Genomic DNA, 55,460 nt, shown 5'->3' with positions numbered 1-55,460 from the left:
GCCCACGGACGGGTCGTACGGCACCTGCGTCGTGCCGTCGGTAATCTCCACCGTCTGCGGCGGCGTGCTCCCGATCGTCACCGTGGTGCCGGCCGGGAAACCCGACAGCGACTGGCTCGCCGCGTCGTAGGTCAGCGTGGTCGACGGCACCTGGTAGCCGGCGCTCACCCCGCCCTGCGTGATGGTGGCGCTGCCCGAGTTCGTCGTGGCGGCCGATGCCACCACCGGCGACGCGGCCGCGATCGCCGAGCCGCTCGACGTCGCGAGGGCGAAGCCGTCCAGCGCGCCGCGCGTCGGCAGCACGGTGAACTGGTCGCCGGCATTCATCTGCGTGCCGTCCGCGAACGAGAAGTCCAGGCCGCCGATCGAGGCCGGCATCGACGTCGACTGGCCGACCACCGTGCCGCTCGCACGATCGGTCAACGTGTAGTTCGTGCCGTCGTACGACAGCGTGTAGTCGCTCGTGGTCGGCTGCGACGCATCGGCGAACGACACGCTCGGCGACGCATTGCCCGTATTACCCTGGTTCGCGTAGACGGCCGGATCCGGGATCGTGAACAGCTTGCCGCCCGGCATGCCCGACAGGTCGACGCCGAGTGCGTTCTGCCCGTTGACCTGCGCGGCGAAGCTGGTCGCGATCGCGCCGAGCTGCGCCTGCGCCGGGTCGAGCGTCTGGTTGCGGAACGCGAGCAGGCCGCCGAGCGTGCCGCCCGACAGCGACGAATCGGGCAGCGTCTGGTTCGGGCCCTGCGGATTCGCGCCGGCGATGCCCTGCGACACGACGGTCAGCTCGCTCGGATCGGACGACGACGCCACGGTCGCGAGCTGGTAGCTCTTGTCGGCGACGACGAGCGGCTGGCCGCCCGCGAGGAATACGCTGTAGCCGCTGTCGTTGCGCACCACCTGCACGCCGGCGAGGCTCGACAGGTTCGACAGCGCGAGATCGCGCTGGTCCATCAACTGGTTCGGCGGCTGCCCCTGGCTGTTCGCGGCCGTGATCTGCTGGTTCAACTGCGCGATCTGCGCGGTGTACGTGTTGATCTGCGACACCGTGCTGGTGAGCTGCGTATTCACGCTCTGGCGCAGCGCGTCGTACTGCTGGCCGGCCGCCGTGATCTGGTCGGCCAGCGTCTGCGCGTTGCTCATCGCGGTCTGCCGCACCGACGGATCGGACGCATTGTTCGCGACGCCCTGCAGCCCGGTGAAATAGTTGGTGATCGCGGTCGAGATCCCGGCCGTCGGGCTGCCGACGTAGTTGTTCAGTTGCGCGACGAGCGAATACCAGGTCGACAGCGCGCCGCTTTGCGACTGTGCGCTGTTCAGCTGGTCGTTCAGGTACTGGCTGTACTGCCGCTGCACGGTGACGGTGTTCACGCCCTGCGGCAGGTAGCCGCTCGACGTGTACTGGCCGCTCGCCTCGGCATACACCGGGCGCTCGACCGAATAGCCCGGCGTCGCGGCGTTGCTGATGTTCTGGCCGGTCGTCGTGAGGCCCCAGAGCGCGGCATTCAGGCCGCTGACGCCGAGGTTCAAGAGAGAGTTGGACATGCGCGATCCTGATGGGCCGGCCGGGCTGCGGCCGCCGGGTTGCGTGACTCCCGGTATAACGGCCGCCGAGCGGAAAAATTGAGGAAAAAATGCACGCGCGACGCGCGGGCGCGCATCGCGTTCGGGGAGACGGGCGGGCCCTGGCGGCGCCCGGCGTGAAAGCGGCCCGCGCGGGGGGCCGGCAGCGCGCGTCAGGCCCGCGCGAGCGAGCGGCGCTTCATTTCGAGCTGCGTGATCAGGCGCTGCAGCGTGTTCTCCGCGCTGCCCGGCAACGACATGAAGCGAAACCCGAGCTGGTAGCGCCGCGAGCCGTTCGGCATCTGGGTCGAACGCTGCGACACGAGGCACAGGTCGAGCGACAGCTTGCCGTGGCCGGTCAATTCGAGCTCGACCTCCGGCAGCAGCGTGCCGACCTCGAGCGCCTCGACACGCTCGTCGGCCGTGCGCAGGCCGACGCCGCCGAGCGACAGGTTGTGCACCTCGAACACGAAGCCCTCGCCGTCCGGCAGCTTGCCGCGGCACAGGAACGGATCGATCACCGGCGCATCGACGCGAAAATATTCGCGGCGCTGGATGCACATGAGCACGTCGGGGAAATCGGCGACGAACGCGGGCAGCCCCTCGTAGCGCGTCTCGCGCGGCGTACCCGTGGTGAATTCGACGCGCACGCCGTCCGGCGCGGCCGAGAACGTGCAGTGCGACGCGGCGAGAATGCCGGCGTTCTGCTCGGACAGCGCACCCCAGTCGAACGTGAACGTGCGCGCGCCGACGTCGACTTCGAGCAGGCGCGTGACAAGCTGGCCGCCCGGGTACTGGACGGTCAGGAAATCGCCCCGGTTCACGAGGTTGCGCAGCTGCACGCCGATCTCCAGCGGATTGCGGCGGGCGTAATCGGGCCCGGAGTGGCCCGCATCCTGACTCGGAGCGGACGACGTTTCGATATTCATGGCTAGCCGGTTTTCTTGTCATGGGCGCCCGGGGCAACCGGTGCGCAGTAAAACCGGGCCAGAACATGGGCCCGGTTGCTGGTCTCACACACTTAGCGGCAGTGCTCACCGAAAGTTTAGATCGAATTGCGGCATTTTTTTCGCGCAAACGTTGAAACCGCGCGCGGCGGGAGCCGGGCGCGGTCCGAAAGACCGCGAGCGGGCGGCAGGCCGGTTCCGGGCCCGCCGCGCCCGCTCAGCCGATCTGCTGCATGATCGAGATCAGTTTCTTCGCGTAATTCGGGTCGGTCGCATAACCGGCTTTCTGCAGCCCGTGCGCGAAACCCTCGACGCTGCGGCTCGCGCTCAGCACGCCCGCATAGCGCGGATTGTTCTTCAGCAGGTTCGCGTAGTCGGTCATCGCGTGCTCGTACGAATCATACGCGCGGAACTTCGCGACGACGCGGCGCGGCGCGCCGTTCACGTATTCGGTCGTCAGCGCCGACACCGTGCGGCCCGTCCAGCCCTTGTTCGCCTTGATGCCGAACACGTTGTAGCTGGTCGAGCCGTCGCTCGCGCGGATCTCGCGCTTGCCCCAGCCCGATTCGAGCGCGGCCTGGCCGACGATGAAGCGCGCCGGGATGCCGGTGGTCGCGCTCGCCGCCTGCGCCGGCCCGGCGAGCCGGTCGACGAATGCGTCGGCGTTCTGCACACCGCTCGCACCTTTCAGCGGCGGCGTCAGCGCGCTGCCGGCCGAGTAGCCGCGCGAGCCGGCGAGCGCGCCGTTGTTCGCCGCGTTCGCGTAGGCCCGGGCCATCGCGCTCATCGCGGCGAGGCTGCCTTCGTTGCCCGACGCGCCCGCGCCGAAGCCCGCCGCGCCCAGCCCGGCCGCGCCGACGTCGGCCGCCGAGTCGCTGCCGGCCCCCTGCCCCGCGTTGCGCAGCAGTTGCTTCATCAGCGCGTCGGCGACGCCGATCCCGCGCTTCGACATCTGCTGCGCGAGCTGCTGGTCGAGCATCGACGTGTACATCTTCGACGTGTGCGAATCGAGCAGCCCGCCGTCGGGCGTCGCATCGCGCATGCTCTTGAGCATCATCTGCGTGAACATCGCGTCGAACTGGCCGGCGACCGCCTTCGCGCCGGCCTGCGGCGACTGCTTCGCCTGCGCGCGCAGCGCGTCGAAGCCCTGCACGTCGAGCGCGAAGCGCTGCGTGAGGTCGTTTGCATCGGGAAGGTTCGCTGCCATTTAGATGACCTCCAGGTCCGCGCGCAGCGCGCCGGCCGCCTTCATCGCCTGCAGGATCGACATCAGGTCCGCCGGCGTCGCGCCGAGCGTGTTCAGCGCCTTCACGACGTCGGCGAGGTTCGCGCCGGCCGTCACCATCTTCAGCGCGCCATTGTCCTGCTTCAGCTGGATCTGCGACTGCTGCGCGACCACGGTCTGCCCGTTCGAGAACGGCCCCGGCTGCGACACCACCGGCTGCGTGTTGACGACCACCGACAGGTTGCCGTGCGCGACCGCGCAGCTTTGCAGCGTGACCATCTGGTTCATCACGATCGAGCCGGTGCGCGCGTTCAGGATCACCTTCGCGGCGGCCCGATCCGGGCTCACGTCGATGTTCTGCAGGCGCGCCATGAACGCGACCTGCTGCGCGGAGTCGACCGGCGCCGCGAGCTGGATCGTGCGCCCGTCGAGCGCGGTCGCGGTGCCGGGGCCGAAGTTCGCGTTGACCGCCGACACGATCCGCTCCGCGGTGCCGTAATCCATGTCGTTCAGCTGCAGCTGCAGCGCGCCGTGCATCTGCGCGATCGCGTTCGGCACCGCACGCTCGACGATCGCGCCGCCGACGATCCGGCCGGCCGCGAGCTGGTTCACCTGCACGCGGCTGCCGTTCGCGCTCGCGCCCGCGCCGCCCACCGCCATGTTGCCCTGCGAAAGCGCATACACCTGCCCGTCCGCGCCCTTCAGCGGCGTGAGCAGCAGCGTGCCGCCGCGCAGGCTCTTCGCGTTGCCGAGCGACGACACGGTCACGTCGAGCGCCTCGCCCGGCCGCGCGAACGGCGGCAGCGTGGCCGTCACCATCACGGCCGCGACGTTCTTCAGCTGCATGTTGTTCAGCGACGACGCACCGCCGTTCGCCGAACCGTTGTTGATCGAGATGCCGAGGTTCGCGAGCATGTTCGCGAGCGTCTGCGTGGTGAACGGCGTCTGCATCGTCTGGTCGCCCGTGCCGTCGAGACCGACGACGAGGCCATAGCCGATCAGCGGGTTGTCGCGCACGCCCTGGATCTGCACGAGATCCTTCAGGCGCTCGGCGTGCGCCGGCGCGGCGCCGAACGCGCACGCGCAGAGCGCGAACGCGGCGGCGATCCGCGCGATGCGATGCGCGCGGCGCGGCAGGCTGGCGGACAGGCGACGAAATACGGTGTGCTGCATCGTCATCACCACGGTGCGATGTTGAGGAAGAAGCGCTGCAGCCAGCCCATCGTCTCGGCTTCGTTGATGTAGCCCTTCGCCGAGTATTCGATCCGCGCGTCGGCGACCTGCGTCGAGTACACGGAGTTCGCGCCCGAGATCGTGTTCGGGTTCACGACGCCCGAGAAGCGCACGAATTCGTTGCCCTGGTTGATCAGCATCTGCTTCTCGCCGCTCACGACGAGGTTGCCGTTCGGCAGCACGTTGGTGACGGTCACCGTGATCGTGCCGTTGAACGTGTTCGCCGCGCTCGCGCCGCCCGTCGCCGCGAACTTGTTGTCGCCGCTCGCCGACAGGTTCGCCTTCGAGAACAGCCCGCCGAGGAAGCCGGCGGTCGGCACGTTGAAGTCGGTATTGCCCTGCCGGTTGGTGTTGGCGCCCGACGACTTGGTCGCGTTGATGTTCTCGGCGATCACGATCGTCAGGATGTCGCCGATGTTGCGCGGGCGCTGATCCTCGAACAGCGGCCGGCCCGCGTATCCCGGGTTGTAGATCGAGCCGGGCGCCTGCATCGACATCGGCATCGGCGGCTGGGCGGTCATCGGCTGCTGGATGATCGGATCGTGCGGAATCTGCGCGCAGCCGGCGAGCGCGGCCACCGCGACCGCGCACGCGGCGCGGACGGTGGCTGACGGGAGGAGGCGAACCTGCTTCATGGCAACGACGGGACTTTCCGGTTAGCTCTTCATCTGCGTGACGGTCTGCAGCATCTGGTCGGACGTCGTCACGGCCTTGCTGTTGATCTCGTACGCACGCTGGGTCTGGATCATGTTGACGAGCTCCTGCACGACGTTCACGTTCGACGCCTCGACATAGCCCTGGTTGAGCGCGCCCGCGCCGTTCAGTCCCGGCTGCGACACGTTCGGCGCGCCCGACGACGTCGTTTCCGCGAACAGGTTCTCGCCCTTCGCCTCGAGGCCGGCCGGGTTGATGAAGGTGGCGATCTGCAGCGAGCCGATCTGCACCGCGTTGGTCGAACCCGCCTGCGTGATCGACACGACGCCGTCCTTGCCGATCGTCAGCGACGTCGCGTTCTGCGGCACCGTGATCGCCGGCAGGATCTGGTAGCCGCTCGACGTGACGAGCTGGCCCTGCGCGTTGGTCTGGAACGAGCCGTCGCGCGTGTAGGCGTTCGTGCCGTCCGGCATCAGCACCTGGAAGAAGCCCGCGCCGTTGATCGCGACGTCCTTCGAGTTGCCAGTCTGCGTGAGGCTGCCCTGCGTGTACAGGCGCTCGGTCGCGACCTGCTGCACGCCGGTGCCGAGCTGCAGGCCCGACGGCAGTTCGGTCTGCTGCGTCGAGTTCGCGCCCGGCTGGCGGATCGTCTGGTACAGCAGATCCTCGAACACCGCGCGCGACGCCTTGAAGCCGTTCGTGCTGGTGTTCGCGAGGTTGTTCGAGATCACGTCCATCTGCGCCTGCTGCGCATTCATGCCGGTGGCGGCGATGTAGAGCGAACGGTTCATGTTGAATCTTCTCCTGGTAGCGCGGGCCGTGCCGCTCAGCTGAAGTTGAGCAGCTGGTTCGCCGACTGCTCGTTCTGGTCGGCCGTCTGGATCAGCTTGGACTGCAGCTGGAACGCCCGCGCGTTGTCGATCATCGCGACCATCGCGGTCACCGGGTTCACGTTGCTGCCTTCGAGCGAATTCGGCGTGACGACCACGTTCGGGTCGGCGTCGGCCGGATTGCCGTCGGCGGTGCGGAACAGTCCGTCGTTGCCGCGCGCGAGCGTGGCCGGATCGGGATTGACGAGCTTCATCTGGTCGACGATCGCGACCGCGGTGGGCGGGTCGCCCGGCATCAGCGCGGACACCGTGCCGTCCTTGCCGATCGTCACTTCCGCGTTCGGCGGCACCGAGATCGGGCCGCCGTTGCCGATCACCGGCAGGTTGCTCGCGTTCACGAGCTGGCCGTTTTCATCGACGTGCAGGTTGCCCGCGCGCGTGTACGCCTCGCCGCCGTCGGCCGTCTGCACCGACAGCCAGCCGGGGCCCTGCACCGCGACGTCGAGCGGGTTGCCGGTGCGCGTGATCGGACCCGGCGTGTAATCCGCGCCGGGCGTCGACGCAAGCACGTAGGTCCGCGTCGTCGTCGGGTCGACGTTGCCGCCGTCGCCGAAATTCATCGGCACCGCGCGGTAGGTCGCGAGCTGCGCGCGAAAACCCGTCGTCGATGCGTTCGCGAGGTTGTTCGCGACGATCGCCTGCTGGTCGAGCGACTGCGACGCGCCCGTCATCGCCGTGTAGATCAGTCGGTCCATGGCTGCCGGTTATCCGCGCGTTACAGGTTGATGAGCGTCTGGTCGACGGTCTGCTGCGTCTTGATCGTCTGCGCGTTCGCCTGGTAGTTGCGCTGCGCGGTGATCAGGTTGACCAGCTCCGACGTCAGGTCGACGTTCGAGTTCTCGAGCGCGCTGCCCTGCAGCGAACCGTGGTTCGTGGTGCCCGGCGCGGAGATCTGCGGCACGCCCGACTCGGCGCTTTCCGCATACTGGTTGCCGCCGAGGTTGATCAGCCCGTTCGGGTTGTTGAAGTTGGCGAGCGCGATCTGGCCGAGCACCGCCGTCTGGCCGTTCGAGTAGTTGCCGGTCAGCTTGCCGTCGGTGCCGATCGAGTAGGTCGTCAGCGTGCCGCTCGCGTAGCCGTCCTGCGCGAGGTTGTTCACGCCGTCCTTGCCGCCGTACTGCGTGGTGCCGGTCAGGTCGAGCGTCATGGTCTGCGGCGTCGCCGAGCCGTCCGTGTTCGGCACTTCGAACTGGAACTGGCCGAGCGATGCGGTCGGCGCGGCCGGCGTGCCCGTCGTCGTGCCCTGGATCGCGCCCGACGAGTCGAACGTGACCGTGCCGAGATCCGTCGGGGCGCCGCCCTGCACGCCCGCGTAGGCTTCCCACGTGCCGGCGTCCGACTTCACGAAGTACATGCTGACGGCCTGCGAGCCGCCGAGCGAGTCGTACACCTGGATCGACGTCGAGTAGTTGTACGTCGTGTTGTCCGACGGATCGATCGGCGATTTCGCGGGCGTCGTGTCCTGCGAGTTCAGGTTGAACTGGGCCGAGATCCTGGTCGTCGCGGTCGGCGCGATGTTGGTCGTCGGCGCCTGCAGCGCCACCGTCTGCGACGTGTTGATCACGCCGTTCTTGTCGGCGGCATAGCCCATCAGGTTCATGCCCTGCGCGTTGACGATGTAGCCGTTCTTGTCGCGCTGGAACGTGCCGTCGCGCGTGTACGTCGTCACGCCGTTGTTCGTCATCTGGAAGAAGCCGTTGCCGTTGATCGCGACGTCGAGCGACGAGCTCGTCGTGTTGACCGCGCCCTGGCTGAACTGCTGCTGCACCGACGCGAGCGACGTGCCGATCCCGATCTGCGTGTTGAGCGACGTCGCGATCGAGTTCGCGTACATGTCGGCGAACTGCGCGGTGCTCGACTTGAAGCCGACCGTATTCGCGTTCGCGATGTTGTTGCCGATCACGTCCAGCGCGTTCGATGCGCCGGCGAGGCCGCTCAGACCCTGTTGATAACCCATTTCGGTCTCCGTTTCGAGAAATCTGGATCAGTTGGTAGTGGCGCCGCCGGACGACGACGTGGACGACGAAGACGACGTGGTGTTCGGGTAGATCGACGCGACCTGGGTGAGCCCCACGGTCGTGCCGTTCGACAGCATGAGCCCGGCGGTCCCGTCCGCCTGCTTGATCACGCTCTGCACCTGCGCGGCCGCCAGCGTCGTCGCGGTCTGCTGCGTGCCGGTGCTGTCGGTGTAGGTCGCGCTGACCGTATACGCGCCGTCGGGCAGCGTGTTGCCCGCCGCGTCGGTCGGCGTCCAGTTGAACGGCACCGTGCCGGCCGACTGCGCGCCCGCGTTGATCGTGTTGACCACGACGCCCGAGCTGTTCTTCACGGTGATCGTCAGGTTCGACACGTCGTTCGCGAGCGACACGCCGAACGGCGACGACGCGCCGTCCTTCACCGCGACGCCGTTGCCCGGCGCGAGCACGTTCGTGCCGATCAGCAGCGCGGCCTGCGTCTGCTGGCCGGCCGCGAGCTGCGTCGACAGCGACGTGAGCGACGTGTTCAGCTGCGCGATGCCGCTCACCGTGTTGATCTGCGCGAGCTGCGACGTCATCTGCGAACTGTCGACGGGGCTCGTCGGATCCTGGTTCTGCAGCTGCGTGACGAGCAGCTTCAGGAACGTCGACTGCAGGTCGCTCGCCGACGTGCCGGTGCTCGACACGTTGTTGGTGTTCATCGTGTCGGTCGGCAACGTCGACACGTTGGCGCCGTTGCCGCCGATCGTCGTGCTGGAGGATGTCATCCTGGGTGGCCTTCTGTCGGAACTGTCGGGTCTGTAAGGTCGCGCGCGGCTCAGGAGCCGATCGTCAGCGTCTTGAGCATCAGCGTCTTCGCGGTGTTCAGCGTCTCGACGTTCGCCTGGTACGAGCGCGACGCCGAAATCATGTTCACCATTTCCTGCACCGGGTCGACGTTCGGCATCTGCACGTAGCCGTTCGCGTCGGCGGCCGGGTTCGCCGGGTCGTAGGTCGACTTCATCGGCGACGGGTCGTCCACCACCTTCGACACGCGCACGCCGCCCACGCCCTGGCCGGACGCGGTGCGCACGCCGCCGAGCGGGTCGGTTTCGAACACGACCTGCTTGGCCTTGTACGGCTTGCCGTCGGGGCCGGTCGCGCTGTCGGCGTTCGCGAGGTTCGACGCGGTGACGTTCAGGCGCTGCGACTGCGCGGACAGCGCCGAACCGGCGACGCCGAAGATGTTCATCAACGAGGGCATGGAGGCTCCTTGTGCTCGGGTTCGGAAGCGGCGCGCGCTTACGAGTTCGTCGAGATCGCGGCGATCATCGCCTTGATCTGCTGGGTCATCACGGTCATCCCGGTTTCGTAGTGCAGCGCGTTGTCCGCGAACTGCACGCGCTCGACGTCGAGATCGACCGTATTGCCGTCGAGCGACGGCTGCAGCGGCATCCGGTACTGCGCGCGGCCGTAGTCGTCGGCCGGGCCGCCGGTCGGCATCAGCTTCGCGGCGCCGGCCATGTGGCCGGGCGCCGTGGACACCATCGTCATCCCGCTCGTCACGCCGGCCGGCTGCGCCATCGGCAGCTGCGCGGCGTTGCCCGGCGCGACGCCGCCGTCGGCCTGCTTCAGCGAGCGCGCGAGCGTCGACGCGAAATTGACGTCGCGGGCCTGGTAGCCGGGCGTATCGGCGTTCGCGATGTTCGACGACAGCAGTTCCTGCCGGTAGGCGCGCACGTCGAGCGCCTGCCGGCCGAACGCGAATTCGGCATCGAGTTTGTCCAGCATGTGTGCGTCTCTCCGTATGAAGCGCTGCACGCCCGTCGGGCCGGATGGCGACCCAAGAGGCTTTTTTCCATGACAGCGATGGTAGGCGGCGCGCGCAACCGGCAATCGGGCGAATAACGCGGCAAAGGCCCCCTCTATTCGTCGTTTGCGCGGCGGCCCCGCTCCCTAGAATGCGAATCGGATCAACGGATCGAGGACACGGCGATGACAGGCAGCGCACTTCGCGGGGACGACCGGCGCGGCACACGCGTGCCGCGTGCGTTCGCGCTCGCCGCGGCGCTGTGGCTCGCCGTGCCGGCCGCGCGCGCGGACGACGGGATGATCGTGATTCCCGGCCGCGGCGAGACGGCCGAAACCGCGCTCGCGCAGGCGAACGCGGCAAGCGGCGGGCAGTTCGGCGGGAATGTCGGGCATGCCGGCGCCGGGGCGGGCATCGCGCCCGAAACGGCAGGAAATGCGTACCGGCCAACGCCAGGCATGACCGGGGCGGCCGGGGCCGGCTACGCGGTGCAGCCGGGTAGCGCGACGGTCGCGACGAACCCGCCGCCGGCCTCGACCTACGCGGCGGCCCGCGCGAACGCCGGCTATGGCAACGCGCCGCGCGCCGTCGATCCGGCCGGCGTCGCGACGGTCGTCGCCGGCGCGGCCGAGCCCGCGTCGAACGCGGCGCGGCTCGCGCGACAGCCGGCGATCGCCGCACGCGCCGCCAACACCGCCAACGCGGCGGCGCCCGCTCCCGCGGCAGCGGCCCATCCCGCCCCGCTGCCGGGCCAGCAAGACCCCGAAGCGATCCGGCGCACGGCGCTCGCGTTCCTGCAGCAGCAGATCGCCGGCCTGCCGGGCAAGACCACCGCGACCGTCGCGCCGGCGTTTCCGCGCGGGCTCGCCACGTGCACGACGCTCGAACCGTTCCTGCCGACCGGCGCGCGCCTGTGGGGCCGCACGACGGTGGGCGTGCGCTGCGCGGGCGAACGGCCGTGGACCGTCTATCTGCAGGCGAAGGTCACGGTGCAGGCCACCTATTACGTCGCCGCGCGGCAGATCACGCCCGGCGAGCCGCTCACCGCGGCCGATCTCGTCGCGCGCGACGGCGACCTGACGGTGCTGCCGCTCGCGGTGATCACCGATCCCGCGCAGGCGGTCGGCGCGACCGCGCTCGCCCGCATCTCGGCCGGGCTGCCGCTGCGCCAGGACATGCTGAAGAGCGCCGCATCGGTATCGGCCGGCCAGACGGTGCGGGTGGTGGCAGCCGGGCCCGGCTTCACGATCTCGGCCGAAGGCAGCGTGCTCGCGAATGCGGCCCCGGGCCAGTCGGTGCGGGTCAGGATGGCGGCGGGCCAGATCGTCACGGCGATCGTCAAGGACGCCGGCACCGTGGAGATTCCGCTGTAGGGACGGATGACCGCGCAAGATTGCAAAGAATTGTTTATTCGAAGTATTTCGGGCTCGCGATGCTAAAGTTCGGGCCGGCCCGGCCGTTATCTGGGTCAAACCGTACAGGAAACCCATCGTGAAGATCGATTCCACTCCGAACCCGAGCCCACTTGCGCCGACCGGCAACGGCGCGACCCGCGCGCAATCCGGCGCGGCTTCGTCGACGTCCGCGCAGGCGGCCGACGCTGGATCGACCGGCGGCGACACGACCGTGAACCTGTCGGGCCTGTCCGGCCAACTGCGCTCGGCGTCGGCATCGGGCGACGCCGACATCGACACGGCGCTCGTCCAGTCGATCAAGGACGCGCTGAACAACGGCACGCTGACGGTCGACGTGAACAAGATTGCCGACGGCGTATTGAATACCGCCCGCGACCTGCTGCAACAGCAGCGTCCGCAGGGCAACTGAGCCGGATGGGGGCCTGTCACGCCCCGGCCGGTCCCCCGGTTTGCCGGTGCGCCGACACGCGCGCCGGCGCGACGAGCATGATGCGATGAGAGAAGAGCTGCTGGCCACGGTCAACGACGAACACGCGACGGTCGAGGCGTTCGCGTCGCTGCTCGCCTACGAGGAAAAGGCGCTGACGACGCCCGAGCCGCTGGACATGCTGCCCGGCATCGTCGAGAAGAAAACCGCGCTGCTCGACCGGCTCGCGCTGCTCGAACGCGCGCGCGACACGCAGTTGTCCGCGCTCGGCTTTCCGGCCGGCAAGAAAGGGATGGATCAGGCCGCCGAGCGCGATGCGCGCCTCGCCGGCCGCTGGCAATTGCTGCTGCAGGCCGCCGAACGCGCGCGCCAGGCCAATGCGAACAACGGGATGCTGATCCGGATCCGGATGGACTACAACGAGCGCGCGCTTGCCGTGCTGCGCTCGGCGCCCGCGCCGAGCGGCGTCTACGGGCCGGACGGGCGCGTGTCGGCGCTGATGCGCTGACGTGCCGATGCGCAAGCGGGCCGCGCGGTGATCCGGTCGCCGCGCGCCGTCTCCCGCCCGACTCCCCCCTTCACAGCAGCGGACAGGCAGTGACCTGCGTGCCGCGTTCCACGCAAAGCCGCTCGTAGTCGCGCAGATACGCGCGCTCGTCGTCGTCCAGCAGTTCGAGATCGATCAGGTCCCAGTCGTAGCCGACCGTCACGATGTTCTCGAACGCGACGGTATCCGACGCGTCGTCCGCGTGCACGATCACGATGTTCTCGATCCGCACGCCGCCCTTGCCCGGCACGTAGATGCCCGGTTCGACCGAAATCACCGCATTCGGCACCAGCCCGTACTTCGCGCCCGGCGCGAACCGCACACCGCCTTCGTGCACGTGGATCCCGACGCCGTGCCCGGTGCCGTGGCCGAAATCGTAGCCGTGGTCGCGGCACACCTGCCGCACGGCCGCATCGACGTCGCCGCCCGTCGCCGTTTTCGGGAAGCGCGTGACGAGCCCCTTGACGCAGGCCTTCAGCGCAACGGTGTAGATCTCGCGCTGCCACGGCTGCGCCACCGTGCCCGCCCGCGTGCGGCGCAGCACGACGCGCGTGCAGTCCGTCGCGAAACCGGCGTCGTAGTACGCGCCGCTATCCAGCAGCACCAGGTCGCCTTCGGTCAGCCCGACGTCGGCGCTCGCGGCCGTGTAGTGCGCGAACGCGCTGTTCGCGCCGTTCGCGGCGATCGACGGGAACGTCAGCGCGAGCGCCGAGCGTGCGCCGTACGCGTCGTTGATCGTGCGCGCGAGATCGTATTCGGTAGCGCTTTGCCCCGGCTCGCCGGCCTTCGCCCAGCGCATCGTCTCGGCGATCGCCGCCGAACTGCGCGCGAACGCATCGCGGAAGCGGTCGAGCACGGCCGGCGTCTTGCTGGCGCGCATCGCCTCGACCGGATTGAAATCGGCGTGGCGCGCCTGCGGCCATACGCGGCGCACCGACTCGACGAGCGCGCAATTGACCGATTCGAAGCCATAGCACACGTGGTCGACCGCGAATGGCGCGAGGAAGCGTTCGAGTTCGGCGAAGTCGCGCCGGATCACGTGCAGCGCCGGATACGACGCCAGCTCGACCGGGCACCGGTCGCAGCCTTCCGGCAAAAACAGCGCGACCTGCTCGCCGATCGCGAACAGGAAGCCCAGGTGCGACGACGCATTCGGGATGTGATAGCCGCGGCTGTTCAGCAGATACGCGAGGTCGTCCGATGCGCAGGTGAAGAACGCGGTCTTGCCGTGCGCCGCGCCGGTGTGCGCGGCGAGCCGCGCGTTCAGCGTGGCGAGGTTCCGCGCGACGCTCGCGCCGGTCATGGCTTCCGGCAGCTCGAAGATCGGCCGCTCGACCACCCAGCCCGGCAGCGCGATCGCGCGGTCGATCTCGCGCTCGGCGAGGCTCGCCCATTCCAGCCGCGCGGCCCGGGTCTGCTCGACCAGCCGGTCGCGCTGTCCGACGCTGATCCGCCGCGCGTCGTAGCCGATCCGTTCGAGCCTGCCCGCACCCGCGACCAGCCAGTCGGCCAGCGCCTGCCAGATCGTCACGTTCATGCCGAGCTTCTCGATGTGCACGCGCGCCGGATCGCACTGCTGCTCGGCCTGCAGGTGATAGCGGCCGTCGACGAACAGCACGAAGCGCGGCACGTCGAGCGCGCGCGCGGCCGCGTCGCTCAGGAACAGCCCGCAGCCGGCCGAGCCGTCGAAGCCCGACAGCGCATAGCGCGGGTTGTTGCGGCGCGGCAGGTATTCGGTGATGTATTCATCCTGCGACGTGACGACCACGGCGTCGAGCCGCAGCGCGTCGAGCACGCGCGACAGGCCCGCCTGCGCGTCGGCAACGGCGGCATCGTACGGGGGAAGGCCGGAGAAGGTGTATTTCAGTCGATCGATCATCGGATGCTCGCGTGATGCGTTGTTATCGGCCGCCCGCGGCGCAATGCGATACGCGGACGACACGCAGCGTGGCGTACGTCCGGCGCCCCGTCGGGCCACCCGCCGCGTAGGTCGCGCGGCCAGGCTCTGAATTTTTGTCTCACTAAAATTCCTGATGCAGCGCGACAGAATCTAGAGCACGCCGAAATTGAGGTCAAGCTAAAATTTTGGTGCAGCTAAAATTGCCGATACGGCATGCCGCGCGGGCGATGCCGCACGGTACAATGCGCCCGCATCGTCGGCCGGACGGCCATGTCTCGCGCGATTCGCGTCAAAACAACGGCCCGGCGACTGCACCGCCCTTCCGCTCGCCTTCCGACTCGTTGCCACGAAAGAGATTCATGGATTCAGACATCATGCGTATCGGCCAGCGCATTCGGCGCCTGCGCCGGGAAGCGAAGAAGACGCTGCTGGAAGTCGCGACCGAAGCGAATCTGTCGGTCGGGTTCCTGTCCCAGGTCGAGCGCCATCTCACGGGCATCTCGCTGTCGTCGCTCGTCAACGTCGCGAAGGCGCTGAACGTGCCGCTCGGCGCGCTGATCGACCAGCCGCGCCAGGCGCAGCCCGACTCGCACGAAGGCAGCCGCGAACCGTACGCGGTCGATGCGATGTCGCAATGGTACGAGCGGCTGTCCACCACCTTCGACGGCAGCCAGATCAACGCGCTGAAAGTCCGGATGATGGAGGGCTACCGGTCGGAATGGGTCGCGCACGGCGGCGACGAGTTCGTGTACGTGCTGACCGGCCAGCTCTGCTACACGATCGGCAAGCAGGATTACCCGCTCGCGCCCGGCGATTCGCTGCACTTCGACGCGCGCAAGCGCCATCGCGTCGCGAACGTCGGCGACGGGCCCGCCGAGCTGATCGCGGTCGGCACGCTGCCGCTCTTCGACGACCGCTGCGCCGAACTCGTTTCGGCGACGATGGGCATCCGGCCGGCCGGGCACGATGCCGACGCGGCACCCGGCGAGCCGCGCGTGAGCCGCCGCGAACCGGCGGCCACACGCGAGCGCGACGCGCAGGTCGCGACGCCCACCGGCAAACCGGCCCGCGCCGCGGAACAACCGCCTGCCGCGAAACCGCGCACGCCTGCCGGCAAACGCCCGGCTGCCGCCACACCGGCCCGCCGCACCGCAGCCCGCACGAAGAAATAGCGCGGCGCAGCCGGGGGGGCGCCCGGGCCCGTCCACCCTATTCGGCGATCGCGAGCGCCTGCTTGACGGCCTCGACGCGCGCGCGATGCACGGCATCCTTGATCTGCAGCGCGTCGTTGCCGACCCCGCGCGCGATCGCGCCCGCGTCGACGCTGCGCGCCGCCACCAGCGCCACGCGCAGCCGCTCCGCCTGCGGATACGGCTGGGTCTCGAGCCCGAGCCGGCCGCGCGCATCCGATTCGCACGCCTGCAGCATCTCGGCGAAGCGCGCCGGCTTGCGCAGCGCGTCGCTGCGCTCGAAGAACCGCACCAGCGCGGCCGCGCCCATCTCCATCACGCGATGCAGGTTGCCGTGCTCGCGCGCGACCACCAGCGCGAGATCGCGGCATTCGTTCGGCACGCGCAGCCGCTCGCACAACGGCTTGAGCAGGTCGACGCTGCGGCCTTCATGGCCGACGTGGCGCGGCAGTACGTCCGCCGGGGTCGTCGCCTTGCCCAGATCGTGCGTGAGCGCCGCGAAGCGCACCGGCAGCGAATAGCCCTGCTTCGCCGCATAGTCGACGACCATCATCACGTGCACGCCCGTGTCGACTTCCGGGTGGTAGTCGGCGCGCTGCGGCACGCCCCACAACGCGTCGACCTCCGGCACGATGCGCGCGAGCGCGCCGCACTCGCGCAGCACCGCGAACATCCGCGACGGCCTCGCTTCCATCAGCCCGCGCGCGATCTCCTGCCATACGCGCTCGGGCACCAGCGCATCGACCTCGCCCGCGCCGACCATCCGCCGCATCAGCGCGAGCGTTTCGTCCGCGATCGTGAAATCCGCGAAGCGCGCGGCGAAGCGCGCGATCCGCAGGATCCGCACCGGATCCTCGACGAACGCGTCGCTCACGTGCCGGAACACGCGCGCGCGCAAGTCGGCCTGCCCGTCGAACGGGTCGATCACGGGGCCGACCAGCGCGCCCTCCGGGCTCACCTCGCGCGCCATCGCGTTGATCGTCAGGTCGCGCCGCGCGAGATCCTCTTCGAGCGTCACGTCCGGCGCGTAGTAGAACTGGAAGCCGTGATAGCCGGCCGCCGTCTTGCGCTCGGTGCGCGCCAGCGCGTATTCCTCCTGCGTGTCCGGATGCAGGAACACGGGGAAATCCTTGCCCACCGGCCGGAAGCCCTGCGCGGCCATCTGCTCGGGCGTGGCGCCCACCACCACGTAGTCGCGGTCCTGAACCGGCACGCCGAGCAATTCGTCGCGGATCGCTCCGCCGACTGCGTAGATGTTCATGGCTGGGGTTCGTATTCGGCAATCACGTTGGTTTCGCGGCGCGCGGCATCGATCCACCGCTGCACCGCCGGCAGCGCCGTCACGCGCGCCGCGTAGCCTGCCGCCTCCGGCGACAGCGCCGGCGCATACGTGTTGAAGCGCATCACGACGGGCGCATACATCGCATCGGCGATCCCGAATTCACCGAACAGGAACGGCCCGCCCGAGGCCTCGATGCACGCGCTCCACAGCGCGTCGATGCGCGCGACGTCGGCAAGCGCGTCGGGCGTCGCGCCGCGCCCGGGCATCGACGCACGCACGTTCATCCCCATCTGCGTGCGCACCGCGGCGAAGCCCGAATGCATCTCGGCCGAAACGCAGCGTGCCTGCGCGCGCTGCAGCGGATCGGCCGGCCACATCGGCAAGTGCGGATAGCGCTCGGCGAGCGTCTCGGCGATCGCGAGCGAATCCCAGATCGCGGCGCCGTGGTCGTCGATCAGGCACGGCACCTTGCCGGACGGCGAATACTCGCGGATGCGCGCGGCGGTGTCGTCGCGGCGCAGCGCGATCGCGATCTCGTCGAACGGGATGCCGAAGTGCGCGAGCAGCAGCCACGGCCGCATCGACCAGGACGAGTAGTTCTTGTCTCCAATGACGAGTTTCATGGCGGGGTTCCGAAAAGCGGAGAAATGAAGGACGAAAGCGGCCGCGTGGGGCGCCCTAGCGGCGCGAGCGGAACCAGTCGAAGCGCGAGCGCTGCGCGGCGTTGCCGAGATACGCGGGTGCGATGCTTTCGAGACTCGCGGGCGACAGCCCGAGTTCCGGCGCGAGCGGCCCGGACAGCACGTTGGGCACCGACATCGACGCGAGATTGTCGCGCGTGAGCACCGGCTCGCCGGGCAGGCTTTCGAACACGCGCGCCTGCAGCCGCGCGAGCGCGTCGGGCAGCCGCACGATGCGGGCCTGCCGGCCGACCAGCGTGCCGCAATAGCGCACCAGCTGCTCGAGCGTGTAGACGGTCGGGCCGCCGAGTTCGTAGGTCTTGCCGTGCGCGGCCGCGAGATCGAGCGTGTTGACGAACGCGCGCACGACGTCGCCGACGAATACCGGCTGGAAGCGCGCATCGGGCATCGCGAGCGGCAGCACGGGCAGCGTGCGCTGCAGCTTCGCGAACGTGTTGAGGAATGCGTCGCCGGGGCCGAACACGACCGACGGCCGGAAGATCGTCACCGCGAGCGAATCGGTCGCCGCGACCGCATGCAGCGCGGCCTCGCCGTCGCCCTTCGAGCGCTGATACATGCTCGCGCCGTGCGAATCCGCGCCGAGCGCGCTCATGTGCAGCACGCGCCGCACGCCCACCTCGATGCATGCGGCGGCCAGCGCGGCCGGCAGCGCGACGTGCGCGCGCTCGAAGCCCGGCCCGTACGGCGTGCCGCGGCCGCCGTGCAGCACGCCGACCAGGTTGATCGCCGCGTGCGCGCCGGCCACGAACCGGGCCAGCGTGCGCGTATCGAGCGCGTCGAGCTCGACGATTTCGACCGGCAGCATCTGCAGGTGGCGCGCGTGCTCGCGTCGCCGCGTGCCGATGCGCACCTGCTTGCCGGCGTCGATCAGTGCATTGACGAGCCGGCTGCCGATGAAGCCGGTGCCGCCCAGCAGCGCGACGGTCTGGCCATCCATGTCGTGGACCTCCAAGGGGCTGTTCACGCTCATAACGGGCTTGCGCCGGCCGCCGGAAGGGCCGAGCGCAACGAGCATGACGCATGCGATCGGCCCGTCCGGCGGCCGGCCCCATGTGTGATTTTTCCGGTCGGGGAACGCGTTTTGCCCGTTACGAGCGTGAACGGCCCCTTATCAACACTGCCGCGTCCCGCGCGGCAGTGTGACGATGGCGGATCAGGGCGAGATCATGCCCAGACGTTTCTTCAACGATTGCGGTTTCCCCTCGAAGAGCGCCGCGTAATAGACAGTGTTCGACAGGACGTTCTTCACGTAGTCGCGCGTCTCGTTGAACGGGATCGTCTCCGCGAAGATCGCGCCTTCGACCGGCTGCGTCAACACCTGGCGCCACTGGCGCGGCCGCCCCGGGCCCGCGTTGTAGCCGGCGGTGGCGAGCACCGGCGAGCTGTCGAAGTTGTTGTAGATGTCCGACAGATACCAGGTGCCGAGCTGGATGTTGGTATCGATGTCGTGCATCTGCGCGCGCGTGATCGGGCCGAGTCCGAGCTTCTTCGCGACCATCTGGGCCGTCGCCGGCATCAGCTGCATCAGGCCGCCCGCACCGACCGACGAGCGCGCGGTCGTGATGAAGCGCGATTCCTGGCGGATCAGCCCGTACGCCCATTCGACGTCGAGGCCCGTCGAGCGCGCGTAGCGCTCGACGATGTCGCGGTACGGCGACGGGTAGCGCAGCGTGAAGTCGTGCTCGGCCTTCGTGCGGTCGGCGGTGTTGACCGTGCGGTCGAGCAGCTCGACGCGCTTGCCGTATTCGGCGGCCGCGAGCAGCTGGCGATCGGTCATCCCGCGCAGCGGCCAGTTCCATTCGCGGTTGCCTTCGAGGCGCAGGTTCAGCGCATAGAAGCGCTGCGCGAGCGCGAAGCCCGGGATCTTGCTCATCGCGTCGACCTCGGCGTCGCTCACCTTGGTGCGCGGCGGGATCGTCGTGCGCTGGCCCAGCTCTTCGCCGGCGAGCTGCCCGTAGAAGTTGAACTGGCCGGCGACCTGCTCGAATTCCTGGTTCGCCTGCAGCGTGTCGCCGCTCTGCTTGAGCGCGCGCGCATGCCAGTAGATCCACGCCTGATCGTCGCGCAGCGACGGCGGCATCTGCTCGATCGACCAGCGCACCATCGGCCAGTTGCCGGCGAGCAGCGCGGCGCGCGTGCGCCATTCGTAGCCCGGGTTCGACAGCGGCGCGTTCGCGGATTTCGCATACCAGACCGACGCGAGCGGCGAGCGCTTGAGCGCGCCCTGGTAGCCGATCGCGCCCCATCCGATCGCCTGCTCCTGCTTCGTCAGCGACGCGGCGACCGATGTCAGCATCCCCGCCGCCGCGTCCGGATCGTTGCGCGCCATGCGGCCGAGCGCGATCAGCGCGAGCTGGTGCGAGGCGGCGTCGGGGCCGACGCCGCGCGCGAGGTACAGCGGCGGCGCGCTCGTCGCCTGGTCGAAGCCGGCCGGGCGCGGGCCGAGCGCGTCGACGATCTTGCCGCCGAGCGACGTGTAGTTCTGCTCGAACGCGAGGCGCGCCTGCTGCCACACGTCGTCGCTCGTGAACTGCTGGTTGACGGTGAGCGCGGTAATCAGGTCGACACAGGCATCGCCGTAGTATTTCGGCTCGACGAGCAGCGCACGCGCCGCATCGGCGACGTTCTCGCCGCGCGCCGCGCGCGATTCGAGCGCGTAGCACTTGACCTGCGTGTCGTCGTCGAGCACGAAGCGCTTGTACTGGTCGTCGAAGCCGCGCCAGTCGTGGCGCGCGCCGAGCACGAGCAGGTAGTCGTTGCGCAGGCGGTCGGCGATCGCCTGGCCGTCGTAGCGCTGCAGGAACGACTGCACGGGCGCGTCGGGCGCATCGATGCGCGCGCGGCCCGACGAATCGAACAGCTGCGGCTTGATCTGGAAATACTCGACGTAGGACGGGACCGGATAGTTCGGGATCATCGACGCGAGCTGCGCGGCCTTCGCGGCGTCGTTGCGGCGCGCGGCTTCGCGAAGCTGCACGAAGATCTGGTCATCCCCGGCGAGCGTGTCGTCGCTCGGTGCGGCGCACGCCGCCGTGCCCGCCACGAGCGCGGCGGCCGAAAGCGTCAGCGCGACCGCGCGATATACTCGGAAAAGGCTGTTCGACATCGTTTTGAATGGAGCACGAAGTGAGCGAAAGCATAGCATGCAACCCTGTGCCGAACCCGAAGGTTGCGCTGCGCAAAACGCTGTCCGGCGCGCGTCGCGACGCCGCGTCTCAGCCCGCCGCGAACGCCGCGCTCGACGCGCGGCTGCGCCAGTTGCTCGAGCGGCTCGCGCCGCGCACCGTCGGCTTCTACTGGCCGCTGCCGGGCGAGTTCGACGCCCGCGATGCGGTGCTCGCATGGTCCGCGGCAAGCGCGGGCCGCCGCGCCGCGCTGCCGGTGATCGGCGAGCACCACACGCCGCTCGCGTTCCACGCGTGGGATGCGGCGACGCCGATGCGCGAAGGCCATCACCGGATTCCGGAACCGGCGTCGGGGATCGCCGTCGTGCCCGATCTATTGTTGATTCCGTGTGTGGGATTCGACCTGCAGCGCTACCGGCTCGGCTATGGCGGCGGCTATTACGACCGCACGCTCGCCGTATGGCCGGGCGACACGCTGCCGGTAACGGTCGGCATCGCGTATGAAGCATGCCGCGTCGATGCGCTGCCGGCCGAAGCGCACGATCTCGCGATGCGCTGGATCGTGACCGACGGCGCGCTCTACCCGGCCGCCGGATGACGCGGCGCGCGGCGCCGCGGCCGTTGCCGCACGCCCGTCAGCCCGGCGCCGCGCGCCGTTCCGTTCGCAATCGTTTACAGCGATGCCGCCGCACGCGCGGCCGTGTCGTAGAGCCCCGATGCATGGCGCAGCAACTGCGCCGCGTCGCCGATCTGCTGGTTGGTGAGGCCGCTGTCCTTCAGCGTCTCGATCAGGCAGTGCTCGCGCACCTCGCGATACTTCAGGCACAGATCGCGGCCCGCGTCGGTCGCGAAGAAGAACACCTCCTTGCCGTTCTTCTCGCTCTTCACATAGCCGCGCGCGATCAGTTTTTTCAGCGCATAGGTCGCGACGTGCGTATCCTCGATATTGAGCACGAAGCAGATGTCGGCGAGCTTCTTCTTGCGTTCGCGATGGCTGACGTGATGCAGCAGCGATACCTCGACCGCCGTCATGTCCTTCGCACCGGCGGCCGACATGCAGCGCACCATCCATCGGTTGAACGCGTTGCCGGCCATGATGAGCCCGTATTCGAGTTCCGACAGCTCCGCGCTCGAATCGGAAACGAGGTGTTCGGATGACACGATCTTGGTCGGAGGACGCTTCATGGAAAGGCGGCGCAAGCAGGATGTCAGGGTGTGCCGAGTGTACGCCAGAAGCATCGGCATGCGAGCTAGGCAAAAACGCTTATTGGTAAGTTATCGATATTTTATTGACAATGTGCGCTAACATTGCCGTTCGAACCGTGCCCGTCCGATGACGCTACCCCGCATTTATCCGCTCGGCGATACCGCCCTCGTCTGCGAGGTGCCGCCGCCCGCCACGCTCGATTGCCAGCGCCGCGTCTGGGCCGTCGCCGAGGTCGCGCGCGCGTGGCCCGACGTGATCGACGTCGTGCCCGGCATGAACAACCTGACGATCGTGTTCGACGCGCTCGCCGCGACGGCCGACTCGCTCACGCCGGCGCTGCGCGACGCGTGGGAGACGGCCGACGTCGAGCACGCGGACGGCCGGACGGTCGAGATCCCCGTCGAATACGGCGGTGCCGCCGGCCCCGACCTGCCGGCCGTCGCCGCGCACACGGGACTGTCGGCCGACGAGGTCGTCGCGCGTCACGCGGCCGGCGAATACGTCGTGTTCTTCATCGGCTTCCAGCCCGGCTTCGCGTATCTCGGCGGCCTCGATGCGTCGCTGCACACGCCGCGCCGCGCGGCGCCGCGGCTCGAAGTGCCGGCCGGCTCGGTCGGCATCGGCGGCGCGCAAACCGGCATCTACCCGACCACGTCGCCCGGCGGCTGGCAACTGATCGGCCGCACGTCGCACGTGCTGTTCGATCCGGCGCGGCCGCAGCCGACGCTGCTGCTGCCCGGCGATCGCGTGCGCTTCACCATTGCGGGAGTCGACGCGACATGAGCCAGAACACCGCACCGGGCACCGTCGAGGTGCTGCGGGCCGGCCCGCTGTCGACCGTGCAGGATCTCGGCCGCCGCGGCACGCGCCATCTCGGCGTCGCGCAGGGCGGCGCGCTCGACGGCCTCGCGCTCGAAGTCGGCAACCGGCTCGTCGGCAACCGCGCCGACGCGGCAGCCGTCGAAATCACGATCGGCCCGGCCACGTTCCGCTTCACGCGCGCGACGCGCATCGCGATCACCGGCACCGAATTCGGCGCGACGCTCGACGGCAAGCCCGCGTATTCATGGTGGAGCCTGCCGGTCGAAGCCGGGCAGACGCTCGTACTGCCGGCCGCGAAGCGCGGCATGCGCGGCTACCTGTGCATCGCGGGCGGCATCGACGTGCTGCCGATGCTCGGCTCGCGCAGCACCGATCTCGCGTCGCGTTTCGGCGGCCTCGGCGGCCGCGCGCTGCGCGACGGCGACCGGCTCCCGGTCGGCGTGCCGCCGGCCAGCGCCGGCTGCCTTGCGGCCGACGCGCCCGAATTCGGCGTGAAGGCGCCCGCGTGGTGCGCATTCGTGCGCGTCGACGAACCGCCGCGCCGCCACCGCCCCGCGCATGCGCCGTGGGCGATGCCCGTGCGCGTGCTGCCGGGCCCCGATTACGCGTCGTTCGCCGCCGATTCGCAGCAGGCGTTCTGGGACGAGGAATGGCTCGTCACCGCGAACAGCAACCGGATGGGCTATCGCCTCGCCGGCACCGAGCTCGTGCGCGAGCGGCCGGCCGAGCTGCTGTCGCACGCGGTGCTGCCCGGCACGATCCAGGTGCCGCCGAACGGCCAGCCGATCGTGCTGATGCACGACGCGCAGACCACCGGCGGCTATCCGAAGATCGGCACGGTGATCCGCGCGGATCTATGGAAACTCGCACAGGCGCGGCTCAACCTGCCGATCCGCTTCGTGCGGACGACACCCGACGTCGCGCGCGCCGCGCTGACCGCAGAACGTGCCTATCTGCGTCAGATCGACGTCGCGATCGAGATGCGCGAGGAAACGCGCCGCCGCACGCAATCGCGCGCGGCGTGACAATGGCGGTAGCTGGACAGAGGACGCGCCACGCACTCAGTGGACGAGGAACTTCATGGAAATCGATCTGAATGCCGATCTCGGCGAAGGATGCGGATCGGACGAGGCGCTGCTCGACCTCGTCACGTCGGCCAACATCGCGTGCGGCTGGCATGCAGGCGGCGCCAATGCGATGCGCGACTGCGTGCGCTGGGCCGTGCAGAAAGGCGTGTCGATCGGCGCGCACCCGAGCTTTCACGATCCGGAGAATTTCGGCCGCAAGGAAATGCAGCTGCCGGCCGGCGATATTTACGCGGGCGTGCTGTATCAGCTCGGCGCGCTCTCCGCGATCGCGCAGGCCGAAGGCGGCCGCATCGCGCACGTGAAGCCGCACGGCGCGCTGTACAACCAGGCCGCGCGCGATCCGCTGATCGCCGACGCGGTGGTGTCCGCGATCCACGATTTCGATCCGTCGCTCGCCGTGTTCGGGCTCGCGAACAGCGTGTTCGTCGCGGCCGCGCGGCATGCGGGCCTGGCCGCGGTGGAGGAAGTGTTCGCCGATCGCGGCTACCGCGCGGACGGCTCGCTCGTGCCGCGCAGCCAGCCCGGCGCGCTGATCGACGACGAAGACGCGGTGCTCGCGCGCACGCTCGACATGGTGCGCAACCGGCAGGTGCGCGCGGTAAGCGGCGAGTGGGTGCCGCTCAATGCACAGACGGTCTGCCTGCACGGCGACGGCCCGCACGCGCTCGCGTTCGCGCAGCGGATCCGCGCGGCGCTCGAAGCGGCCGGCGTCGAGCTGGTGGCGCCCGGCGCGCTGCAGGCCGACGAAGGCGCATGACGCCACGCATCGTCGCAAAACCGCCGCACCAAAGAAAAAAGCGCCCTCGTGGCGCTTTTCTGTTGGCTTGATCGCTGCGGCTTCGCCGTCTGTCGATTCAGCCCCCCGAAACCGTCTTTCGACGGAGACCGGAAAATATCCCGGATTAAAAAACGTCCGCCGCCGCCCGATTGACTTCACCCCGGTTGGACGACGGAACGTCGCTTATTCGCAAGTCAGCCCGCATGCATTCTTGTTGTCCGACGATGGTGGCCCCGCCGTACATGCAGACACTCCGCGGCCGGCACGTACATCACGTGCCGGCAACGCGCTAACCCCGCGCTTTATTTCTGCTACCCCGTAGAACTTTTTCTATTCTTTTCATTTTTTCAACTTGTGGGGTGAAGAATAGATATTGGCAGAACCGGATGTCAATCGTTTTAAACGCTATTTTCTGAAGATTCAAGGGTTTTCCTTATCGGCCCGCACGGCCGCGCAGGCTTCTCACACCGCGTGCGCACGTCCAATCAAACAGGGGAGGATCGACGCCGATCGACCGGCGCGATCAGTTCGCGTCGACCTGGTATCCCTGCTGGCGCAACAATTCGAGCACGCCGCGCGGGCCGCCCAAATGCAGCGCGCCGATCGCGACGAACAGCGGCCGGTTCGGCGCGGCGATTGCCGTCATCCGTGCAACGAAGCGCCGGTTGCGCTCGTACAGGATCTTGTTGTCGATCGACGCCGACAGCGCCTTCGAACGGGCCAGCCGTTCGCTCTTCGCGACCGCCCACGCGGAGATCGCGTCGGCGTCGCCAATTTGCCACAGTCGGTGCAGCGACTTGATGTCGTCCGCATTCTGCGCCGGGGTCTGCACCATGTCCTGCGCGAGCATTTCGCGCTGCTCGGCCAGCGTCAGCCCGGTGAACGCGCGCATCTGCTCGGCGAGCGTCTCGAGCCCGATCACGCGGCCGCCCTTCTTCTTCAGATAGACGTTCTGCAGCTGCGCCTCGGTGCCGAACTCGGTCTGCAGGCCGGCCGACAGCGAGTCGTAGGTCTCGACGACGAGCGCCGCGAGCCACGGCCGCATCCGGCGGATCTCGGCGAGCGCGGCCGGATTGCCGTGCAGGCGCGCCGCAAGCCGCTGCCACAGCGGCTCGGGCAGCAGGCGCTGCAGGCACGGATAGCGGCACACGCCGTACTTCGATACGTCGTCCTGCGACTCGAGCAGATCGTCCGGCGACAGTTCGAGCGCGAGCGTCGGCGACGCGGCGAGCGCCGCGAGGATGCGCGGCCGGAACGGCTGCTGGCTCGGATAGTCGACCGGGTCGCCGGTGTGCAGCGTGCCGAGCACGTACAGCGTGACCTTGCCCTTGGTCGCGACGTAGAACGGCATGCGCGCCGGCTGCACGCGCACGGTGCCGCGGGCGACCGTCCCGTTCGACACGGACGGCCCATGAAAGCCCGGCAGGTTCATGCCAGGCGGCGGAACCTGCGACGGACGGATCGGCGAACTTGCCGGCGCACGCCCTTCGGCATGCGCGGCGTCGGCGGGAACCAGCACGCTGGCGGCCACGCACGCGCCGGCCAGCGCCGCGCCCGTGACCGTGCGCACGCTCCAGCGCCGTGCGTTGCGGCACGCGCGCATCACGCGCGCGCTGCCGGCCCCCGAACGGCGCACGCCAGACGCGCGCGCCGCCAGAACATCAGGCATTCGCCTCCCCCACCTCCTCGGCGCGATGGCAGGCCACGCGGCGTCCGTCGACGTCGCGCAACTGCGGTTCCTCGGCGCGGCAACGCTCGACCGCGTACGGGCAGCGCTGGTGAAACGCGCAGCCCGACGGCGGATTGAGCGGCGACGGCAGCTCGCCCTGCAGCTTGATCTGCACGCGGCGGTCTTCCTCGAAGATCGCCGGCGTCGCCGACATCAGCGCACGCGTGTACGGATGGCGCGGCCGTGCATAGATCGTCGCCTTGTCGCCGAGCTCGGCGACGCTGCCGAAGTACATCACCATCACGTCGTCCGCAACGTGCTCGACCACCGACAGATTGTGCGAGATGAACACGTAGCTCGTCTTGAACTGCTCCTGCAGATCCATGAACAGGTTCAGGATCTGCGCCTGGATCGACACGTCGAGCGCGGACACCGGCTCGTCGGCGACGACGATCCGCGGATCGAGGATCATCGCGCGCGCGATCGCGACGCGCTGGCGCTGGCCGCCCGAAAACATGTGCGGATAGCGCTTCGCGTGCTCGGGCCGCAGGCCGACCGTGCGCATGATCTGCGCGACGCGCTGCGCGCGTTCCGCGGCCGTCAGGCTCGCGTTGATCTCGAGCGGCTCCGCGAGCGTCTGCTCGACGGTCTTGCGCGGGTTCAGCGACGCGAACGGGTTCTGGAACACCATCTGCACGCGGCGGCGCAGGTCGGCGACCGTCTCGCGGTTCGCGCCGGCGACGTTCTTGCCGTCGATCACGAGACTGCCCGCGGTGGGCGTCTCGATCATCGTGAGCTGGCGCGCGAGCGTGGATTTCCCGCAGCCCGATTCGCCGACGACGGCGAGCGTCTTGCCGCGCTTCAGCGAGAACGACACGCCGTTCAGCGCCTTCACCGTGCCCTGTCCGAACATTCCGCGCTTCACCGAATAGTGTTTCGCGAGGCCATCGGCCACCAGCACGGCTTCCTCGTCGTGCGGCGTGGCACGCGCTTGATTGACTGCATTCATCGTGCACCTCCCGTCAGGTCGAGGCTGGAAACATTGAGCGGCTTGATGCAGCGCACACGCATCGCGTCGCTGCCCGGCGCGAGCGCATCCAGCGCCGGACGCGCCTTGCGGCAATCGTCGACGACGTACTTGCAGCGCGGCGCGAACAGGCACCCGGACGGGCGATCATCGCGGCCCGGCACCATGCCGGGCAATGCGGCAAGGCGACGCGCCCCCTTATTGTGCTCGGGAATCGCGGCGAGCAGCGCTTCGGTGTACGGATGATGCGGCGCACGGAAGATGTCCGGCACGCGATTGGTCTCGATGATCTCGCCCGCGTACATCACCGCGACGCGCTGCGCAACTTCCGACACCACGGCCAGATCGTGCGAGATCAGCACGAGCGCCATCCCGCGCTCCTTCTGCAGTTTCACGAGCAGATCCATGATCTGCGCCTGGATCGTCACGTCGAGCGCGGTGGTCGGCTCGTCGGCGATCAGCAGCTTCGGGTTGCATGCCACCGCCATCGCGATCATCACGCGCTGGTTCATCCCGCCCGACATCTGGTGCGGGAACGACGTAATGCGGTTCTTCGCGTCGGGAATGCCGACCTGGTCGAGCAGCTCGAGCGCGCGCCGGTGCAGCGCGTCGCCGCGCAGGCCTTCGTGCAGCTTCAGCACTTCCTTGATCTGGTAGCCGACCGTGTAGCTCGGGTTCAGGCTCGTCAGCGCGTCCTGGAACACCATCGCGATGTCCTTGCCGACGATCTTGCGGCGCGCCTTCGGCGACGCCTTCAGCAGGTCGACGCCGTTGAACGACACCTCGTCGGCCGTCACCTTGCCCGGCGCGTCGATCAGGCCCATCAGCGCCATCATCGTCACGCTCTTGCCGGAGCCCGATTCGCCGACGACGCCGACCACCTCGCCCGGCGCGATCGACAGGTTGATCCGGTCGACGGCGGGCAGGCCGTTGAAGTTCACCGCGAGATTGCGGATAGTCAGTAGATCTTGGCTCATGGTCACGCCATCCGCTTCAGTTTGGGATCGAGCGCGTCGCGCAGCCCGTCGCCGAGCAGGTTGATCGCAAGCACCGAAATCAGGATCGACAGGCCGGGCATCGTCACGATCCACCACGCGTTGTCGATGTAGTCGCGCGCGGACGCGAGCATCGCGCCCCACTCGGCGGTCGGCGGCTGTACGCCGAGGCCGAGGAAGCCGAGTGCGGCCGCATCGAGAATCGCCGACGAGAAGCCGAGCGTCGCCTGCACGATCAGCGGCGCCGTGCAGTTGGGCAGCACCTGCGAGAACATCAGGCGCAGCGTGCCGGCACCGGCCACGCGCGACGCCGTCACGTACTCCTTCTGCAGCTCGCCGAGCGCCGACGCGCGCGTGAGACGCACGTAGGCCGGCAGCGCGACGATCGCGATCGCGAACATCGTGTTGGTGAGGCCCGGGCCGATGATCGCGACGACCGCGACCGCGAGCAGCAGCGACGGCAGCGCAAGCAGCACGTCCATGATGCGCATCACCGGCGTGTCGGCCCACTTCTGGAAGAACGCGGCGACCAGCCCGAGCACGATGCCGGGGATCAGCGCGAGCACGACCGACACGAAGCCGATCCAGAACGACATCCGTGCGCCGAACATCAGCCGCGAAAGGATGTCGCGGCCCGCTTCGTCGGTGCCGAGGATGAACTTCCAGTTGCCGCCGTCGAGCCATGCGGGCGGGATCTTCACGTAGTCGCGGTATTGCTCGACCGGGCTGTGCGGCGCGATCAGCGGCGCGAGGAGCGCGACCAGGATCAGCACGAGCACGACGATGCCGGCGCCGACGGCGCCACGGTTGCGCGAGAAGTTGGCCCAGAACTCGCGCAGCGCGAGCGCACGGCCGCCGGCCGGCGCGGACTCGGTCGGCAGGGTATTTTGCAGATTGCTCATGGAATTACCTCGTATGGCGGATGCGCGGATTCAGCACGCCGTACATCAGGTCGACGATCAGGTTCACGACGATCACGAGCGTCGCGATCAACAGGATGCCGCCCTGCACGACCGGATAGTCGCGGCGGCCGATCGCATCGATCAGCCACTTGCCGACACCGGGCCACGAAAAGAGCGTTTCGGTCAGCACCGCGCCGGCAAGCAGCGTGCCGATCTGCAGGCCGATCACGGTGACGACCGGGATCAGCGCATTGCGCAGCGCATGCACGACGACCACGCGCGCGGGCGACAGCCCTTTCGCGCGGGCGGTGCGGATGTAGTCCTCGCGCAGCACTTCGAGCATCGACGAGCGCGTCATCCGCGCGATCACCGCGAGCGGGATCGTGCCGAGCACGATCGCGGGCAGGATCAGGTGGCTGACCGCCGACTTGAACGAGCCTTCGTCCGGCGCGAGCAGCGCGTCGATCAGCATGAAGCCCGTCGGATGCGGGAAGTCGTATTCGACCGCGATGCGCCCGGACACGGGCGTCCAGCCGAGGTACGACGAAAACACCATGATGAGGATCAGCCCCCACCAGAAGATCGGCATCGAATAGCCGGTGAGCGCGGTGCCCATCACGCCGTGATCGACGATCGAGCCGCGCCGCAGCGCGGCGATCACGCCGGCCGGGAGGCCGACGGCGAGCGCGAACACGAGCGCGCACAGCGACAGTTCGACGGTCGCCGGGAAGCGTGCGAAGAATTCGCCCGCGACGCTCGTGTTGGTGATGATCGACGTGCCGAGGTCGCCGTGCAGCGCACGGCCGATGTAGTGGAGATACTGCATGGGCAGCGGCTGGTCGAGCCCGAGGCGTTTCATCGCCTCCGCATGCATCGCGGGATCGACGCCGCGCTCGCCCATCATCACTTCGATGGGGTCGCCCGGTATCAGGTGAATCAGCGCAAACGCCAGGATGGTGATGCCGATGAAAGTCGGGATCACCATGCCCACGCGGCGCAACACGAATCTGAACATGATGCGTCTCGTAATTTCTTGTGGGAAATGTGCGACCGGCGACGGGAAGCTTTTGGCCTCCCGCCGCCGGATGAGTTAGCCGGTCTTCGCGACAGCTTACGACAGGCGTGTTACTTCACGCCAACACCATCGAAGCGCGCATAGCCGAGCGGCTCGATGCGCATGTCGACCACGTTCTTGCGTACCGGCTGGTAGACCGTCGAGTTCGCGATCGGCGAGAACGGCAGCTGCTGCGCGAAGATCTGCTGAGCCTGCGTGTAGATCTTCGTGCGCGCGTCCTGGCCCGTCGTCGTGCGACCCTTCTGGATCAGGTCGTCGAACGGCTTGTAGCACCAGTGCGAGAAGTTGTTGCCCTTGATCGCTTCGCAGCCGAGCAGCGTGCCGAGCCAGTTGTCGGGGTCGCCGTTGTCGCCCGTCCAGCCGATCAGCATCGTGTCCTGCTCGCCCGAGTGCGCACGCTTGATGTACTCGCCCCATTCGTACGTGACGATCTTCGCCTTCACGCCGATCTTCGCCCAGTCGGCCTGGATCATCTCGGCCATCAGGCGGGCGTTCGGGTTGTACGCGCGCTGCACCGGCATCGCCCACAGCGTGATGTCGAAACCGTTCGGGAAGCCGGCCTTCGCGAGCAGCGCCTTCGCCTTCGCGGTGTCGTAGGCGGGCATCTTCAGGTTCTTGTCGTACGACCATTGGGTCGGCGGCACCGGCGCGGTCGCGGCCTGGCCTGCCCCCTGGTAGACGGACTCGAGGATCGCCTTCTTGTTGATCGCCATGTCGAGCGCCTGACGCACTTCGAGCTTGTCGACCGGCTTGTGCTCGACGTTGTACGCGAGGTAGCCGAGGTTGAAGCCCGGCTGCGACGGCATGTCGACGCCCGAGTCGGCCTTCAGCGTCGCGATGTCCGCCGGACGCGGATAGCTCATCACCTGGCATTCGTCGCGCTTGATCTTCTGCACGCGCACGCCCGGATCGGGCGTGATCGAGAAGATCAGCTTCGAGATCTTCACCGCGCCCTTCTTCCAGTAATCAGGATTGCCGTCGAAACGGATCGTCGCGTCCTTCGTGTAGCTGCGGAAGATGAACGGGCCCGTGCCGATCGGCTTCTGGTTGATGTCGGCGGCCTTGCCTGCCTTCATCAGCTGATCCGCGTATTCGGCCGACAGGATCGACGCGAACTCCATCGCCATGTTCTGGATGAACGGCGCGTTCGGCTGGGCCAGCGTGAATTTCACGGTGTACGGATCGACCTTCTCGACCTTCGTGATCAGCTTGTCGAGGCCCATGTCGGTGAAGTACGGGAACGACACCGGGTAGGCCTTGCGGAACGGCTGGTTCGGATCGAGCATGCGCTCGAACGTGAACACGACGTCGTCCGCGTTGAATTCGCGCGTCGGCTTGAAGAAGTCGGTCGTGTGGAACTTCACGCCATGACGCAGATGGAACGTGTAGACCTTGCCGTCCGGCGACACGTCCCACTTCTCGGCGAGGCCCGGCTCGACCTTGGTGCCGCCGCGCTCGAATTCGACGAGACGGTTGTAGACGGTGAACGTGGCGGCCGTGAAATCGACGCCGGTCGTGAATTGTGCGGAATCGAAACCCGCCGGGCTGCCTTCTGAGCAGTAGACGAGCGTTTTGTTCGGGATCTGTGCGAATGCAGAACCCGCGATGCCGAACGATGCCGCTGCCACGCCTGCAATGGCGGTAACACGCAGGGTGTGCAACAGACGGTTGTATTCCATGTTTCCTCCAGGTCTCCAGATCGGAACCGGTCCCGCAGGGGGCCGGGTACGCGGATATTACTTGAGCTAGCGATCCTGCAACAAGCTGGAGAAAAAACTCTTCTCGCCGCGCCTACGCGGGTTTTTGCGGATGTCTTACACTCCCGAAAGGTGCCTCTGCGCGCGCCAACGACCGTTTCGTTCATCCCGCGCATGTTTCCTTCGACAACTAAACATCTCATACGTGTATGCGAACGCGCGTCACGCATTTTTCCGGCCGCCCCGCCCATCGTTGCAGCTTTCGCAACGATCGCGGAACGGCAACCGGCCGTCACGCCGGCGCGTCGAGATCCGCGCTGCGCGCGGGCACGAACGCGACCGCGACGATCGACAGCGCGAGCCCCGCCATCACGTAATAGGTCGGCGCGAGCGGCGTGCCCGTGGTCTTGATCAGCCACGTGACGATGAACTGGCCGAAGCCGCCGAACAGCATCACCGCGACGTTGTATGCAATCGACAGCCCGGTCGAGCGCACGTTCGCCGGAAACAGCTCGGCGATCATCGCGCCGAACGGCCCGTAATAGCCCGCGAGCGTGACCGACAGCACGGCCTGCACCGCGACCAGCCGGCCGATGCTCGGCGCCGCGTCGAGCCATGCGAAAAGCGGATACATCAGCGCGAGCGTCAGCACGAGCGACCACAGCGACAACCCCTTGCGGCCGATGCGATCCGACCATGCGCCGGCGATCGGCGACAGCACCATCAGCAGCAGGTTGCCGACGATCACCGCGTAGAACGATTGCGCATACGGCAGCTTCAGCTGCTTCACCGCGAAGGTCGGCAGATAGCTGATCAGCACGTAGATCGTCACCGTCAGCGCGATCACCGAGCCGAGCCCGCACAGCACTTCGCGCGGATGGCGCGTGAACACTTCGCCGAGCGTCGCGCGGCGCGCGCTTTGCTGCGCATGCAGGAACGCTTCGGAATCGGCGAGATGACGGCGGATGTAGAAGCCGATCGGGCCGATCACGAGCCCGAGGACGAACGGCACGCGCCAGCCCCAGCTGCGCAGCGCGTCGGGCGACAGCCCGCGCGTGACGGCCGCGCCGACGAGCGCGCCGATCAGCAGCGCGGCAGCCTGGCTCGCCATCTGCCAGCTGCCGTAGAAACCGCGTTTCGAGAACGGGGCGGCCTCGATCAGCAGCGCCGTCGCGCTGCCGAATTCGCCGCCGGCGGAGAAACCCTGCAGCAGGCGGCCGAGCACGATCAGGATCGGGCCGCCGATGCCGATCGCCGCATACGGCGGCGCAACGGCGAGCAGGAAGATGCCGGCCGTCATCAGCAGGATCACGAGCGACAGCGCGGCCTTGCGGCCCGCGCGGTCCGCGTACAGGCCGAACACGATGCCGCCGATCGGGCGCATGAAGAACGCGACGCCGAACGTCGCGGTGGTCAGCAGCAGCGACGAATATTCACTGGAGGTCGGGAAAAACAGCTCGGCGATCACGACCGTCATGAAGCCGAACACCGTGAAGTCGTACCACTCGAGCGCATTGCCGATCACGGCCGCCGCCACCGCGCGCCGGTTCAGCGCACGCTCGGGCCGGATCGTTTTCGATGAATTCGCAATCGTCGCCATGCGTGCCTCGTCCTCGTGAATTCGCCGTGTCGAACGGCGCGCCCCGCGGAGTGGCCGCGGCGCGCTGGTTTGCAGCGAGTGTAGAAAGCGACGGAACCGTTTTCAAGCAATAAAAACGCCCGCCGTCTTTCGACGGCGGGCGTTGTGCGGTTTTCACCACATTGCGGCATCGCACGATGCCGCCGGACGTCAGCCCATCTTCGAGAATGCGCTGCACCAGCCCTTCGCCGACACCTGCTTGCCGGGGAAAGCGCCGCACGGGCCCGAAGCCGAGCCCTTCTTGCCCTGGTACAGCATGCAGGCCGCGCAATCCTGGCCCGCTGCGTACTTCGGATACTTCGCCTTGTCGACCTTCGTGGCATCGGCCTTGTAGCCGAGCGCCACTGCGGTCGGATCCGTTTCCGACAGCATCGGCGCATCGGCCAGCGCTTCACGCGACAGCGCCAGCGCGGACACGGCACCAATGCTCGTAATCAGGAAACTCCGACGGGTTGTTTTCATGGGGGACTCGCTCCAACGTTATTGGTTTGAAAGCCGCTCTGGCGACGGCCTTCAACAGAATAACGCTCCAGCGTACAAACGTGCGCGCCGAAATGCCGGAGATAAGGGATTTCACACGGGCGCTGCCCGGGATTTCGCGCGCGCGGCCCGCATGGCCGCGGGCCGCGCGCGTCATGCATGCGACGTCATGTCGCCCACCCGCTGCGCGAGCGCGAGCGACGCGGTCAGCCCCGGCGACTCGATGCCGAACAGATTCACGAGCCCCCGCACGCCATGCTGCGCGGCGCCCTGCACGATGAAGTCGGCCGGCGGCTCGCCGGGCCCCGCGAGCTTCGGCCGGATCCCCGCGTAGGCCGGTTGCAGCGCGTCGTCGGGCAATTCCGGCCAGTATGCGCGAATCGACGCGTAGAACGCCTGCGCGCGCGCCGGATCGACTTCGTAGCGCAGCGCGTCGACCCATTCGACGTCCGGGCCGAAGCGCGCCTGCCCGGCCAGGTCGAGCGTCAGGTGCACGCCGAGCCCCGCCCGGTCGGGCATCGGATAGACGAGATGCGAGAACGGCGCGCGCCCGGACAGGCTGAAGTAATTGCCGCGCGCGAGATAGAGCGGCGGCACCCAGCGCGGATCGAGCCCGCGCGTGCGGCGTGCGAGCGCCTGCGCGCCGAGGCCCGCGCTGTTGATCACGCAGGCCGCCTCGATTTCGGTCGGCGCGTCGCCGCCGGTGCGTACGACGAAACGGCCGCCGCGCAGCACGTCGATCGACTCGACCGGGGATTTCAGCGCGCACATCGCGCCGTGGCGTTCCGCGTCGCCGAGCAGCGCGAGCATCAGCTGATGGCTGTCGACGATGCCGGTGGCGGGCGAGAACAGCGCCTCCACGCATTCGAGCGCGGGCTCGAGCGCCTGCGCGTCCGCACGCGTGAGCGGCAGCAGGTCGAACACGCCGTTTTCCGCCGCGCGCGCGGCGATCGCCTTCAGTTGCTTCACCTGCGCCGCGCTCGTCGCGACGAGCAGCTTGCCCACGCGCCGATGCGGCACATGGTGCGTGTCGCAGAATTGGTACAGCAGATCGCGCCCGTGCACGCACGACGTCGCCTTCAGCGAACCGCGCGGGTAGTAGAGCCCCGCATGGATGACCTCGCTGTTGCGCGAACTCGTGCCCGTGCCGATCGCGTCGGCCGCCTCGAGCACGATCGTCTCGCGCCCGCGTGCGGCCAGTTCCCGCGCAATCGCGAGGCCGACGACACCCGCGCCGATCACCACACAATCCGTCTGCTCCATGGCGTTTCGCGTCGCTAGCGCGTCGAGGGGAGAGAGAAGAATTGTACGTCCCGGTTAGCCCGCTTGCAGAAGGCATGTGCACGGCACCTGCGTGCGCGCCCCGTCGATGCGTGCGCCGCCGGTTCAGAATCCGATCGGCCGGCGCTTCGCCGCGCCTTCGTCCGCGCGGATATCGGACGGCGCGATCATGTCGCGGCCGTCGAGCCGCGCGGCGCCGAACGCATGCAGCAGCGCGCGGCGCATGGTGCGCGGCGGCGTCGCGGCCAGCACATCGAGCGCGTCGTCGTCGAGCGTATCGGGGAAGCGCCGCCCCCACGCGTGCGACGAGCGGATCTCGTCGTAGATCGTCTGCGCGATCCGGCGCGCGCCGGCCGCGTCGGGCGGCGCGATCTCGTACACGTTCATCCGGTTCAGCAGCGGCTCCGGAATCGCGTGCGCGTCGTTCGCGGTCGCGATCCAGATCACGTTGCCCGCATCGATCGGCACTTCGGCGAATTCGTCGACGAACGCACGTGCGGTGTCGTGCTCGAGCAGCGCGTACAGCGCACCGAGCGGATCGTATTGCGCGTCGCTGCCGGCCTTGTCGATTTCGTCGACCGCGATCACCGGGTTCGCGTAACTGCCGTTGACGAGCGCCTCGAACACCTTGCCGGGCTTCGCGTTCTTCCATTGCGACGATGCGCCCGACAGGATCCAGCCGGCCGTGAGCGAACTCATCGGCACGTAGTGGTACGCGGTGCCGAGCAGTTGCGCGAGCGCCTTCGCGAAATGCGTCTTGCCGATGCCGGGCGGGCCGAGCAGCAGGATCGGCATCAGTTCGAGCCGGTCCTCCGTCTCGAGACACAGCGCGACCTGCTTGCGCACGTCGCCGAGCGGCTCGACGAAATTGGGCAGCGCGTCTTCCAGCTCGTCGAACGACGGCATCCGGTTCGGCTTCACGCAAAAGCGCAGATTGCCGGTCTTGAGCATCCGCTCGTAGGTCGCGCGCAGTGCGTCGCTCGCGCTCTCGTTCAGGTCGTTCAGCGCCGTCTCGACCTGTTCGAGGTCATACACCGTGCTGAAGGACGCCACCGCCAGTTCCTGCTTCACCATCGCCGTCGTCATACCTGCCTCGCTACCGCTGCCGTCACACAACCATCAGACCCTTACGTTTTCAGTGTAGCGATCCCGCATCCGCGTGCAAGCAAGCAGCCGACCGGGTCTGCTGCTAACACCGCGCGCGCACTGCAGCGTCGTGCGGGGCGGCGTATCATCGAAAGTTCACCGGCCTTCGCGCCGGCTTCGCCGACGGCGCCCGCGCGCCGCCGCGCGCCTCGTTCCGAAGGGTTGCCGATGTCCGTTCCCGCCGCTCCCCCGCGCGTCGACACCGACGCCGCTCATACGGTCGACGCCGTCGACGCCGCGCTCAAGTCGCGCCGCGCGATTCGCGCGTTCCTGCCGACACCCGTGCCGCGCGACACGCTCGAGGCGATCCTCGAAGCCGCGAGCCGCGCGCCGTCGGGCACCAACATCCAGCCGTGGCGCGTCTATGTCGCGACCGGCGCGACCCGCGACGCACTCGCGGCAGCGCTCACGGCGGCCTACGAGGATCCGGCCCGCGACGAGAAATACGTCGCCGAATACGATTACTACCCGCGTGAATGGGTGTCGCCGTATATCGACCGGCGCCGCAAGGTCGGCTGGGACCTGTACGGGCTGTTGAACATCGGCCGCGACGAAAAGGCGCGCATGCACGCGCAGCACGCGCGCAACTTCCGCTTCTTCGATGCGCCCGTCGCGCTGTTCTTCACGCTCGATCGCGTGATGACGCACGGCGCGTGGCTCGACTGCGGCATGTTCCTGCAGGGCGTGATGACGGCCGCGCGCGCCCGCGGCCTCGACACCTGCCCGCAGGCCGCGTTCGTGCCGTTTCACCGGATCGTCGCCGAACATCTCGGCATGCCGGCCAACGAACAGCTCGTCTGCGGGATGTCGCTCGGCCATGCGGATCCCGACGCGATCGAGAACCGCCTCGTCACCGAACGCGCGCCCGTTGCGGAGTTCGCCCGCTTTCTGGCTTGAAAACACGTGACGCGCACCGACCTTTCGATCAGGACCGGATCGTGCGGCGAACCTGTCGCGACGCGCCCGGTCACACCACCGTCGAAATCGATCGGGCGTAAGATGTGCGTCCGTTCCCCGCTACCCCGCGTTTCCGGAGAAGTTTCATGCTGAAGCACGGCCTGGCCGTCCTGCTCGCGAGCGTCGCGCTCGCGGCCCATGCGCAGAGCCCCGCACCGGCCGCCGTCGCGTGGGAGATCCAGGTGGTGCGCGACGGTCAGACGATCGACACGTTCCAGCAGCGCACCACCGTGGGTCAGACCCGCACCGACACCCATCGCTATCCGTCCGCCGTGCCCGTCGGCTGCGGCAACGCCGCGCGCGTCGTGCCGACCGAGCGCTCGCGCTCGGTGACCGTCGCGCCGCTGTCGGTCGACGACGCCGCGCATACCGTGTCGCTCGCGCTCGACGTGCAGGAAACGCTCAACGACGAAACCGCGACGCGCAGCGATCCGTGCCTGCCCGTGTCGCCGCGGCAGATCGTCGCGAGCCATCCGGGCCTCGCGGTCGGCAGCGATGCGTGGACCGACTGGACACTCGTCGAGCAGCATCCGCACCTCGTCTACCGTGTGCGCGCGCACGTCGCGAAGGACTGAACGCCATGCCCGCCGACGCCTTGTCCCTGCCGTTCGCCGAACCGCACAGCGCGCCCGACGAAATCACCGCGGTGAGCTGGAACCTGCACAAGGGCCGCTCACCGCTCGGCTTCACCGCGTGGAACGCGATGCGCAGCTGGATGCAGTCGACGCACGCCGACGTGTATTTTCTGCAGGAAGCGATGGCGCGCCGCATGCCGCGCCCGGTGCTCGCGCCCGGCTTCGGCGCGCCGATGGACGACGCGGTCGACGACGTGTGGCACTGCCAGGCCACCGAGATCGCGCATGCGCTCGACTGGAAGATCGCACTCGGCCCGAACGTGTTCAAGCCGTCGTGGCGGCACGGCAATGCGATCCTGTCGCCGCACCCGCTCGACCTCGGCGGCCGCTGGGACATCTCCGCGCACCGCTTCGAGCGGCGCGGACTGCTGGTCGCGCGCGCGACGCTCGCCGGCTCGCGGCCCGTCACGCTGCTGTGCGCGCACCTCGCGCTCACGCGCGCGGCGCGACTGCGCCAGATGCACTGGATCGCACACTGGATCGTGCGCAACGCGGGCGACGGCCCGCTCGTGCTCGCCGGCGACTTCAACGACTGGCGCAACGATTCGGTCGCGCTGTTCGGCGAGATCGGGATGTCCGAAGTCGCGACGCTGCTCGGCCAGTCGGGCCGCACCTTCCCCGCGTTCTCGCCGGCGCTCGCGCTCGACAAGATGTTCGTGCGCGGGCTGACGCCGCTCGAATGGCAGGCGCCGTCCGGCGAAACCGCGTGGCTGTCGGATCACCTGCCGTATATCGCGCGCCTGCGCCTCGATCCGCAGTAACGCAAAGCGCGGCCGCGCGACGCGCGCTACAGTAGCGGTTTGCCGTCTTCCCGCCTCGCCGTCGCGCCGCCATGACCTACCTGCCGATCCTGCTGCAAATCGCCGTCGTCTACCTCGTCGCGGCGATCACGCCCGGCCCGAACTTCTTCATGATCTCGCAGCTGTCGCTCGCCGGGCGGCGCAGCCTGGGCGCCGCCTCGGCGCTCGGCGTCGGCACCGCATCGGTTGCGTGGGCAACGCTCGCGATGCTCGGCCTCGCGGCCGTGCTGCACCAGGTCGAATGGCTGTACGAGACGATCCGGATCGGCGGCGCCGTGTATCTCGTGTATTTCGGCTTCAAGCTGCTGCGCTCGGGCGTGCGTCGCGATCCGGCGCCGGCCGACACGCCGGACGACGGCGCGCCGCTGGCCGCGCCGCATGCGCGCGACTACCTGCGCGCGTATCGCAACGGTTTGTTCACCTGCCTGACCAACCCGAAATCGTGCGCGTTCTGGACCAGCGTGTTCGCGGCGATGCTGCCCGCGCACGTGCCGCTGTGGTTCAACGGCGCGGTGCTGGTGACGATCGGCGTGCTGTCGGCCGGCTGGTATTCGTGCGTCGCGTTCCTGTTCGCGAGCCCGCGCGCGCAGCGCGGCTACCGGCGCGTGCGACGCCCGCTCGACGCGCTGTGCGGCGCCGCGCTCGTCGGCCTCGGCGCGAAGCTCGCAGCCGATCGATGAAAGCATATTGAAATAATGCGTTGCGCCAAATCCGCGCAGCCACGGGGGTCAAGCCCGCATCTGCCCCAAGCAGGGTAAAATAAGGGGTTCCTCAAACGTCTGTCATCGAGAAGGCGCGTGTCCGACGCGCCGGCCGGCCGATCCGCGATCGGGCCGACGCACTCGGTTTTTTTGCCCGTTTTTGGGCCCGTTACACGCGTTCGCTACGCGCGTCCGTTTTCAAAGCCATGAGCAAATACGACACCGCCACCGTCCAATCCGTCCATCACTGGACCGACACGCTTTTCAGCTTCACCTGCACCCGCGAGCCGAGCCTGCGCTTCAACAACGGCGAATTCACGATGGTCGGCCTCGAGGTCGACGGCAAGCCGCTCGCGCGCGCCTACTCGATCGTCAGCCCGAACTACGAAGAGCATCTCGAATTCTTCAGCATCAAGGTCCAGAACGGCCCGCTGACGTCGCGCCTGCAGCACCTGAAGGTGGGCGACCCGGTGCTGATCGGCAAGAAGCCGACCGGCACGCTCGTCGCCGACAACCTGCTGCCCGGCAAGACGCTGTGGATGCTGTCGACCGGCACGGGCCTCGCGCCGTTCATGTCGATCATCCGCGATCCGGACATCTACGAACGCTTCGACAAGGTGATCCTCACGCACACCTGCCGCCTGAAGGGCGAGCTGGCGTACATGGACTACATCAAGCACGACCTGCCGGGCCACGAGTACCTCGGCGACATCATCAAGGAAAAGCTCGTCTACTACCCGACCGTCACGCGCGAAGCGTTCGACAACGAGGGCCGGATCACCGATCTGATCGCGACGGGCAAGCTGTTCACGGATCTCGACGTGCCGCCGTTCTCGCCCGAAAACGACCGCGTGATGCTGTGCGGCAGCACCGCGATGCTGAAGGACACGACCGATCTGCTGAAGCAGGCCGGCCTGGTCGAAGGCAAGAACAGCGCGCCGGGTCACTACGTGATCGAACGCGCATTCGTGGACTGATCGATCCCTAAGGGCCTGTTCCCGTTAATAACGGGAACAGGCCCTATTTGTGCCGCATCAAGAACCGGAGCGAAAGCTCCGGTTTTTTTTCGTCCCTGCTTGGCGAATTCGTAACAAACTGGGACCATGCCAGCTCAAATGGTTACATTTGGATACGTGCTGACGAGCGCTTTCGTGTCGGTGTTTTTCCTACAGGATCTTCATTCCGATTATTCACATTTACCCTTAAATGTCCGCCTGACATGACCTTTTCCGCATTTTTGAGATATTATTCGGCCCGCGCGGTGGTTGCCGGAATGGTCATCCAAGGGTCAGAATAAACGTTACGAGATGTAACTTTTGTTACCCTGGCGCGAGGCGATTCTCCGGCGTCGCCGTCGTCGAAACGGCAGCCGACCCGCGCAGCCGGCCGGTGCCTGAACCGCTTTCTGACAGCAGGGAGAGTCATGGATACGTCGCTCAACGCGCCCCCGGGCGCCCACGCCCCGTTCCCGTCGCGACAGTTCGCGCACGGTTGCGCCGCGACTGTGCCCATGGCCGACGCCCTGCCCGAACACGATGCGTGCGACGCGCGCATCGCTGCGCTGTCCGCGCAACTGATCGGCGCCGACGAAGCGGCCCGCCGCCATCTGGCCGGCGAACTGCACGACGGCCTCGGCGCCGAACTCACCGCTGCGCGTTTCGCGCTCGCCAACATCCACACGTGGCTGCCGGCCGATGCGCCGGAAGGCTGCCTGCGCGCGCTCGAGCTTGCGCAGCGCGCGCTCGACTCCGCGACCGATGCGAATCGCCGGCTGATCGACGAACGCGACACGCCCGCGCTCGACGGCGGGCTCGTCGGCGCGCTGTCGGCCTGGGTCGACGGCCACGCGGCACGCACCGGCCTGCGCGCGAGCTTCGTGTGCGCGGCCGATGCGCGGCTCACCCAACTCGCCGGCGCCAGCGCGCTCGCGATCTTCCGCGTCGCGCAGGAAGCGCTGTCGAACGTTGCGAAGCACGCGCGCGCCACGTCCGTCGATGTGCGGATCGAGACGAACGGCACGCATCTGACGCTGATCGTGACCGACGATGGGACCGGTTTCGCGCGCAGCCGCCGCACCGGCTACGGCCTTGCCGGCATGCGCGCACGCTGCGAAGCGTTCGGCGGCAGCTTCGAAGCGGGCGCGCCGGCATCCGGCCGCGGCACGCGCGTCGCCGCGCGCCTTGCGTGGGACTCGCTGTTCGCGGTGCCCGCCGCGGCGCGCCACGCGTCGCGTTCGTGAGGTCGTCATGAGCCTGAACATTCTGCTCGTGGACGATCATGCGATCGTCCGGCAAGGCATCCGCCACCTGTTGATCGATCGCGGCGTCGCGCGCGACGTGGTCGAGGCCGACAACGGCAGCGACGCGGTGGCCGCCGTCGACCGGCAGACGTTCGACGTGGTCCTGCTCGACATCTCGCTGCCCGACACGAACGGCATCGAGGTGCTCAAGCGCATCAAGCGCAAGCTGCCGGGCACGCCGGTGCTGATGTTCTCGATGTACCGCGAGGATCAGTACGCGGTGCGCGCGCTGAAGGCCGGCGCGGCCGGCTACCTGTCGAAGACGGTGAACGCCGCGCAGATGATCGGCGCGATCCAGCAGGTCGCCGCGGGCCGCAAGTACGTGAGCCCGGCGATGGCCGAGGCGCTCGCCGAATACGTGTCGTTCGAGAACGAGCCGCTGCCGCACGAGAAGCTGTCCGACCGCGAATACCAGACGCTCTGCATGCTCGCGTCGGGCAAACGGCTCACCGACATCGCGAACACGCTGTCGCTGTCGGTGAAGACGGTCAGCGTGTACCGGTCGCGGCTGCTCGAGAAGATGCGGCTGTCGAACAACGCGGAACTCACGTTCTACGTGATGAGCAACCAGCTCGTCGACATGGCGCCCGCGTCGGGCGCCTGACGCGCCGAACCGCACGCCTTCGCATCGCCTGTCTCGCCCTCATCGCCCGCTTGGCCGCCGCAACCGCATCGCTCCGGCCGCCGCGCGTTGCGCGCAACCGCTTGTTTTATCTGACGATTCCGTGCCGTGCCGCTGCGTCGCAGCGGGTCTTTCGCGCCAAATCGGCTAAAATTACGGGTTTTCACTCAGTCAGCGCCCCGCGTTCGCGCGCGCTGGCGATCGATCCATCGCAATGTCCCTCTTCCGCAAGAAAAACGTCGATCGCATGATCGCCGGCGCGCACGGCGCCGGGCTCAAGAAAGCGCTCGGCGCGATCGACCTGACCTTCCTCGGCATCGGCGCGATCATCGGCACCGGCATCTTCGTGCTGACCGGCACCGGCGCCGTGCAGGCCGGTCCCGCGCTGATGCTGTCGTTCGTGATCGCCGCGATCGCGTGCGGGCTCGCGGCGCTGTCGTACGCCGAGTTCGCGTCGACGATCCCCGTCGCGGGCTCGATCTACACGTATTCGTACGCCACGCTCGGCGAACTCGTCGCGTGGATCATCGGCTGGGACCTGATGCTCGAGTACGGCCTCGCGGCATCGGCCGTGTCGGTCGGCTGGTCGGGCTACCTGCAGTCGCTGCTGCAGGGCTTCGGGCTCACGCTGCCGACCGTGCTGACCGCCGCCCCCGGCGCGATGCCCGGCGTCGTCACGTGGTTCAACCTGCCCGCGTTCCTCGTGATGCTGGTGATCACGACGCTGCTGTCGATCGGCATCCGCGAGTCGACCCGCATCAACAACATCATGGTGTTCATCAAGGTGTCGGTGGTGCTGCTCGTGATCGCGGTCGGCGTGTTCCACGTGACGCCCGCGAACTGGAAGCCGTTCATGCCGCACGGCTGGAACGGCGTGTTCGGCGCGGCGGCCGTGATGTTCTTCGCGTTCATCGGCTTCGATGCGGTGTCGTCGGCGGCCGAAGAGGTGAAGAATCCGAAGCGCGACCTGCCGATCGGCATCATCGCGTCGCTCGCGGTGTGCGCGGTGCTGTACGTGACGGTTGCCGCGATCGCGACCGGCATCGTGCCGTCGGCCCAGTACGCGAACGTGTCTCACCCGATCTCGTATGCGCTGCAGATCGCCGGCGAGAAGTGGGTCGCGGGCTTCATCGATCTCGGCGCGGTGCTCGGCATGCTGACCGTGATCCTCGTGATGAGCTACGGCCAGACGCGGATCATCTTCGCGATGTCGCGCGACGGGCTGCTGCCGGCGACGCTGTCGCGCGTGCATCCGCGCTACGCGACGCCGTTCCTGACGACCTGGCTCGTGGGCCTGTTCTTCGGCCTGATCGCCGCCCTCGTGCCGCTCAACGTGCTCGCCGAGCTGATCAACATCGGCACGCTCGCCGCGTTCTCGATGGTGTCGATCGCGGTGCTCGTGCTGCGCCACACGCATCCGGACCTGCCGCGCGCGTTCCGCTGCCCGGGCGTGCCGGTGGTGCCGATCCTCGCGGTCGGCGCATGCCTGTTCCTGATGCTGAACCTGCAGCCCGTCACGTGGGCCGCGTTCGGCATCTGGCTCGTGATCGGCCTCGTGATCTACTTCCTGTATTCGCGACACAACTCGAAGCTCGCCCGCGGCCACGCGGACTGACGCCCGGCGGCGGCGCGCTGCGTCGCCCCGCCCGACACGGCGCACCCGCCTCGCGGGCGCGCCGTTTGCTTTTCCGGCGCGGCGCACTGCCCGCCCGCGCAGGCCGGACCGGCCGTCCGAACCGCCGCCGCCCGCTCCCCGGCGGCCGACATCCGCGCGCCGGCGCACCGCAAGCAGGGCCGCGGCAGGCGGTTCATAATGCGGCCAATCAATGAGGTAACGACGATGGAAAGTGTGGATCTCGACGTGTTGAAGTCGAGCGCGCGCTGGCTCGACGAAGGACGCCGCGTGCTGCTCGTGACGGTCGTGAAGACGTGGGGTTCGTCGCCGCGCCCCGAGGGCGCGATGCTCGCGGTGCGCGAGGACGGGCTCGTGGTCGGTTCCGTGTCCGGCGGGTGCATCGAGGATGACCTGATCGCCCGCGTGCATGCGAGCGGCATCGCGGCCGACGCGCGCCCGGAAGCCGTCAAGTACGGCGTGACGGCCGAAGAGGCGCACCGTTTCGGGCTGCCGTGCGGCGGCACGATCCAGCTCGTGCTCGAGCCGCTCACGCGCGACAGCGGGATCGCCGCGCTCTGCGCGGAAGTGGAAGCCGGCCGCCTCGTCACGCGCACGATGACGCTCGCGACCGGCCGCGCATCGCTGTCGCCCGCGCAGGCGGCCGACGGCCTCGCGTTCGACGGCGAGCGGCTCGTGACGATCCACGGGCCACGCTACCGGATGCTCGTGATCGGCGCGGGGCAGTTGTCGCGCTATCTGTGCCAGATCGCGGTCGGGCTCGACTACCAGGTGACGGTGTGCGACCCGCGCGAGGAATACACGGATGCGTGGGACGTGCCCGGCACGCGCGTCGTGCATACGATGCCCGACGATACGGTGCTCGACATGAAGCTGGATGCGCGTTCGGCCGTGATCGCGCTCACGCACGACCCGAAACTCGACGATCTCGCGCTGATGGAGGCGCTGAAGACGCCCGCGTTCTACGTCGGCGCGCTCGGCTCGCGGCGCAACAACGCGGCGCGGCGCGAGCGGCTGCTCGAATTCGACCTGAACGACGTGGAACTCGCGCGGCTGCACGGGCCGGCCGGCATCTACATCGGCAGCCGCACGCCACCGGAAATCGCGATCTCGATCCTCGCCGAGGTGACGGCCGCGAAGAACAACGTGTCGCTGCCGACGATCCTGCAGGTCGAGGGCGCGAAAGCCGCGCGCGAGATCGCGGCCAGCAACGGCGCGACCTGCGGCCTCTGAGCCCGGCCGGCGCCGGCTTGCCGCCGCGCCGCCGGACGCGCGCTACGCGCCGGCGGCAAGCCGGCGCGACTCATGCCGCGAGCGAATCAGGCGAGGCCCGCGGCGAGCGCCGCCGCGACCGAGCCGGCCACCAGCACGACGCCCACCGTGCGACGCTTGTTCAGCTCCGTCCACAGCAGCACGCCCGTCAGCGACAACAGGATCAGCGACCCCGCGATCGTGTCCATCAGCAGCACCCAGCCGAGGTTCATCCCGACGCCGCGATGCAGGTTGTTCAGCGTCGTCAGGAACGTGTTGCCGGTGCGCTTCACCGACACGTAGCCGTTACCCACCCAGTATTCGGCCTGCAGGTTCTGGTGCGGCCCGAACAGGCCCATCTGCCAGTGCTCCGGCTGCATCACGCGCTTGTCGCCCCACGCGACCGGTTGCGCCGGCTCCTTGCGCATGCGCCCCGGGCGGCCGTCGAAGTGCAGCTCGTGCTGCAGCCACTTCGTCATCGCGGCGGGCGACTTCGGCACCGGGTCCGGCAACGCGATCTGCATCTGCTCGACCTGCGGCTCGCCGGTCGAAATCTTCAGCGGCGGCGCGCGGTGATTGAGCAGCACGCCCGTCACGCCGAACAGCAGCCCGAGCACCGCGCCCCATAGCCCGACCCAGCCGTGCACCTTGCGCAGCCATTTGATGAAGGTCGCGCGGCGCGAACGCCGGCGGCGGGCAGCCAGTTCGTCGTCGGTCAGCGGGCGTGCGGCCGGATGCAGCACGGTAATGCCCGCCTGCGGCGGGGCGATCGTTTCGGGCGCGTTCACGCAAAAGCTTCCATTCGTCCAAAGCAACGGGCGGCGCACGGAAATCGCGCGTCGCCCGGGCAGCATGAAAATGAGAATGGATATCATTACATAAACTGCGGCGGCGCTCAATCCGCCAGGGCGACCCAGGCGGGCGAAAAAATCCGGCGATAGCCGATGAAGCGCGACATTTGCGCATCAATCGAGAAAAATAAAAGCGAGATGTCGACGAAATCATCGCGAAAGACAAAGACAGCATTTCGCAAGAAATCGGGCTGCGCCAGGCGCTCAGCGGCGTAGCGGCGGCAGCGGAAAGCGTGGCGCGGCGTCACCCTGCTCGGCCTCGGGGCCGGCCTCGGTGCGATCGAGCGAATACAGCCACGCGAGCAGATCCGCGACGGCCTGATAAAGCTGCGGCGGAATCCGGTCGTCGAGATCGACCTGCATCAGCAACGACACCATCTCCGGCGCCGTATGCACGTACAGCCCTGCATCGTGCGCGCGGGCGACGATCATCTCCGCGAGCAGCCCATAGCCCTTCGCGACCACGCGCGGGGCCGCATCGCCGCCTTTCGGATCGTAGACCAGCGCGGCTGCGCGCTTGCGGGACGTCATGCTCATCGCGGCAAGTCGTCGTCGAGATCAGGCGAGCCGGCGGCCGCGCTGCGCGCATACGCGGCGGACGCCGCCCGTGCGGCCAGCGGGTCGAAATCGTCGGGTTCGTCGTCGACCGCGCGGATCGACAGCCCGCCGAGCTGCAGCCCCGATCCCTCGAACCGTTGCCGCAGCGCAGCCTCGTTGCGTGTGAGGCGGTCGGCGCCGGTCGAATTCGCGCGCAGCCGCGCGACGAGTTGCGCGCCGTTCAACACCAGTTCCGCATCGACGGTGCCGAGCGACGGCAACGTCAGCGTCAGCCGCGTGCGCCATGCGATGCCGTCGCCCGCGTCGTCGCTGCGCGATGCGCGGCCGCCGTGTTCGTCGGGCTCGATCGTCCAGTCGAGGCGCGCGCCGGGCCATGCCTCGCCGCTCCAGCGGAACTGGTCGGTCGCGAGCGCATCGAGCTGCTGCCTGACGATCGGCACGGCGTCCGGGTGCACGGAAGCCGCGGCCGGCGCCTGCGGGTCGGACGAAGCAGCGGCCAGTTCGGCACGCGCGGGCGTCCAGCGCACGTCGGCGTGTTCGCCGAGCGGATCGGCGGCCATGCCGGCCGCGCCCGACGATGTGTATTGCCGCGCGCCCGCGGCAGCGTTCTGCGCGAGTTCGTTCGGCATCGTGCCGCCCGGCTGCGCGGCGGTTCGTGCTGCGGCCGGCAGCGGCGAGCGCGGCGCGAGCAGTTCGTCGAGCGCGTCGGACGCACCGTCCGCGGCAGCCTGCCCGAGCGCGGCAAGCCGCGCCTGCGGTTCGCGCAGCAGCGCGGCGAGCGGGCGCTGGCCGGCCAGCCATTGCGCGAGATGGGATTCGTAGAAGAGGCCGCTTTCGCTCACGGCCTGCGCGAGTGCGGCATGCAGCACCGCGACGGGCGGCGCGGCGGCAATCGCGGCAGAAGTGGTAGAAGCGGCGGCCGACGCGGCCGGACCGAACGCCGGCGGCGGTGCCGGATCGGTCAGCAGCACGGCGGGATCGGCCAGCAGCGGCGCTCGCCCGGCGACCACGGGGGTCGCGGCGCCGCCCGCGCGCGAAATCGCATCGAGCACGAGCGCGACATCGGACAGCGCGGTTTGCGCGGAGGCCGGCGGCGCGGCAGGCGAGCCGTTCGCCGCCGGCATCGACGAAGCGCCGGTGCCCGGCGTGCCGACCTGCGCGGTCGCGCCGCCGCCGGCGGGCGCCGACACGGTGCCGGTCAGCAGGCTGTCGAGACGGCTCGCCAGCAGGGCGGCCGCAACGGAGTCGATACCGGTCATGATCGGAGCCTGCTCACCTCAGCCACCTCGTTGCGAATCCGGGCGCGCGGGAACCGCGGCCGCGGCCAACGAACGCTACCCGCGTGCGCGGTAGAGATCGGTCAATACCTTGGTCGAGCGCCGCGCCTCGAACAGCGCGGACAGCCGCGCGACTTCCGGGCTCGCGAGATCGCGAATCGCGGCGTCGTCGGCGAGGATGCGGCGAATCAGGCCGAGCTTGCGGCCGAGATCCGATTCGTCGAGCGTGACGCCCGGATCGGCCTCCTTCAGCCCGTCGACGAGTTGCAGGAATTCGGCCTGCAATTCCGGCAGCGCGCTCCAGTCCGCGCCGCGCGCGGCGCACAGCATCCGGCCCGACACGGCCGCGAGCGCCTCGTAACGCGCGAAATACTCGGCCTTGCGATTCATCGCGCCGCGCCCGCTGCCTGTTGTGCGGCCATGCGCGCGACTTCCGGCGCGATGCCCGTCCATGCTTCCTCGAGCGTCGCGAGCAGCCCGTCGGCCTCGACCAGCATCGCATCGCTCGCGTCCGCATTGGCCTGCAGCAGGCGCCGGCCGATATACGCGTACAGCGCGTCGAGGCGCGTGGCGATCTCGCCGCCCGCGTCGCGGTTCAGCGAAGCCTGCAGGCCGCTCTCGACGATCCCGATCGCCTTGCCGATCGCTTCGCCGCGGGCCGGCACGTTGCCTTGCTGCAAGTGCAGGCGCGCGAGCGCGATGGCCTGCCGCGCGCCCTGGTACAGCATCGCGATCAGCCGGTGCGGGGACGCGCCCATCACCCCCGTCTCGACGCCGACACGCGCGTACGCACTGGCTCCAGCGTGTCCTGGGGAAAACATGCGCTTCTCCTTTTGATGCGTTGGCTATGCGGAGGCCGCCGCCCTGCATTGCACGACGCGGCCATCTTCCGCAGTTATCGGAAGGAAATTGAAAAGCTTTAGGCGCGCGGGCCGCCGGCCCGTCGACGCGGCCGGCCGGCGCGCGTCACACCGACATCTGCATGATGTCGTTGTAGGCGCTCACGAGCTTGTTGCGGACCTGGAGCCCGAACTGGAAGCCGATGTTGGCCTTCTGCATGTCGACCATCACGTCGTTCAGCGACACGTTCGGCGCGCCGACTTCGAACGCCTGCGCCTCGCCCAGCGCGTGCTGCTGGTCGCCGCTGATCTTGTCGAGCGACGCCTTCATCGCGCTCGCGAACGTGCCGGCGGTCGCGGCGCCGGAGCCGGCGAGCGCGGCCGCAGGGCTCGTGACCCCGCCGGACGCCTGCGCGGCCATCGCCTGCATCTGTTGCAACACCGATCCGATTCCGCTGACGTTGGCAGTCATGCTGTCCCCAGACTTGAATTAAGAGAAGAGACCCGGCCTGACCGGGCGATCCGCCGGCGCCGCACGACGCGCACCATGCCGGATCGCGAAAAAGGATAGCAGCGCACCACACGCCAAAGCCGCGAAAGTACGGGGGAAACCCCGCTCTTTTCGGTCGATCGGACGCGCCGCCGGATCACGATAATCGCATCGTGTCATTGTCTGTCCGCTCGTCCGAGCGGCTCAGTCGTCCCGCTCCGGAGAAACTCGTCGCATGGATTCGCAGGCCAATTCGCTGATCAACCCCGACGCCCGCGCGGGCCTCGCCAGCCCGGTGCCAGGCGCCACCGCGGCCGCCGCGCTGCCGGGAGCGGGCGGCGCTGGCGCGGACTTCGGGTTGGGCGGCTTCGCCGAACGCATCCCGGGCATCTCGCGGATGAAGGGCAACCCGAAGCTGCCGTTCGTGATCGCCGTCGCGTTCGCGGTCGCCGTGATCACCGCGCTCGTGCTGTGGAGCCGCGCGCCCGACTATCGCGTGCTGTACAGCAACCTGTCGGACCGCGACGGCGGCGCGATCATCACCGCGCTCCAGCAGGCCAACGTGCCGTACAAGTTCGCCGACGCCGGCGGCGCGATCCTCGTGCCGTCGAACCAGGTGCATGAAACGCGCCTGAAGCTCGCCGCGATGGGCCTGCCCAAGGGCGGCTCGGTCGGCTTCGAGCTGATGGACAACCAGAAATTCGGCATCAGCCAGTTCGCCGAGCAGGTGAACTACCAGCGCGCGCTCGAAGGCGAGCTGCAACGCACGATCGAGTCGATCAACGCCGTGCGCGGCGCGCGCGTGCATCTCGCGATCCCGAAGCCGTCGGTGTTCGTGCGCGACAAGGAAGCGCCGAGCGCGTCCGTGTTCGTCGATCTCTACCCGGGCCGCGTGCTCGACGACGGCCAGGTGCAGGCGATCACGCGGATGGTGTCGTCCGGCGTGCCCGACATGCCCGCGAAGAACGTGACGATCGTCGACCAGGACGGCAACCTGCTCACGCAGTCCGCGTCGGTGTCCGGCCTCGACGCGAGCCAGCTCAAGTACGTGCAGCAGATCGAGGGCAATACGCAAAAGCGCATCGACGCGATCCTCGCGCCGATCTTCGGCACCGGCAACGCGCGCTCGCAGGTCAGCGCGGACGTCGATTTCTCGAAGATCGAGCAGACCTCGGAAAGCTACGGCCCGAACGGCACGCCGCAGCAGGCCGCGATCCGCAGCCAGCAGACCAGCAGCGCGACCGAACTCGCGCAGGGCGGCGCATCGGGCGTGCCGGGCGCGCTGTCGAACACGCCGCCGCAGCCGGCTTCCGCGCCGGTCGTCGCCGCCAACGGCCAGGGCGGGCCGCAGACGACGCCGGTCAGCGACCGCAAGGACCAGACGACCAACTACGAGCTCGACAAGACGATCCGCCATCTCGAGCAGCCGATGGGCAACGTGAAGCGGCTGTCGGTCGCCGTCGTCGTCAATTACCAGCCGGTCGCCGACGCGAAGGGCCACGTGACGATGCAGCCGCTGCCGCCCGCGAAGCTCGCGCAGGTCGAGCAGCTCGTGAAGGACGCGATGGGCTACGACGAGAAGCGCGGCGACTCCGTCAACGTCGTGAACAGCGCGTTCTCGAGCGTGAGCGACCCGTACGCCGACCTGCCGTGGTGGCGCCAGCCGGACATGATCGCGATGGCGAAGGAAGTCGCGAAGTGGCTCGGCATCGCGGTCGCCGCGATCGCGCTCTATTTCATGTTCGTGCGCCCGGCGATGCGCCGCGCGTTCCCGCCGCCGCAGCCGGTCGCGCCGGCGCTCGCGGCGCCGGACGATCCGGTCGCGCTCGACGGCCTGCCCGCGCAGCTCGGCGCCGACGAAGCCGACCCGCTGCAGCTCGGCTTCGAGAACGAGAAGCACCGCCACGAACGCAACCTCGACTATGCGCGCACGATCGCCCGCCGGGATCCGAAGATCGTCGCCACCGTCGTGAAGAATTGGGTGTCCGATGAACGCTGAAGGTTTGACCAAGAGCGCGCTGCTGCTGATGTCGATCGGCGAGGAAGAAGCCGCCCAGGTATTCAGGTTCCTCGCACCGCGCGAGGTCCAGAAGATCGGCGCCGCGATGGCCGCGCTGAAGAACGTCACGCGCGAGCAGATCGACGACGTGCTGCAGGACTTCGTGAAGGAAGCCGAGGGACACACCGCGCTGTCGCTCGATTCGAGCGACTACATCCGCTCGGTGCTGACCAAGGCGCTCGGCGAAGACAAGGCCGGCGTGCTGATCGACCGCATCCTGCAGGGCAGCGACACGAGCGGCATCGAGGGTCTCAAGTGGATGGACTCGGGCGCCGTCGCCGAGCTGATCAAGAACGAGCACCCGCAGATCATCGCGACGATCCTCGTGCACCTCGACCGCGACCAGGCGTCCGAGATCGCGTCGTGCTTCGCCGAGCGGCTGCGCAACGACGTGATGCTGCGGATCGCGACGCTCGACGGCATCCAGCCGGCCGCGCTGCGCGAGCTCGACGACGTGCTGACCGGCCTGCTGTCCGGCAGCGACAACCTCAAGCGCAGCCCGATGGGCGGCATCCGCACCGCGGCCGAGATCCTGAACTTCATGACGAGCAACCATGAAGAAGGCGTGCTCGAAAGCGTGCGCCAGTACGACGCCGATCTCGCGCAGAAGATCATCGACCAGATGTTCGTGTTCGAGAACCTGCTCGACCTCGAGGACCGCGCGATCCAGATGGTGCTGAAGGAAGTCGAGTCGGAAACGCTGATCGTCGCGCTGAAGGGCGCGCCGCCCGCGCTGCGCCAGAAGTTCCTCGCGAACATGTCGCAGCGCGCGGCCGAACTGCTCGCCGAGGATCTCGACGCGCGCGGCCCGGTGCGCGTGTCCGAAGTCGAAACGCAGCAGCGCCGCATCCTGCAGATCGTGCGCAACCTCGCCGAAAGCGGCCAGGTCGTGATCGGCGGCAAGTCGGAAGACGCGTATGTCTGATTCCAAGCGCGCGCGCGCCGGCACCCTCACCGCGTACCAGCGGTGGGAGATGACGTCGTTCGATCCGCCGCCGCCCCCGCCGCCTGCCGACGATGCGGCAGCGGCGGCCGCCGCGCTCGCCGAGGAATTGCAGCGCGTGCGCGACGCCGCGCACGCCGAAGGCCATGCGGCCGGGCACGTCGAAGGCCAGGCACGCGGCTACCAGGCGGGTTTCGAGCAGGGCCACGCGCAGGGCTTCGAGGCCGGCCAAGCCGAAGCGCGCGAACAGGCCGCGCAGCTCGCGGCCCTCGCCGCGTCGTTTCGCGAAGCCGTGTCGAACGCCGGGCACGATCTCGCGGCCGACCTCGCGCAGCTCGCGCTCGACATCGCGCAGCAGGTCGTGCGCCAGCACGTGAAGCATGATCCCGCCGCGCTCGTCGCGGCCGTGCGCGACGTGCTCGCCGCCGAGCCGGCGCTGTCCGGCGCGCCGCATCTCGCGGTGAATCCGGCCGACCTGCCCGTCGTCGAAGCGTATCTGCAGGACGATCTCGATACGCTCGGCTGGAACGTGCGCACCGACGCGTCGATCGAGCGCGGCGGCTGCCGCGCGCATGCGGCCACCGGCGAAGTCGACGCAACGCTGCCCACGCGCTGGCAGCGCGTCGCCGCCGCGATCGGCAAGGTGGGCGCGTGGTGACGCGCGTGCCCGAGTCGTTCGCGCACGACGGCATGACGCCGCTCGAACGCGAACTCGCGCTCGCGTCGTTCGGCTCCGACGGCGCACACGACCCCGCCCGCCATGCGAAGCCGCTCGCGGTCGGCACGCCCGACGACGCGCCACGCGCACCGCACAATCCGCATCTCGCACAGTGGCGCTCGCACCTGAACGGGCTCGCCGAGCGCAGTCAGCGCGCGCTGCCGCTGCGCCCGTGCGGGCGCCTCACGCGTGCAGCCGGCCTCGTGCTGGAGGCGATCGGGCTGCGCCTGTCGGTCGGCGCCGAATGCACGATCGAATTGCCGCCAGGCAGCACGCTGCCGCACGCGGAAGCGGAAGTCGTCGGCTTCTCCGGCGACCGCCTGTTCCTGATGCCGACCACCGACGTCGCGGGCGTCTTGCCCGGCGCGCGCGTGTGGCCGCTCGAGAACGCGCCCGTCACCGACCCGCTCGCGGGCGCCAAGCGGCTGCCGGTCGGCTGGAAGATGCTCGGGCGCGTCGTCGACGCATCGGGCCGCCCGCTCGACGGCCTCGGCCCGCTCGGCTCGAACGCCGACGCCCCGCTGTCGGCGCCGTCGATCAACCCGCTCGATCGCGAGCCGATCCACCACGTCCTCGACGTCGGCGTGCGCGCGATCAACGCGCTGCTCACCGTCGGCCGCGGGCAGCGGATGGGGTTGTTCGCGGGCTCCGGCGTCGGCAAGTCGGTGCTGCTCGGCACGATGGCGCGCTACACGAGCGCGGAAGTGATCGTGATCGGGCTGATCGGCGAACGCGGCCGCGAAGTGAAGGAATTCATCGAACAGATCCTCGGCGAGGACGGACTCGCGCGCTCGGTCGTCGTCGCGGCGCCGGCCGACGTGTCGCCGCTGCTGCGGATGCAGGGCGCGGCGTACGCCACGTCGCTCGCCGAGTATTTCCGCGACCAGGGCAAGCACGTGCTGCTGCTGATGGATTCGCTCACGCGCTACGCGATGGCGCAGCGCGAGATCGCGCTCGCGATCGGCGAGCCGCCCGCGACCAAAGGCTATCCGCCGTCGGTGTTCGCGAAGCTGCCCGCGCTCGTCGAACGCACCGGCAACGGCCCCGAAGGCGGCGGCTCGATCACCGCGTTCTACACGGTGCTGACCGAAGGCGACGACCAGCAGGACCCGATCGCCGATTCGGCGCGCGCCATTCTCGACGGCCACGTCGTGCTGTCGCGCGCGCTCGCCGAGGCCGGCCACTATCCGGCGATCGACATCGAGGCGTCGATCAGCCGCGCGATGACCGCCCTGATCGACGAAAAGCATCTCGACCGCGTGCGGCAGTTCAAGCAGATGCTGTCGCGCTACCAGCGCAATCGCGACCTGATCGCGGTCGGCGCGTACGCGCCCGGCCGCGACGCGCAGCTCGACCGCGCGATCGCGCTCTACCCGCGCATCGAATCGTTCCTGCAGCAAGGCTTTCGCGAATGCGCGCCGTTCGCGTCCAGCCTCACCGCGCTCGATGCGCTGTTCGACGTATACGGAGGCTGACCCGGATGGCACACGGCTTTCCCCTTCAATTGCTGCTCGACCGCGCGCAGGAAGACCTCGACACGGCCGCGAAGCAGCTCGGCACCGCGCAGCGCGAGCGCGCGTCGGCCGCCGAACAGCTCGACGCGCTGCTGCGCTATCGCGACGAGTACCACGCGAACTTCGCGCAGTCCGCGCAGCACGGCATGCCGGCCGGCAACTGGCGCAATTTCCAGGCGTTCATCGATACGCTCGACACGGCGATCGCGCAGCAGCGCAATGTGCTGGCCGCCGCCGAAGCGCGCATCGACGAAGCGCGCCCGAACTGGCAGCAGAAGAAGCGCACCGTCGGCTCATACGAAATCCTGCAGGCGCGCGGCGTCGCGCAGGACGCGCAGCGCGAGGCGAAGCGCGAGCAGCGCGACGCCGACGAGCACGCCGCGAAGATGCTGCGCATGCGGGCCGACGCGGCCCGATCGGCATAACCGTCCACCGCCTTCGAACGAGAGAATCGCCATGCCTCCCCTTCCTCTGCTCGGCGCGCTGATCGACACCGCGGGCGCCGCACTCGGCGCCGTCCGCGGCGCGGGTTCGTCCGCCGGCAACGATGCCGCGGTCGCGCCGGCCGCCGCGCCGTTCGCACAGACGCTGAAGCACAGCGTCGTCACGCGGCACGACACGGCACACGGCAGCAAGCCGG

57 protein-coding genes (2 of these 57 only partly in view) are annotated in these 55,460 nt (G+C 68.7%); 23 read left to right on the top strand and 34 right to left on the bottom strand.

Going from position 1 to position 55,460, the window contains the following annotated elements:
- From flgK to flgB, 11 genes are all read right to left on the bottom strand, one after another.
- Positions 1–1,548, bottom strand: partial view of a flagellar hook-associated protein FlgK gene (gene flgK / locus BME24068_RS26950; protein ID WP_174927907.1) — the 5' portion only. Its footprint begins 435 nt before the window's first position; the window shows 1,548 of its 1,983 coding nt (coding positions 1–1,548); the start codon lies at positions 1,546–1,548; the stop codon falls past the left edge of the window.
- 191 nt (positions 1,549–1,739) lie between these two features.
- Positions 1,740–2,495, bottom strand: coding sequence for a flagellar brake protein (locus BME24068_RS26945; protein ID WP_096508509.1), 756 nt, complete (start codon positions 2,493–2,495; stop codon positions 1,740–1,742).
- Positions 2,496–2,730: 235 nt separating this feature from the next.
- Positions 2,731–3,720 (bottom strand): flagellar assembly peptidoglycan hydrolase FlgJ, encoded by a 990-nt coding sequence (flgJ, locus tag BME24068_RS26940; protein ID WP_174927906.1) that lies wholly within the window; start codon positions 3,718–3,720, stop codon positions 2,731–2,733.
- Positions 3,721–4,911: a flagellar basal body P-ring protein FlgI gene (locus tag BME24068_RS26935; protein ID WP_096508525.1), complete on the bottom strand. Its 1,191-nt coding sequence runs from the start codon at positions 4,909–4,911 to the stop codon at positions 3,721–3,723.
- A 5-nt stretch (positions 4,912–4,916) separates the two neighbouring features.
- The gene (gene flgH, locus BME24068_RS26930) at positions 4,917–5,606 is read right to left on the bottom strand and encodes a flagellar basal body L-ring protein FlgH (protein WP_096508507.1); all 690 of its coding nucleotides are present in this window, start codon (positions 5,604–5,606) and stop codon (positions 4,917–4,919) included.
- A gap of 21 nt (positions 5,607–5,627) precedes the next feature.
- Positions 5,628–6,416 (bottom strand): flagellar basal-body rod protein FlgG, encoded by a 789-nt coding sequence (gene flgG / locus BME24068_RS26925; protein ID WP_096508506.1) that lies wholly within the window; start codon positions 6,414–6,416, stop codon positions 5,628–5,630.
- A 35-nt stretch (positions 6,417–6,451) separates the two neighbouring features.
- A complete protein-coding gene (gene flgF, locus BME24068_RS26920; RefSeq protein ID WP_096508505.1) occupies positions 6,452–7,210 on the bottom strand; it encodes a flagellar basal-body rod protein FlgF in 759 nt (252 codons plus the stop codon).
- Positions 7,211–7,230: 20 nt separating this feature from the next.
- Positions 7,231–8,472 (bottom strand): flagellar hook protein FlgE, encoded by a 1,242-nt coding sequence (gene flgE, locus BME24068_RS26915; protein ID WP_174927905.1) that lies wholly within the window; start codon positions 8,470–8,472, stop codon positions 7,231–7,233.
- A 27-nt stretch (positions 8,473–8,499) separates the two neighbouring features.
- A complete protein-coding gene (locus tag BME24068_RS26910; protein WP_096508503.1) occupies positions 8,500–9,258 on the bottom strand; it encodes a flagellar hook assembly protein FlgD in 759 nt (252 codons plus the stop codon).
- Between the two features lie 50 nt (positions 9,259–9,308).
- Entirely contained in the window at positions 9,309–9,734 is a 426-nt protein-coding gene (flgC, locus tag BME24068_RS26905) for a flagellar basal body rod protein FlgC (RefSeq protein WP_096508502.1), read from the bottom strand.
- Between the two features lie 38 nt (positions 9,735–9,772).
- Complete coding sequence (gene flgB, locus BME24068_RS26900; RefSeq protein ID WP_096508501.1) at positions 9,773–10,261, bottom strand: flagellar basal body rod protein FlgB; 489 nt, start codon at positions 10,259–10,261, stop codon at positions 9,773–9,775.
- A gap of 204 nt (positions 10,262–10,465) precedes the next feature.
- On the opposite strand from flgB, the gene flgA reads away from it, so the two are divergent.
- The 3 genes from flgA to BME24068_RS26885 all read left to right on the top strand — a co-directional run bounded on the left by flgA (position 10,466) and on the right by BME24068_RS26885 (position 12,630).
- Positions 10,466–11,653, top strand: a complete 1,188-nt coding sequence (gene flgA, locus BME24068_RS26895; RefSeq protein ID WP_174927904.1) for a flagellar basal body P-ring formation chaperone FlgA — start codon at positions 10,466–10,468, stop codon at positions 11,651–11,653.
- Between the two features lie 118 nt (positions 11,654–11,771).
- Positions 11,772–12,104 carry a flagellar biosynthesis anti-sigma factor FlgM gene (gene flgM, locus BME24068_RS26890; RefSeq protein WP_096508499.1) on the top strand — a complete coding sequence of 111 codons (333 nt, stop codon included), beginning with the start codon at positions 11,772–11,774 and terminating at the stop codon, positions 12,102–12,104.
- Between the two features lie 85 nt (positions 12,105–12,189).
- Positions 12,190–12,630, top strand: coding sequence for a flagella synthesis protein FlgN (locus BME24068_RS26885; protein ID WP_096508524.1), 441 nt, complete (start codon positions 12,190–12,192; stop codon positions 12,628–12,630).
- 70 nt (positions 12,631–12,700) lie between these two features.
- Here the strand turns inward: BME24068_RS26885 and BME24068_RS26880 are convergent, their stop codons facing one another.
- Positions 12,701–14,548: a M24 family metallopeptidase gene (locus BME24068_RS26880; RefSeq protein WP_174927903.1), complete on the bottom strand. Its 1,848-nt coding sequence runs from the start codon at positions 14,546–14,548 to the stop codon at positions 12,701–12,703.
- Between the two features lie 380 nt (positions 14,549–14,928).
- Between BME24068_RS26880 and BME24068_RS26875 the strand changes: the two genes are divergently transcribed.
- Positions 14,929–15,741, top strand: coding sequence for a helix-turn-helix domain-containing protein (locus BME24068_RS26875; protein WP_174927902.1), 813 nt, complete (start codon positions 14,929–14,931; stop codon positions 15,739–15,741).
- 37 nt (positions 15,742–15,778) lie between these two features.
- Here BME24068_RS26875 and BME24068_RS26870 read toward each other — a convergent pair whose 3' ends face one another.
- The 4 genes from BME24068_RS26870 to BME24068_RS26855 all read right to left on the bottom strand — a co-directional run bounded on the left by BME24068_RS26870 (position 15,779) and on the right by BME24068_RS26855 (position 20,848).
- Positions 15,779–17,020, bottom strand: coding sequence for a multifunctional CCA addition/repair protein (locus tag BME24068_RS26870; protein WP_174927901.1), 1,242 nt, complete (start codon positions 17,018–17,020; stop codon positions 15,779–15,781).
- On the bottom strand, positions 17,017–17,664 hold the full coding sequence (locus BME24068_RS26865; RefSeq protein WP_174927900.1) for a glutathione S-transferase family protein: 648 nt from the start codon (positions 17,662–17,664) through the stop codon (positions 17,017–17,019). Before BME24068_RS26865 ends, BME24068_RS26870 begins: the two co-directional genes overlap by 4 nt.
- 55 nt (positions 17,665–17,719) lie before the next feature.
- Complete coding sequence (locus tag BME24068_RS26860) at positions 17,720–18,679, bottom strand: complex I NDUFA9 subunit family protein (protein WP_174927899.1); 960 nt, start codon at positions 18,677–18,679, stop codon at positions 17,720–17,722.
- Positions 18,680–18,895: 216 nt separating this feature from the next.
- Positions 18,896–20,848: a lytic transglycosylase domain-containing protein gene (locus BME24068_RS26855; protein WP_096508494.1), complete on the bottom strand. Its 1,953-nt coding sequence runs from the start codon at positions 20,846–20,848 to the stop codon at positions 18,896–18,898.
- An 8-nt stretch (positions 20,849–20,856) separates the two neighbouring features.
- Between BME24068_RS26855 and BME24068_RS26850 the strand changes: the two genes are divergently transcribed.
- Positions 20,857–21,465 carry a 5-formyltetrahydrofolate cyclo-ligase gene (locus tag BME24068_RS26850; RefSeq protein ID WP_174927898.1) on the top strand — a complete coding sequence of 203 codons (609 nt, stop codon included), beginning with the start codon at positions 20,857–20,859 and terminating at the stop codon, positions 21,463–21,465.
- A gap of 74 nt (positions 21,466–21,539) precedes the next feature.
- Here the strand turns inward: BME24068_RS26850 and BME24068_RS26845 are convergent, their stop codons facing one another.
- A complete protein-coding gene (locus tag BME24068_RS26845; protein WP_096508492.1) occupies positions 21,540–22,052 on the bottom strand; it encodes a winged helix DNA-binding protein in 513 nt (170 codons plus the stop codon).
- A 148-nt stretch (positions 22,053–22,200) separates the two neighbouring features.
- On the opposite strand from BME24068_RS26845, the gene pxpB reads away from it, so the two are divergent.
- The 3 genes from pxpB to pxpA are packed head-to-tail and all read left to right on the top strand — an operon-like array spanning position 22,201 to position 24,741.
- Positions 22,201–22,857 (top strand): 5-oxoprolinase subunit PxpB, encoded by a 657-nt coding sequence (gene pxpB / locus BME24068_RS26840; protein WP_174927897.1) that lies wholly within the window; start codon positions 22,201–22,203, stop codon positions 22,855–22,857.
- Entirely contained in the window at positions 22,854–23,921 is a 1,068-nt protein-coding gene (locus tag BME24068_RS26835; RefSeq protein WP_174927896.1) for a 5-oxoprolinase subunit C family protein, read from the top strand. The genes pxpB and BME24068_RS26835 overlap by 4 nt, the downstream gene beginning before the upstream one ends.
- 55 nt (positions 23,922–23,976) lie before the next feature.
- Positions 23,977–24,741, top strand: a complete 765-nt coding sequence (pxpA, locus tag BME24068_RS26830) for a 5-oxoprolinase subunit PxpA (RefSeq protein WP_096508489.1) — start codon at positions 23,977–23,979, stop codon at positions 24,739–24,741.
- A 544-nt stretch (positions 24,742–25,285) separates the two neighbouring features.
- Here pxpA and BME24068_RS26825 read toward each other — a convergent pair.
- The 10 genes from BME24068_RS26825 to BME24068_RS26780 form a co-directional block, all read right to left on the bottom strand.
- Positions 25,286–26,431, bottom strand: a complete 1,146-nt coding sequence (locus tag BME24068_RS26825) for a TraB/GumN family protein (RefSeq protein WP_096508488.1) — start codon at positions 26,429–26,431, stop codon at positions 25,286–25,288.
- On the bottom strand, positions 26,424–27,440 hold the full coding sequence (locus BME24068_RS26820; protein ID WP_096508487.1) for a peptide ABC transporter ATP-binding protein: 1,017 nt from the start codon (positions 27,438–27,440) through the stop codon (positions 26,424–26,426). Before BME24068_RS26820 ends, BME24068_RS26825 begins: the two co-directional genes overlap by 8 nt.
- Positions 27,437–28,435 carry an ABC transporter ATP-binding protein gene (locus BME24068_RS26815; protein WP_096508486.1) on the bottom strand — a complete coding sequence of 333 codons (999 nt, stop codon included), beginning with the start codon at positions 28,433–28,435 and terminating at the stop codon, positions 27,437–27,439. Before BME24068_RS26815 ends, BME24068_RS26820 begins: the two co-directional genes overlap by 4 nt.
- A gap of 2 nt (positions 28,436–28,437) precedes the next feature.
- Entirely contained in the window at positions 28,438–29,355 is a 918-nt protein-coding gene (locus tag BME24068_RS26810; RefSeq protein ID WP_096508485.1) for an ABC transporter permease subunit, read from the bottom strand.
- Between the two features lie 4 nt (positions 29,356–29,359).
- A complete protein-coding gene (locus tag BME24068_RS26805) occupies positions 29,360–30,370 on the bottom strand; it encodes an ABC transporter permease subunit (RefSeq protein WP_096508484.1) in 1,011 nt (336 codons plus the stop codon).
- Between the two features lie 110 nt (positions 30,371–30,480).
- Entirely contained in the window at positions 30,481–32,109 is a 1,629-nt protein-coding gene (locus BME24068_RS26800; RefSeq protein WP_096508483.1) for an ABC transporter substrate-binding protein, read from the bottom strand.
- Positions 32,110–32,419: 310 nt separating this feature from the next.
- Complete coding sequence (locus BME24068_RS26795) at positions 32,420–33,727, bottom strand: MFS transporter (RefSeq protein ID WP_096508482.1); 1,308 nt, start codon at positions 33,725–33,727, stop codon at positions 32,420–32,422.
- Positions 33,728–33,916: 189 nt separating this feature from the next.
- Positions 33,917–34,228, bottom strand: a complete 312-nt coding sequence (locus BME24068_RS26790) for a high-potential iron-sulfur protein (RefSeq protein ID WP_096508481.1) — start codon at positions 34,226–34,228, stop codon at positions 33,917–33,919.
- Between the two features lie 171 nt (positions 34,229–34,399).
- On the bottom strand, positions 34,400–35,509 hold the full coding sequence (locus tag BME24068_RS26785) for an NAD(P)/FAD-dependent oxidoreductase (protein WP_174927895.1): 1,110 nt from the start codon (positions 35,507–35,509) through the stop codon (positions 34,400–34,402).
- A gap of 123 nt (positions 35,510–35,632) precedes the next feature.
- Positions 35,633–36,613, bottom strand: a complete 981-nt coding sequence (locus BME24068_RS26780; RefSeq protein ID WP_096508479.1) for an AAA family ATPase — start codon at positions 36,611–36,613, stop codon at positions 35,633–35,635.
- Positions 36,614–36,841: 228 nt separating this feature from the next.
- Here BME24068_RS26780 and BME24068_RS26775 point away from each other — a divergent pair, with 228 nt between their 5' ends.
- From BME24068_RS26775 to BME24068_RS26735, 9 genes are all read left to right on the top strand, one after another.
- Entirely contained in the window at positions 36,842–37,570 is a 729-nt protein-coding gene (locus tag BME24068_RS26775; protein WP_096508478.1) for a nitroreductase, read from the top strand.
- Between the two features lie 146 nt (positions 37,571–37,716).
- Positions 37,717–38,205 (top strand): hypothetical protein, encoded by a 489-nt coding sequence (locus BME24068_RS26770; protein WP_174927894.1) that lies wholly within the window; start codon positions 37,717–37,719, stop codon positions 38,203–38,205.
- A 5-nt stretch (positions 38,206–38,210) separates the two neighbouring features.
- Entirely contained in the window at positions 38,211–39,026 is an 816-nt protein-coding gene (locus BME24068_RS26765) for an endonuclease/exonuclease/phosphatase family protein (RefSeq protein WP_096508476.1), read from the top strand.
- 71 nt (positions 39,027–39,097) lie between these two features.
- A complete protein-coding gene (locus BME24068_RS26760) occupies positions 39,098–39,745 on the top strand; it encodes a LysE family translocator (protein ID WP_096508475.1) in 648 nt (215 codons plus the stop codon).
- Between the two features lie 227 nt (positions 39,746–39,972).
- Entirely contained in the window at positions 39,973–40,743 is a 771-nt protein-coding gene (locus BME24068_RS26755) for a ferredoxin--NADP reductase (protein ID WP_014895765.1), read from the top strand.
- A 446-nt stretch (positions 40,744–41,189) separates the two neighbouring features.
- Positions 41,190–42,005, top strand: coding sequence for a quorum system sensor histidine kinase RqpS (gene rqpS, locus BME24068_RS26750; RefSeq protein ID WP_174927893.1), 816 nt, complete (start codon positions 41,190–41,192; stop codon positions 42,003–42,005).
- Positions 42,006–42,012: 7 nt separating this feature from the next.
- A complete protein-coding gene (rqpR, locus tag BME24068_RS26745) occupies positions 42,013–42,669 on the top strand; it encodes a response regulator transcription factor RqpR (RefSeq protein ID WP_096508472.1) in 657 nt (218 codons plus the stop codon).
- Between the two features lie 232 nt (positions 42,670–42,901).
- Positions 42,902–44,302 carry a branched-chain amino acid transporter BcaP gene (gene bcaP / locus BME24068_RS26740; RefSeq protein ID WP_174927892.1) on the top strand — a complete coding sequence of 467 codons (1,401 nt, stop codon included), beginning with the start codon at positions 42,902–42,904 and terminating at the stop codon, positions 44,300–44,302.
- Positions 44,303–44,527: 225 nt separating this feature from the next.
- On the top strand, positions 44,528–45,553 hold the full coding sequence (locus tag BME24068_RS26735) for an XdhC family protein (protein ID WP_096508358.1): 1,026 nt from the start codon (positions 44,528–44,530) through the stop codon (positions 45,551–45,553).
- Between the two features lie 86 nt (positions 45,554–45,639).
- On the opposite strand, the gene BME24068_RS26730 is transcribed toward BME24068_RS26735, so the two are convergent.
- The 7 genes from BME24068_RS26730 to fliE all read right to left on the bottom strand — a co-directional run bounded on the left by BME24068_RS26730 (position 45,640) and on the right by fliE (position 49,568).
- Entirely contained in the window at positions 45,640–46,359 is a 720-nt protein-coding gene (locus BME24068_RS26730) for a PepSY-associated TM helix domain-containing protein (RefSeq protein ID WP_096508359.1), read from the bottom strand.
- Positions 46,360–46,466: 107 nt separating this feature from the next.
- Positions 46,467–46,670, bottom strand: coding sequence for a hypothetical protein (locus tag BME24068_RS26725; protein ID WP_174927891.1), 204 nt, complete (start codon positions 46,668–46,670; stop codon positions 46,467–46,469).
- Positions 46,627–46,959 (bottom strand): EscU/YscU/HrcU family type III secretion system export apparatus switch protein, encoded by a 333-nt coding sequence (locus BME24068_RS26720; RefSeq protein ID WP_174927890.1) that lies wholly within the window; start codon positions 46,957–46,959, stop codon positions 46,627–46,629. The genes BME24068_RS26725 and BME24068_RS26720 overlap by 44 nt, the downstream gene beginning before the upstream one ends.
- The gene (gene fliK / locus BME24068_RS26715) at positions 46,956–48,239 is read right to left on the bottom strand and encodes a flagellar hook-length control protein FliK (RefSeq protein ID WP_174927889.1); all 1,284 of its coding nucleotides are present in this window, start codon (positions 48,237–48,239) and stop codon (positions 46,956–46,958) included. The genes BME24068_RS26720 and fliK overlap by 4 nt, the downstream gene beginning before the upstream one ends.
- A 75-nt stretch (positions 48,240–48,314) precedes the next feature.
- A complete protein-coding gene (locus BME24068_RS26710; protein ID WP_096508362.1) occupies positions 48,315–48,647 on the bottom strand; it encodes a flagellar protein FliT in 333 nt (110 codons plus the stop codon).
- Complete coding sequence (fliS, locus tag BME24068_RS26705; protein ID WP_096508363.1) at positions 48,644–49,078, bottom strand: flagellar export chaperone FliS; 435 nt, start codon at positions 49,076–49,078, stop codon at positions 48,644–48,646. The genes BME24068_RS26710 and fliS overlap by 4 nt, the downstream gene beginning before the upstream one ends.
- Before the next feature lie 145 nt (positions 49,079–49,223).
- Complete coding sequence (fliE, locus tag BME24068_RS26700; RefSeq protein WP_174927888.1) at positions 49,224–49,568, bottom strand: flagellar hook-basal body complex protein FliE; 345 nt, start codon at positions 49,566–49,568, stop codon at positions 49,224–49,226.
- Positions 49,569–49,821: 253 nt separating this feature from the next.
- Here fliE and fliF point away from each other — a divergent pair, with 253 nt between their 5' ends.
- The 6 genes in view from fliF to BME24068_RS26670 are tightly spaced (at most 31 nt apart) and all read left to right on the top strand, a layout consistent with a single transcriptional unit that may run on beyond the window.
- A complete protein-coding gene (gene fliF, locus BME24068_RS26695) occupies positions 49,822–51,585 on the top strand; it encodes a flagellar basal-body MS-ring/collar protein FliF (protein ID WP_174927887.1) in 1,764 nt (587 codons plus the stop codon).
- Positions 51,575–52,570, top strand: coding sequence for a flagellar motor switch protein FliG (gene fliG, locus BME24068_RS26690; protein WP_096508366.1), 996 nt, complete (start codon positions 51,575–51,577; stop codon positions 52,568–52,570). Before fliF ends, fliG begins: the two co-directional genes overlap by 11 nt.
- Positions 52,563–53,246, top strand: coding sequence for a flagellar assembly protein FliH (gene fliH / locus BME24068_RS26685; protein WP_096508367.1), 684 nt, complete (start codon positions 52,563–52,565; stop codon positions 53,244–53,246). Before fliG ends, fliH begins: the two co-directional genes overlap by 8 nt.
- Complete coding sequence (gene fliI, locus BME24068_RS26680) at positions 53,240–54,781, top strand: flagellar protein export ATPase FliI (protein WP_174927886.1); 1,542 nt, start codon at positions 53,240–53,242, stop codon at positions 54,779–54,781. Before fliH ends, fliI begins: the two co-directional genes overlap by 7 nt.
- Positions 54,782–54,786: 5 nt before the next feature.
- The gene (fliJ, locus tag BME24068_RS26675) at positions 54,787–55,245 is read left to right on the top strand and encodes a flagellar export protein FliJ (protein WP_096508369.1); all 459 of its coding nucleotides are present in this window, start codon (positions 54,787–54,789) and stop codon (positions 55,243–55,245) included.
- A 31-nt stretch (positions 55,246–55,276) separates the two neighbouring features.
- A protein-coding gene (locus tag BME24068_RS26670; protein WP_174927885.1) for a flagellar hook-length control protein FliK crosses the window boundary here: on the top strand, positions 55,277–55,460 show its 5' portion. It continues 1,097 nt past the right edge of the window; the window shows 184 of its 1,281 coding nt (coding positions 1–184); its start codon is at positions 55,277–55,279; the stop codon falls past the right edge of the window.

It is taken from the genome of Burkholderia anthina (assembly GCF_902498995.1).
Taxonomy (GTDB): Bacteria; Pseudomonadota; Gammaproteobacteria; order Burkholderiales; family Burkholderiaceae; genus Burkholderia; species Burkholderia anthina.
Note: the sequence above shows the minus strand (reverse complement) of the source record. Positions and strands in the feature narration are given on the sequence as shown.

Bases quoted from the DNA above. Each gene is read 5' to 3' on its own strand.
- BME24068_RS26945 (WP_096508509.1), bottom strand. From the start codon at position 2,495: ATGAATATCGAAACGTCGTCCGCTCCGAGTCAGGATGCGGGCCACTCC.
- flgJ (WP_174927906.1), bottom strand. From the start codon at position 3,720: ATGGCAGCGAACCTTCCCGATGCAAACGACCTCACGCAGCGCTTCGCG.
- BME24068_RS26935 (WP_096508525.1), bottom strand. From the start codon at position 4,911: ATGCAGCACACCGTATTTCGTCGCCTGTCCGCCAGCCTGCCGCGCCGC.
- flgH (WP_096508507.1), bottom strand. From the start codon at position 5,606: ATGAAGCAGGTTCGCCTCCTCCCGTCAGCCACCGTCCGCGCCGCGTGC.
- flgG (WP_096508506.1), bottom strand. From the start codon at position 6,416: ATGAACCGTTCGCTCTACATCGCCGCCACCGGCATGAATGCGCAGCAG.
- flgF (WP_096508505.1), bottom strand. From the start codon at position 7,210: ATGGACCGACTGATCTACACGGCGATGACGGGCGCGTCGCAGTCGCTC.
- flgE (WP_174927905.1), bottom strand. From the start codon at position 8,472: ATGGGTTATCAACAGGGTCTGAGCGGCCTCGCCGGCGCATCGAACGCG.
- BME24068_RS26910 (WP_096508503.1), bottom strand. From the start codon at position 9,258: ATGACATCCTCCAGCACGACGATCGGCGGCAACGGCGCCAACGTGTCG.
- flgC (WP_096508502.1), bottom strand. From the start codon at position 9,734: ATGCCCTCGTTGATGAACATCTTCGGCGTCGCCGGTTCGGCGCTGTCC.
- flgB (WP_096508501.1), bottom strand. From the start codon at position 10,261: ATGCTGGACAAACTCGATGCCGAATTCGCGTTCGGCCGGCAGGCGCTC.
- flgA (WP_174927904.1), top strand. From the start codon at position 10,466: ATGACAGGCAGCGCACTTCGCGGGGACGACCGGCGCGGCACACGCGTG.
- BME24068_RS26885 (WP_096508524.1), top strand. From the start codon at position 12,190: ATGAGAGAAGAGCTGCTGGCCACGGTCAACGACGAACACGCGACGGTC.
- BME24068_RS26880 (WP_174927903.1), bottom strand. From the start codon at position 14,548: ATGATCGATCGACTGAAATACACCTTCTCCGGCCTTCCCCCGTACGAT.
- BME24068_RS26875 (WP_174927902.1), top strand. From the start codon at position 14,929: ATGGATTCAGACATCATGCGTATCGGCCAGCGCATTCGGCGCCTGCGC.
- BME24068_RS26870 (WP_174927901.1), bottom strand. From the start codon at position 17,020: ATGAACATCTACGCAGTCGGCGGAGCGATCCGCGACGAATTGCTCGGC.
- BME24068_RS26865 (WP_174927900.1), bottom strand. From the start codon at position 17,664: ATGAAACTCGTCATTGGAGACAAGAACTACTCGTCCTGGTCGATGCGG.
- BME24068_RS26860 (WP_174927899.1), bottom strand. From the start codon at position 18,679: ATGGATGGCCAGACCGTCGCGCTGCTGGGCGGCACCGGCTTCATCGGC.
- BME24068_RS26855 (WP_096508494.1), bottom strand. From the start codon at position 20,848: ATGTCGAACAGCCTTTTCCGAGTATATCGCGCGGTCGCGCTGACGCTT.
- BME24068_RS26850 (WP_174927898.1), top strand. From the start codon at position 20,857: ATGGAGCACGAAGTGAGCGAAAGCATAGCATGCAACCCTGTGCCGAAC.
- BME24068_RS26845 (WP_096508492.1), bottom strand. From the start codon at position 22,052: ATGAAGCGTCCTCCGACCAAGATCGTGTCATCCGAACACCTCGTTTCC.
- pxpB (WP_174927897.1), top strand. From the start codon at position 22,201: ATGACGCTACCCCGCATTTATCCGCTCGGCGATACCGCCCTCGTCTGC.
- BME24068_RS26835 (WP_174927896.1), top strand. From the start codon at position 22,854: ATGAGCCAGAACACCGCACCGGGCACCGTCGAGGTGCTGCGGGCCGGC.
- pxpA (WP_096508489.1), top strand. From the start codon at position 23,977: ATGGAAATCGATCTGAATGCCGATCTCGGCGAAGGATGCGGATCGGAC.
- BME24068_RS26825 (WP_096508488.1), bottom strand. From the start codon at position 26,431: ATGCCTGATGTTCTGGCGGCGCGCGCGTCTGGCGTGCGCCGTTCGGGG.
- BME24068_RS26820 (WP_096508487.1), bottom strand. From the start codon at position 27,440: ATGAATGCAGTCAATCAAGCGCGTGCCACGCCGCACGACGAGGAAGCC.
- BME24068_RS26815 (WP_096508486.1), bottom strand. From the start codon at position 28,435: ATGAGCCAAGATCTACTGACTATCCGCAATCTCGCGGTGAACTTCAAC.
- BME24068_RS26810 (WP_096508485.1), bottom strand. From the start codon at position 29,355: ATGAGCAATCTGCAAAATACCCTGCCGACCGAGTCCGCGCCGGCCGGC.
- BME24068_RS26805 (WP_096508484.1), bottom strand. From the start codon at position 30,370: ATGTTCAGATTCGTGTTGCGCCGCGTGGGCATGGTGATCCCGACTTTC.
- BME24068_RS26800 (WP_096508483.1), bottom strand. From the start codon at position 32,109: ATGGAATACAACCGTCTGTTGCACACCCTGCGTGTTACCGCCATTGCA.
- BME24068_RS26795 (WP_096508482.1), bottom strand. From the start codon at position 33,727: ATGGCGACGATTGCGAATTCATCGAAAACGATCCGGCCCGAGCGTGCG.
- BME24068_RS26790 (WP_096508481.1), bottom strand. From the start codon at position 34,228: ATGAAAACAACCCGTCGGAGTTTCCTGATTACGAGCATTGGTGCCGTG.
- BME24068_RS26785 (WP_174927895.1), bottom strand. From the start codon at position 35,509: ATGGAGCAGACGGATTGTGTGGTGATCGGCGCGGGTGTCGTCGGCCTC.
- BME24068_RS26780 (WP_096508479.1), bottom strand. From the start codon at position 36,613: ATGACGACGGCGATGGTGAAGCAGGAACTGGCGGTGGCGTCCTTCAGC.
- BME24068_RS26775 (WP_096508478.1), top strand. From the start codon at position 36,842: ATGTCCGTTCCCGCCGCTCCCCCGCGCGTCGACACCGACGCCGCTCAT.
- BME24068_RS26770 (WP_174927894.1), top strand. From the start codon at position 37,717: ATGCTGAAGCACGGCCTGGCCGTCCTGCTCGCGAGCGTCGCGCTCGCG.
- BME24068_RS26765 (WP_096508476.1), top strand. From the start codon at position 38,211: ATGCCCGCCGACGCCTTGTCCCTGCCGTTCGCCGAACCGCACAGCGCG.
- BME24068_RS26760 (WP_096508475.1), top strand. From the start codon at position 39,098: ATGACCTACCTGCCGATCCTGCTGCAAATCGCCGTCGTCTACCTCGTC.
- BME24068_RS26755 (WP_014895765.1), top strand. From the start codon at position 39,973: ATGAGCAAATACGACACCGCCACCGTCCAATCCGTCCATCACTGGACC.
- rqpS (WP_174927893.1), top strand. From the start codon at position 41,190: ATGGATACGTCGCTCAACGCGCCCCCGGGCGCCCACGCCCCGTTCCCG.
- rqpR (WP_096508472.1), top strand. From the start codon at position 42,013: ATGAGCCTGAACATTCTGCTCGTGGACGATCATGCGATCGTCCGGCAA.
- bcaP (WP_174927892.1), top strand. From the start codon at position 42,902: ATGTCCCTCTTCCGCAAGAAAAACGTCGATCGCATGATCGCCGGCGCG.
- BME24068_RS26735 (WP_096508358.1), top strand. From the start codon at position 44,528: ATGGAAAGTGTGGATCTCGACGTGTTGAAGTCGAGCGCGCGCTGGCTC.
- BME24068_RS26720 (WP_174927890.1), bottom strand. From the start codon at position 46,959: ATGAGCATGACGTCCCGCAAGCGCGCAGCCGCGCTGGTCTACGATCCG.
- fliK (WP_174927889.1), bottom strand. From the start codon at position 48,239: ATGACCGGTATCGACTCCGTTGCGGCCGCCCTGCTGGCGAGCCGTCTC.
- BME24068_RS26710 (WP_096508362.1), bottom strand. From the start codon at position 48,647: ATGAATCGCAAGGCCGAGTATTTCGCGCGTTACGAGGCGCTCGCGGCC.
- fliS (WP_096508363.1), bottom strand. From the start codon at position 49,078: ATGTTTTCCCCAGGACACGCTGGAGCCAGTGCGTACGCGCGTGTCGGC.
- fliE (WP_174927888.1), bottom strand. From the start codon at position 49,568: ATGACTGCCAACGTCAGCGGAATCGGATCGGTGTTGCAACAGATGCAG.
- fliF (WP_174927887.1), top strand. From the start codon at position 49,822: ATGGATTCGCAGGCCAATTCGCTGATCAACCCCGACGCCCGCGCGGGC.
- fliG (WP_096508366.1), top strand. From the start codon at position 51,575: ATGAACGCTGAAGGTTTGACCAAGAGCGCGCTGCTGCTGATGTCGATC.
- fliH (WP_096508367.1), top strand. From the start codon at position 52,563: ATGTCTGATTCCAAGCGCGCGCGCGCCGGCACCCTCACCGCGTACCAG.
- fliJ (WP_096508369.1), top strand. From the start codon at position 54,787: ATGGCACACGGCTTTCCCCTTCAATTGCTGCTCGACCGCGCGCAGGAA.